Here is a 44,213-nt window from a genome sequence, read left to right as displayed (position 1 = left end):
GCGGTCCAGAAAAGCGGCGGCGGCGGCGATTACAGCATCACCTCGTTTGGCATTATAGACTTTACCGGGCGCAAGGTCGCCGTCACGCGCGATGGCGTCTGTTCCATAATAGGCATCATATAGGCTGCCCCATCGCGCATTGGCGGCGTTAAGGGCGAAGCGCGCATTCATGACCGGGACCACCAATTGTGGACCGGCAACACTTGCAATTTCGGGGTCGACATTTTGCGTGCCGATGGAGAACTCTTCCCCCTCTTCCACCAGATAACCAATCTGTTTGAGGAATGCTTGATACTCAGGCTGGTCGATCTGTTTGCCGGCACGTTCCTTGTGCCAGCTATCAATTTTGGTTTGCAAGTCGTCACGGTAAGCCAAAAGCGCGCGATTTCGCGGACCAAGCGCTCCAAGGATGTTTTCAAAGGACGCCCAAATCTGCTCAGCAGAAAACGGCAAGCCGTCGATCACTTGGTTTTGAACCAAGTCAGCAAGCGGTTTTGCAACTTTGATTTTGCCAAATTGAATGTAGTCCTGAGTCATCTTTATTCTCCTATGATTGGCAAGAGAATAGCCAAAATCCTGATGGTGTCAAGAAAATGGAATGCAATTCCATATCATGGAATTATACTGATGGCCGCGTCAGGATAAATGTTGCAACCGCGCCCAAAGTAATCACTTGAATGATGATCACAGGAAAAGGCACGCCAAACATAAAACTAATGGCAAGCACGGTGACCATGGAAGCGACGGCAATTGTTTTCACTTTGAGGGCAATCGCACCGTTTTCGTTCCAATCGCGAATGGCTGCGCCAAATTGGCGATGATTGATCAGCCAATCATGCAGGCGTTGCGAACTGCGGGCGAAACAGAATACAGCCAAAAGCATAAACGGTGTCGTGGGCAACAGGGGCAAGAATGCACCCAAAAAGCCAAGACCGACGCTGATCAAACCTGCACTCAGCCATAATGTTTGTTTGAGAGAATTCATCTCACCCGCTTTCCGCTTAGACCTCACAGATGGGGCATATTGAAGTGAATTTCAATTGTCACTTGCAATCTGATATTAATATGATTATAAAAATCATGTTAATATCTCGGTGTCACCTGCCTTTAACGACATCACAGATCGGCCCACTCCCCCTTTCCTTTCGTGGGCTTGAACAAGCACCCGGTCTAGCGGCCGGGTGCTCCCTTTTTTGACCTCTGTCATTTATCAAGCTGAGGCGCTGTGGCATATTTGTAAAAAAGGGAGGCTCATATGCGCATGCAATCTTTCAATATGGCGTGTGCGATAACCGCACTGGCCATAGGGGGCGTGCTAGCAAATGACAGTGCCGCCAAAATATCGGCGGGCGGCATAGTGCTTGAAAAGACCGACAAGGTGCGCATGGTCAGCGAAGACCTTTATGTCAGCAAAGACTTGGTAAAAGTGCGTTATGTTTACGAGAACATCACGAACGCGCCGCAAGACTTAACGGTGGCGTTTCCACTGCCCAAGATCGCTGCTGAGGACGTACCGTATTCCTATTCAAGACATTTTGAAAACACGGACTTTATTGAGTTTTCAACCAGAATTGATGGCGACAATGTTGAGCCGCGTGAAATCGTCATCATTCGGTCGCAAGACGGCAGAAATGTCACCGAGTTTTTCAAAAACAAAGGTCTCCCGCTTGGGCCTTTTAATGCGCTTTGGAGCTACAATCTTGAAAATGATTATGACAACATCAAGATGATCACCCTCAGCCAAGATTTACGCGAAGAAGGTTTGTTGATCCAAGACAAAGACGGTTATGACCGACGCGCCTGGAGCACAGAGATATATTTTGTCTGGCAATATCGTTTTGAACCGGGCAAGCAAGTCACAGTCGATCACCAATACACGCCGATTACAGGCGGACAATTTTTCCTTGGTGATGTGACCTATGATGGGTGGAGTTTTAAGAAAGACTTTCAAAAAGAATTTTGTGCAAGCGAAAGCGAATGGACAGCACTTGAGAAAATTGCTGGGAAACAGCAAACGCCCCTGATCGTTGATTTGGGTTATATCTTGCAAACGGGAAATAATTGGGCCGGCCCCATCGGGCAATTCAAACTAACTATCGACAAATCCGACCCGCGAAACATTGTAACTTTGTGCTGGGATGGCAAATTGACCAAAATCGCGCCAACGCAATTTCAGTTTGAAGCAAGCAACTTCACACCAAAACAAGATATTGTTATGGCCGTCACACAAGGCTGGCGGGAATAATTCCCCTGCCGCAATAGACAACGAAAAGGCGGCACAGTGGCCGCCTTTTGAATTTGGGTGGGTCCAGAACCGTTGTGTGGTTCTTAGAACTCTTTCCATTCCACATCGGTATCAATGGCCGCATTGCCGTTCGACATGTAGGATTTTGCGACCGATGCGACTTTCTGCTGAAGATCTCTGATGCCGCCGCGTGGTTTTTCTTCTGGGGCAGCATATTCATGCGAGGCGGCAGCTGGTGCTGGCTGGCGCATAGAGCCGTCTGTAATGAATACATCAACAATACGGTCCAACTCGCTTGCCTGACCTTCGGTCTGTTCAATGGCCGCATTTGTCTCTTCAACAAGTGCTGCGTTGCGTTGCGTCATTTCATCCATCTGGCGCACGCTTTCGCTGATTTGCTCGATGGCTGAGGCCTGCGATTTACTTTTTAGTGCAATCGATTCCATTGCCTCATTGTTTGAACGCGCTGCCTCTAACATTGAACCAAGATTTGCAGCCGCTTTCGCCACCAACTTGGTGCCGCCATCAACTTCTGTGCCGGATTGCTCGATTAGCACCTTCACCTCTGATGAGGCCTGAGCTGCTGACTGAGCCAGTCGTCGCACTTCAACCGCCACAACCGCAAAGCCTTTACCCGCTTCCCCGGCTCGTGCCGCTTCAACAGATGCGTTCAGGGCAAGTAGGTTCGTTTGGAACGCGATATCGTCGATCATGCCAATGATGTTTGAAATTTTGCTTGAGCTTCCCGTGATACGTTCCATGGCTTCAGTGGCCTGGCGCATAACATCACCACCCTCTTCCGCAGTTTGGCGTACACGTTCGGCATTTTCACTGGCGCTGTCGGCCTCTTTGGCATTGTCCAAAACAGTACCTGAAAGCTCGCGCATTGCGCTTGCTGTTTCATTGATGGTGCTGGCCTGCTCATTGGTTCGGCTTGACAGATCGTTAGCGCCCGCCAAAATTTCGCTGGTGGCGGCCTTCAAGTTACGCGACGTAGAGCGCAATTGGTTAACCACTTCTGAGAGTTGCTCACCGACGCGGTTCGTATCGTCCTGCAGGTTTTTAAAGGCACCCTTGTAGCTGCCCTCCATGCGCTGCGTAAGGTCCGTATTTGCCAATGCAGAGAGCACCTTAGCTGTTTCACCAACACCACGATCAACCGTATCAACTAGATTGTTCACCCCATGTGCGAGACGATTTAGCTCTTCGTCTGGGAACTCGGCTTGCACACGTTGGGAAAAATCACCATCCACGGCAGCGTCAACCACAGCACCAAATGCGCCTTGCAATTCTTCCATCATCTGGCGACGTTCTTCGCTACGCCGTTGCGAGGCATCTTTTTCCTCTTCGGTCATTTGTAGCACTTTGATGCCATTTTCGCGGAAAACCTCCACGGCCCGTGCCATTTCGCCAAGTTCGTCTTTGCGATCTGCGCCGCGCACTTCAACATCCAAGTCGCCATCAGCCAAGTTGCGCATGGTGGCGGTTAAGTTTGAAATACTGCCCGTGATCGTGCGCGAGAAAAGCAAGCCCAGTAAGACGGCCAAAAGCATTGTGCCGCCACCGACCAAGAGCATCATATTGCGCATGGTTTCGACCGGTTTCATCACCGCGGAATGGGCTTCGGCTGCAACCATTGCCCAATTGACGTCAGCGAACGATACCGGAATTGCCAAAACATGCATGGGCGTATCGCGGTACATCATTGACATACCTTGCGCTTCATTGCCGCCGAGCGCGGCAGTTATCGCCATTGATTCAAAGCGAGAAACAAACTGATCATTTTCCTCGGTAAAGCTAGAATCCACCCGGAGCAGATTATCCGCGCCCACAAGTAAAGTTTCACCTGTTTCGCCAAGACCTTTTTTTAACCCAACAAATGCAGCAATTGTGTCAACCGGAACGCCATAGGCTAATACGCCAACGACATTTCCTTTTGGATCCAGAACCTTTGCGCCCATGAAACTTGCAGCTTGCCCATCATAAGCAGCGTACGGAGAGAAATCGCTAAACGCCACTTCGCCGTCCGGCAATTCCAACGCCTTTTTATAGAATGTATCAAGCACAGAACCTGCTTCTAGCTGAGTAGCAAAGTCCGTTTTCTTGAATACAGAATAAACAACAACACCATCCGCACTGATCAACAAAATATCTTTGTAGCCGGCGTTCACCGCCTGTGTGGAAAGGCTTGGGTGAATTCGAGAATGTGAAAAGTCATAGTTTGTGAATTGCTTTGCCGTATTGGCAAGGTAACGCTCATTTTCAGCGTTCGGGTTGTTGGTGATAAAGCCCTCTTGCAAGAACTGTGTTGGATTTGCATCCGACTGTTCCCACGTGCTGCGTAGCTCACTCAGCGAACTGCCTAAACCAGCATCGCTTGCTGTTTTTAACAGATCTACCTTCATATTGTTCAACAATTCGGCCATTGATTCAGCGCGAATGCTCGCAATCGTGGACAATCTTTGTCGTGCCATTTGTTTGACAGTAGATTCACTAATATTATAACTCACCATGCCAACGCCAAAAGCGGCTAATAACGCGGCGCTAACCAGTATTAGTGGCAGTTTCTGAGAAATCTTCATGGATGGCAATTTAATATTTTTAAGCATTGAGCTATTCTCCGCCCTCGAACGTGCAAATCAATTGGATGGCGCTGGCTCGCACCAATGCGTTCGAACGCAAATATCCCCACACATTCGAACAATCGATTATTGGGTTACCAAGACTACAATGAAAACATTGAATCAATTCTAAATAAAAAGCCCCTTTACCGAAGTAAAAAGGCCTTTTATTGGTATTCAATTGATGCGGATTATTAGCTAAGCGCGCCGATAACTGCTTCAATTTTCTTTTTCATGGTGCCAGCGTCGAAAGGCTTGATGACATAATTATTCACGCCACAACTAATCGCCTCTTTCACCTGCTCCTTATCCCCACGGCCGGTGGCCATGATAAACGGCATGGATGAGGTGCGTGGGTGTTTTCTGATCACTTTGAGCAAAGTTAATCCATCCACGTCGTCCATATTCCAATCAGAAATGATCAGATCCACGTTTGCCGATTCGAGTTTCATCAATGCGTCGCGGCCCGATTTGGCTTCGACGACATTTTTGAACCCAAGCTGGTTCAGGATAAATTTACAAATACCACGCATCGATTGCTGATCGTCAACGATCAAAACGCACATTGAACTTGCTTTGGGCATTAGCAGATGCCTCTGGTTTCAGGATTCATACGATTTACTACAGACTTGATCTTATCCATTAACAGTTACCAATCCCTCAATGTCCTACGCAGCAGCTTTACGACGTTCTAAGGCGCGGATAAGCATTGCAGCTATTTTTTCTACTGGTGCTTCTTCGTCTACCGCGCCCAATTCCATTGCGGCGCGCGGCATGCCGTAAATCAATGCCGATGACTTGCTCTGGCCAAGCGTATAACAGCCAGCATCGTGCATCATTTTCATGCCCTTTGCCCCGTCTTTTCCCATGCCCGTCAGTATGGCCCCAACAGCGTCACCACCGACTTGTTTAGCAACAGACTCAAGCAATACATCGACGGATGGGCGATGCCCAGAAACACAACCATCGTCGCCCAATCGGCATTTCAATTGACCCGATGATTTTTCAATCCGCAAATGTGCGCTGCCGGGCGCAACATATGCATGGCCCGGTTTCAAAACCAGGCGCTCTGTTGCTTCCATTACGGTCAGCGCGCAGGTTTCATTTAAGCGCTGTGCAAATCTTGCGGTAAAGCCTGCAGGCATGTGCTGGGCGATCACAATTGGCGGGCAATCTGCTGGCATGCCAGACAGCACGGTTTTGACCGCCTCAACTCCACCCGTTGATGCCCCAATGGCAATCAACGCGTTTGAAGAAACTTTAGCACCTGTTGCAACAGGTTTTGCGGGTGTTGCGTCGCGCTGCGCACTTGGTTGGCGTGCCATTGCGCGGCCACGTACATCGGACTGGGACGCGGCAATAACCTTATCGCGCACCTCGCGGCCAAATTGTTCAAGCCCACCGGCCAGATCGTGACCGGGTTTGGCCACAAAATCAACGGCCCCCAACTCGAGGGCCAAGAGCGTTTCTTGCGCGCCCTTTTGCGTCAAGGTTGAAATCATCACGACCGGGGTCGGGCGCAACCGCATAATTTTTTCCAAGAATGCCAAACCATTCATATTTGGCATTTCAATATCCAAAGTCACCACGTCAGGATTAAGTGTTTTAATCTTGCCACGTGCATCAATGGGATCACACGCGGTACCCACAACATGTATGTCATCACCGGCTGAAAGCAGCGACGACAAGACCTCACGTATAAGAGCTGAATCGTCAACAACAAGAACTTTGATCATGCGGCACTCCGTGCGCTTTCGCCGAGTTTGTTTTGATAAACTGTTTTGCCAACCAGCTTGAATTTGTCGGCCACTGAATTCAGGTTTTCCGAATGCCCAATATATAGAAATGCGCCAGGAGCCAGCAATTCGCCCATGCGCGTGAACATCTTTTCTTGGGTTGGTTTGTTGAAATAAATTGCCACATTGCGGCAGAACACAGCATCAAACGGGCCACGCATTGGCCAATTTTCCATCAAATTAAGTGATTTGAAGGTGACCACCGAGCGGGCGTGATCGGGGATTTTTACATTTCCGGCGCCGTCGCGATCAAATAGTTTCACGCGCTCTGGCGATAGGCCGGAAAGGTCCCCCGCTTTATAGACACCGGTTTTTGCTTTTTCGACAACATTGGTATCGATGTCGGTTGCAAGAATTTTGAAGTCCCAAGTTTTCAGTTTGGGGTGCGCAGCTAATAGGCTGAGCGCAATTGTGTAAGGCTCCTGCCCCGTAGAGCAACCAGCGGACCAAAGCCGCAACCGTGATTTATTTGGGTTTGCGGGGTCATTGACCAGATTACCGATATAATCACTTAAATGGTCAAAGTGGTGATCTTCACGGAAAAATCGCGTCAGGTTGGTCGTCAGAGCGTTGATGAATTCCTGGATCTCGTCTGCCGAGGCACCCCGGTCCAAATGAGCAAGGTATGCAGAAAACGTATCCATGTTGAGACGGCGAACAATTTTGGACAGCCGAGAGACGACAAGTGTTCGCTTAGCGTCACTCATTGAGATGCCCGCCAAATCGTAAACTTTGTTTCTTACCGCTTCAAATTCGCGATCTGACAAAGAAATTTCACCGCTATCCATGATGTTGCTGGCCCCTGTGATACGCTCGACTACAAATAGACATTCGGTTGGCACCCAACCTCATGTCTGCAACTCCTAAAACCAACACAAAACTGAACCAATCGGTTCGGCTTGATGCCGTTAATCGCCCATTGTCGTCTCTCACCCCTTATTTTTGGTAAATGAAACGCACATTGCCGATTTTTTAGGATATGCGCGCAGCGCGAACAAACAAATCCAAGCAACGCAGCCCCAATATGGAGCCACCACTAGGTTGTGAGATTAGGTTGCAATGGTTAACAGAAAGTTGCCGCACACAGCCGCTGTAAACGAAATGATAAGAAAGTTTTATCCCAGTTAGAACAATTCGATATCGTCGTGGGTTTCAACCGGCTTGTTGGCTTTAGCAATCTCGTCTTTGATCAATCCATCGTTCACTGAACTATCGAGGTGTTTGACAAAAACACGTCCCGGCACGGGTTGGAAAACCACCCGCCTTGCATAAGTGCCACCAAGATCTTCTGCTTCGGCCTTATAGCCCTCTGCGGCGAGGAAACCCCGCACAAAAGCTGCGTTTTTGGCCCCGACATCATCCATTTTTTGATTGATATTGCCGCCGCCAAATACTTTGATTTCCAGCTCAGCGCGTTGACCCGACCCTTGGGTCAGAACCTTGTTGATGAGTTCTTCCATTGCATAGGCGCCATAGCGTGCAGATTCGCCATATTTATCTTTTGAACTGTCAGATTGAACCCCTAAGAGGAAATGGTTCATTCCACCTACCCCGGTAATCTTATCCCGGACACAGGCAGAAATGCACGATCCCAGGACAGTCGAGAACGCCTTCTCCGGCTCGCCAGACACGTGACAATCACCTTGATGCACTTGCACAGTCGATTGTCTTGGGATGTCACGCGGGGACCTGATCGTTTCTGTCACTGATTCTTCCTGTTCTTATTTTAGACTAACCTAGCAACAAATTTGTTAGTGAACTGCTAACCACAAAGAGAACATTCACTTTATTGCAACAAAAATGAAAGTGGCAGTTAGGGAATAGAATGTAGATTGGGCGGGTTAGTAAAGGGGGAAGAAGGTTATGTCTTTAGATAAACTCGCTGTTGAACTGGAAGAAACGGCGCGACAAACCGCTGAAATGATTGATAAAATCAATGACAGCTTGGGCATTTTGATGAACAATAGCCTTGGATGCCAAGAGGCACGCAGCACGGCAGTTCAAGAAATGGTCATCGCGCTTCAGGCACAAGATCGTATTCAGCAACGTTGCGATAATATTGCAAAAGCCGCTCGTTTGATGGCGAAAGTGGTGGATGAAATCTCCGAGAAAATCGACGACAAGGACGTATGGTCAAACCTGACGCTTGATGAGTTACGTAAACCAAACTTGTCTGGCATCGCTGGCCGCGCAAAACACGACGACATCGAATTATTTTGATTTGCGGGTAATCCATATTATTCGCAAACAAAAGCCCGGTTGAACCGGGCTTTTTTGCGTCCAAATTTTGCTCAATTGAAATGTGGATTTTAGACTTCCTCGCCAGTTTGGCCAACCACCGCTTCTAAATCAATCAACCCCACCATCCGGCCATCATGCGTGACGATGCCGTTGAGAAGTTCGGAATCCATGTTCTCGCCCTCAGGGACAGCGTGGACATCATTTTTTTGTACGGTGAGAATATCGGACACAGCATCAACAAGAATCCCGATCCATTTTTCACCCACAGCCAAAACCACGACCACATGGGTTTTGGTTGCTTCAGTTACGCCAGCACCAAAGCGCGCCCGCAGGTCAAATATCGGGACGATTGTACCGCGCAGGTTTACCACGCCGCGGACAAATTCCTTTGTGTTTGGCAATGGCGTCGCACCATTCCAAGCCCGAATTTCGCGAACCGTGGTGATTTCAACACCATAGGCCTGTTCGCCAATTGAAAATGCGATCAGTTGAATGGAGTTCGCACCGCCAATTTCATGATCGTGTTCATTGAGTTCTATGGCTTCCATGACTTCCTCTCAATCTTTCCTGCGTTATGCCGCCGCACTACGGTGGTTAACCCGACTTGTTTTCAAGCCCTGGACATCAACAATGAGCGCCACTTGTCCGTTACCTAAAATTGTACCGCCGGCAATACCGTCGATACGTTCATAGTTTTCCTCTAAACTCTTAATAACCACTTGTTGTTGACCAATTATTTCGTCGACAATGATAGCGAGTTTGTTAGTACCTTCCGCCTCACAAAGGACGACAAAGCGGTTTTTCTCTTCAGCATCGGTGTGCATTGCAAAACGCGTTGCCAGATCAACCACTGGCACATATTCGCCACGAATTTGCAGCAATCGCGAACCGCTTGGCACTTTGCCAAACTCTGCACGACCGGCTTGAATGGTTTCAACAATCGATGAAAGCGGCACCACATAGGGGCAACCTGCGACCGACACGAGCATGACGTCCAAGACGGCCAATGTCAGTGGCAAGCGCAATGTCATCCGGGTGCCGCGACCTGGCGTGGATCGAACGTGCACAGAACCACCGATTTTTTTGATGTTTGACAATACCACATCCATACCGACGCCACGACCTGAAAGATCGGATACTTCGGTAACCGTGGAGAAACCTGGCGCAAAAATCAAATTGTCGATCTGCTCATCGGTTGGTGTTTGATCCTGCGGTACCACGCCTTTTTCTTTGGCCAAGGCAAGCACACGTTCACGGTTAATGCCCGCACCGTCATCCTCGACAATGATCAAGATATTGCCGCCAGCTTGCTCGGCAGAAAGCGTAATTGTGCCCTGCTCGGGTTTACGACGCTCTTTCCGTTTCTCACACGTTTCAATGCCGTGGTCAGCTGAGTTCCTGATCATGTGGGTCAGCGGATCGGACAATTGCTCGATAACCGTTTTGTCGATCTCAGTGTTTTCACCGACCATTTCGAGTTTGATTTTCTTGCCGGTTTTGCTCGCCAGCTCACGCACGAGACGTGGCATACGAGAGAATACCGACTTTACGGGCTGCGCACGGATGGCCATGACGCTGTCTTGCAGGCCGCGGGTTGTTTGCGCCAAAACTTCAATACCGCGCACAAGTTCTTGGTACTTGTCGCGCAAAGTCTCATCCATTTGCTGGGTCAGCATGGATTGGGTAATGACGAGCTCGCCAACCATATTCACCACCCTGTCAACCTTATCAAGGTCAACCCGAATGGACTGAACGGGAGCTTTGTCTGCCGCTTTGTTTTTTGCCGAAGCGTTTCCAAATAGACCACCCGGCCCATCGGACGAAGCCGCACTTGTATCCTCGTCGGACACGGGAGCAACCAGCGGCACTGGTGCCGTTTGGGCTTGAACTTCTAATTCAGGCTCATCTTCTGCTTCGACGTCTATTTCAGGTTCAGGTTCAGCGTTCATGTCAACGCCAAGCTCTCCTGCTAAATCTGCAAAACTTGGGGTATCGGCTTCTACCGCGATGCTTTCAACCGGCTCTGGTGCAGCAACAGGTTCTTGGTTGGGCACGGCTTGGTCCGCGGCGGAACCAATTTCACCGACAAGAATTGATGTCTGGCGTTCGCTCAACTCCCCTGGAGGCGTGACTTCGATTTCACAATCGCCTTCAACAAATTCAAATACTTCGCGAATGCGTTCTTCGGTAACGTCGTCACCTTTGAGCGTAATGACCCACTGACAATAGGGTTGAAATGGTTCGAAATCGTTGAGCTCAGGGATTTCGCGAATATCGGCGTTGACTTGTGAATCACCGACAATCGACAATTCGCGAAACAAAAGCAGCGGATCGTTTGCGCGTTCAAAAAGCGCCGGGAGCGGCGTAAATGTTAGCGTCCACGCATCTGCGGCGGCGCCAAATTCGGGCGCGCCGTCAGTGCCGTCGCCGGCAAATACCACGTCTGCGTCTGATAGATCGTCTTCCGCATCGTCCAATGCGGCAGTTAGGTCGCCTTCAGTGCCTGCATTGAGAGGCGCATTTTCGAACACATCTTCATCATCTGCAAGGACATTCATAGCCCCGCCAGCCATGACGGGCGTGAATTCGATGTCAAAATCTTCATCGTCCTCTGCCGTACCATCTGGATTGCAAAGGGCTTCAAAAGCGGCTTTTTGCTCTGCGCCATATCCTTCTTCAAGCTCACGATTTTCTTGTGCTGCAGCCACGAAATCAGCAATAAGGTCACTTGAGCGAATGCAAAGCGTAAGAACCTTTGGGTCCAACTCAATTCGACCATCACGAACGAAATCGAGCAGCGTTTCAAAGCTATGGGAAAAACTTACCAGCGCTGAAAACCCGAATGCACCTGCGCCACCTTTTATCGAATGGATCGCACGAAATACGGCATGGAGGCGCTCGGGATCTTTATCGCCCGCTTCGATAGCTAAGAACTGCTCTTCCAATTCGGCAAGCAGCTCAGAACATTCATCGAAATAGGTAGCCTTAAATTCGTCAAGTTCGCTCATGGCATATCCAACGCAATACGGGTTTAAGTGTTAGTGAGATACCTTTTTGATCACGCTGAGCAGTTTGTCCGGATCAAAAGGCTTCACAATCCAACCGGTTCCGCCAGCGGCACGACCTTGGTCACGCTTATCCTGACTGGTTTCAGTTGTGAGAATTAGAATTGGCAAACTCTGGTACTGACCAGAAGCCCGCACATTTTTGATGAACTCAATCCCGTCCATCACTGGCATGTTGATGTCAGTAATCACCACATCGACATTTTCTGCCCCAAGGACGTCAAGCCCCTGCTGACCGTTCTCGGCCTGAAGAACTTCATATCCCGCCCCAGCCAAGGTGTGCTGTAGCATTGCAAGAATTGTGCGGGAGTCATCAACCGTGAGTACACGCATAAACTGACTATCCTTTCATTAACGGTGCAAAAGCGCTTTCCAGGCCCAAAGTCTCAAGGGCGCTGGAAAAATGTTCGCTCGGCGCGCTCAGCATTAGCTGATAGTTATGGTTTTTCGCTGTCTGAGCAGCGCTCAGCAACATGAACAGAGCATTTGTTGAAACACGTTCAACATGTGCCAGATTGATTTCCAGATCGCCGGCATTAAGCGCCTCGAGCATTTCGTCACGCAATTCATCCACCGCGCCAATATCAGCAATTGCTGGTAAATCGATCTGCTTACTTTGCGTGTCCGACATATTTGGTATCCCCCGAAATACACGATTCATTCTCGCGCAGTGTCACCGCGAACTGTTTAATAATTCCTAACCATATTTGAAGAAGACCAATTAAGTGCCTAAATCCGGCGAAATTTAGCGTTGTGGGGCGACAACTATTGCTTGGAGGGGGGACTAAACCTATCCTATTCGGCATATGACGAATCGTCATTGACACCAGAATTTGCGCGCCAGCGGGCAAGGAACCTTATGCAATTCATTTCAAGCGTTGAGGAACTGGCGCGCATTTACGGGCAACCCAGCGCGCCATCGCTTGTTAAAGAGATTGATTATGTCGCTGACGTCTATGCCCAATTTATAGCGCTATCGCCATTTGTTGGCCTTGCAACTGTTGCTCAAGAGGGAATTGATTGTTCGCCACGCGGCGACAAACCTGGCTTTGTACGCATAGCCGACCAAAAAACACTGATCATGCCTGACCGGCGCGGCAACAACAGGATCGATAGCTTACGCAATATTGTGCGCGACCCACGCACATCCTTTATGTTTCTCATCCCTGGCAGCAGCACGATATTGCGCGCGAATGGCAAAGCCCAAATATCTGTCGATACTCAATTACTGGCTTCATTCGCGGTCGAAGAGAAAGCGCCGCGATCCGCAATCGTGCTAAAAATTGACAAAATCTACTTCCAGTGCGCGCGGGCTATCATCCGCTCGGGCCTTTGGGACGAAGCATCAAAAACCGACCCCAATATTGTACCAACAGCTGGGCAAATGTTGGCGGCAATGACGAACGGTGAAGTTGGTGGAAAAGTGTATGATGACGAGTGGCCAGAGCGCGCGCAAAAATCAATGTGGTAGCCAATTGTTAGACCGCTAACCCTGCACATCGCCCTCAGGTCGACCCAGGAAATAGCCCTGCACACCGCATCGCCCCACATCAATAACAAAATCAAGTTGTTCTTTTGTTTCGATGCCTTCAACGATCACCCGGATTTCATTGTCACTGAACCCGTTTATGGTCTTCATCAATTGCTGTTTGCCGCGCGCAGTTTGAAGCATCGATTTAAACCATACGCCGTCCAGTTTAACGATGTCAGGGGACAAACGTTCAATGCGGTCTCGGTCTGAATATTTGACGCCAAAATCATCTACCGCGACCTTGATACCAAAGCTTTTAAAGCAGGCAATTATATTTGCAAAAACCCGATCATCTTGTGTTCGCTCTTCAATGACTTCACAAACAAAGTTTTGTGGATCCACCCCAAGTTGCTCCATGCGCATGACCATGAATTTGACTTCATATTCGGCCTGTTCAACATCGGCGTAGGTGGCAGGATCAAGATTGACGAACAAGAGTTGTCCGGGCTGTCGAACCAAATGAAAATTGGAAATATGGATGGCGCGACACATCCATTCTATGAAGAATTTATCCTCTTGCGGAACGCGGGGAAAAAAATCCATTGGCGAGATGATTTTGCTCTCATGCTTGACGCGCAAAAGACCTTCAAATCCGCAAGGCGCACCGCTAAGATCAGAGGTACAAAATATCGGCTGATATACAGAGTTGAGCTGGTATGGACCATATCTGCCGGTGCGCCACCCATCGTGATAGAAGAGCGCGTCATCAACAAATCTGGGCCGTGAAACCTGCAACAAGTGCTTCCCCGAATCTTTTGCCATATTAATATACGCAATTCCCGCTAGGCCGACAAGTTGCTCACCAAAAAGTCAAACAAAATCAGTGTTTTCTTGCCGCAAACCGCGCGACGACATTGTTGCTGCTAGCAAAAACACAAGCACCGCACAAAAAGCAAATAGGGCTGTGTATGTGGTAAAAGTGAGCAACAGGCCGCCAACAATTGGGCCGGCAACTTTGCCAAGATTTCGGATGGTACCTAAGAGGCCCATACCAAGACCAAGGTGGCTGTCATGCAGATGATGAGCGTAAAGCGCGATGATGGTTGGCAGACACACACCAAGCGAGGCACCCATGAATAGGGCAATGGCGAGGAAATGAGTGCTTGTTGAGGCAAATGGCAGAAGAACAATGCTCAACCCAAGCACCAATAGCGCTACGCTCAATGTTGGTCGAAAACCATACTTGTCGGCCAATTTACCACCAAGCGGACGGGCCAAAAGATTTGCCCCTTCTTGCACTGAAAAGAAAAGCCCAACGGTGAGCAGATCAATTCCCAACTCGAGATGTGCATAGATCGGCAAAAAAGCTTTGATCGCATAAGTCGCTGTATAGATAACCATTTCCATTGAGCCAGCGACCCATAAAATAGGCACAGTCGCAGCCCTTTTGGCTGACGTGAAGAATGCAGATACTGGATTCTTGAACGGCATTTTGTGTGCAACGGCTGGTTTTATCTCTGTCAGCAACAGCACGGGGAGGAACGCCAACAGGCTTATAGCGCCGATAATGCTGAAAACCGCCGCTGGCTCAAACACGGTCAACGCCCAAGCAGAAGCCGTCGGCGCAATCAAATAACTGCCTGATCTGGCAAGCCCGAACCACCCTTGTCGGGTTGCGCGTTTCTGCACCGCAAGTGATGCGACATAGGCCAGCGTAACCGGGCCAAAAATTGCTGTTGCCAACCCGTGAAACAATCTAATTAACAATAAGTGTTCTGGGGTTTTGACAAGCCAATAGGCGAAAGGCGTGAACGCAAATACGCCAACCCCGATGAGCATCCATACGCGCCGACCAGATCGATCAGACAGATATCCAAATATCGGCTTTAAGAACAACCCAGTCATTGTGGACACAGAAACAATCAGCCCCAAAAACACCGAGCCAGCGCCCAAGCTTGCCGCGAACAGCGGCAGCAAGGGAGACTTTCCCATCTGGTAAGCGGTGCGGACCAAAAAATCTGCGGCCGAAACGCGCCACAGATTTTGGTTGACTCGTTTGGACATGCTCATGCGGAGATTGTTTTGATCCCTGCTTTCTCAATTTCATCGTTTAGGTTTTCAATTGGGCCGTTCACAAGCTCATTCAGCTGCGCCAATCGCGCATCGATTTTGGCGCGCACGTCTTCGCTGACCTCCAGCGCTTGGCTGGTCGGTGCAGCATCTGCGATTGACATGACCCACGCCAATTCGACCAACGTGTCATCAAGTCCTGCTGGATGACGCAACACATCACGCGGCGTTTCCTTGTGCCGATTAACCAAAACGCCCTCAATTTCATTGAGTTGCTCAATTAGGCCCGCCGCCGCATCGGCGATGTGTTTGTGGTGACGAAGCAGTTTTTTATCCAATGAAACCAATTGTTTGCGAAGGCTACGCAAACTATTCACGGCGGCGTGCAGTTTGTTTTGGGACTGATATATCGCCAATAACGCGGCATATTGAGCGTCAAAATCGGCTTGCGATGTTTGCAATCGCGGGTCTTTGACGACTTTGAAGGGCTGCTCGATTTTGGCCCCTTCCGCATCCATTTCCACAAAATAATCACCCGGCGCAACTTGCGGGCCGCGCCCCTCACCAGCCTTAGACAAAGGCTCGTATGGTTTATCGATCAGCTCTGGAACAAGTGCGGTTGGCGCTTGATGATGCAAATCCCAAACAAAGCGGTTTAAACCTTTTTGGGTGGTAATTTTGCGACCTAGTTTTTCATCCTCACCATTGGTGAATTTGGTGATGATTTCGCCTTCAGAATCGCGGAAAATCAACGCCACTCTGCCCTCTGGTTCTTCATCAAACCAATAATAGATGATGGTCCCATTTGGCGGGTTTTCACCCACGTCCAAATGCACGTTTTTGGTGCCACCATCGCTCATGGTTTTGTGATATGTGGTCCCCCCAACGCCGAAGGCTGGGCTGTAGTTTTTGCCATCGCCGTCAAAAACACCTTTGGCCCAATGCAGTTTTTGCCGCACCGCATCGCGGGGCTGAAACAGCATTTCGCCATGCGTCACGTCGTGCCTTTTTGCCATTTCGCGCAGCGGCGTAATGTCGTCCGCAATCCAAAACGAACGACCATGTGTGGCAACAGCCAAATCCTCATTTTTGATTTTGATGTCATAAACCGGCACCACCGGGAAACCGCCTTGCATCCGCACCCAGTGCACCCCATCGTCAAGCGAATAGAAAATGCCTGTTTCTGTGCCAACAAACAAAAGATCGTCGGAAACCGGGTCCGAGCGCAAAACGCGGGTGATTTCATCATTGGGCAAATCACCATTGATCGAGCGCCAATTTTTGCCGCTGTCTTCAGACACAAAGAGGTAAGGCTGATAATCATCCAGCTTGAAGCGCGTTGCGGCGAAATAGATTTTGTCTGGATTGTGGGCGCAAATCTCAATGGAACCAATATAGGCCAGTTCTGGCAAATCGGGCGGGGTTACATTTTCCCAATTGCCGCCACCGTCGCGACTGACATGGACCAGCCCATCATCGGTCCCAGCCCATAATTCGCCTTTGCGATGCACCGATTCAATGAAGGTTGAAAGCGATGCGTAGGTTTCCGCCCCGGCGCTGTCGCCCGTTAGTGGCCCGCCCGAATAGTCGAGCTTTTCAGGATCGTTTAAGCTGAGGTCGGGGCTTATGACTTCCCAGTTTTTGCCCTCGTTGGTGGTTTTAAAGACATGGTTTCCGCCCACATAGATGACGTTCTCGTCATGTGGGGAAAAGTGAATTGGGAAGGTCCATGCAAACCGATATTTTAGATCGCGTGGGCGATAGCCCGTATTTTCCTCGGGCCAAACACTGATCAATTGGCTTTGCTTTGTGAGATGGTCATAGCGCTGCAACGCGCCGCTGCCACCCGGTGACGAGCCTACGGCCCCCACATAAACAATGTTTGGATCTTTTGGATGAACGACGATAAATCCACTTTCGCCGGTGCCCGGATAGGTGCAGTCGCCAAGCGTGATCGCGCCCCATTCCGTGGCTGATGGCACAGAAATCGATGTATTGTCTTGTTGGGTCGCATAGAGTCGATAAGGATATTGGTTGTCGATATCCATGCGATAGAATTGCGCTGTGGGCTGATTGTAGATCGACGTCCAACTCAAACCGCCATTAAACGATACATTGGCCCCGCCATCATTGCCCTGCACCATGCGCTGATTGTTGACCGGATCGATCCACAAGTCATGATTGTCGCCGTGGGGGGTGGTGATTTCATCAAAATTGCGGCCACCATCGGTGGATTTCCACATTTGATAATTATTGACATAAACCGTATCCGGATCAGTGGTGTCGGCAAAAACATGCATATAATACCAAGGGCGATGCAAAAGATCGCGGTTCGGGCTCACCCGCTCCCAGCTGTCGCCAAAATTGTCTGACCGATAGAGCGCGCCTTCAATGCCTTTGGCTTCAACCAATGCCCAAACGCGGCCCGATTTGGCGGGCGAAATCGCCACGCCCATTTTACCGAGCATACCCTTGGCAAAGCCGGGCCGTTGAGTGATGTCCTCCCAAGTGTCGCCACCGTCTTTTGAGCGATAAATTTTGCTGCCTGGTCCACCGCTGGACAGGGTCCAGAAATGTCGATGCGCTTCCCAGGTTGTTGCGATCAAATGGCGTGGATTATTGGGGTCCATAGCCAGGTCAATCGCGCCTGCCCCTGCACTTTCGTGCAGAATGAGTTCCCAGTTTTCGCCGCCATCAAACGAGCGGTAAACCCCACGTTCTTCATTGTTGCCAAAGGCGTGACCAAAGGCTGCAACATAAACTAAATCTGCATCATCTGGATGCACCCGAATTTCAGCAATGTGACGGGTATTTTCTAGGCCCATATGGGTCCAACTGTTGCCGCCATCTGTGGATTTATAAACACCGTCACCATAAGATACATCGATGCGAATGGTGGTTTCGCCCATCCCGGCATAAATAACGTTCGTATCACTCTCAGCTACGGTTAAGGCACCCACAGTTGCACTTTTAAAATGACCGTCTGAGACATTTTCCCAAAAGGTGCCACCGTCTGTGGTTTTCCACACGCCGCCTGCGCAGGCGCCGGAGTAAAATGTCATGGGGTCCATCGGGTCGCCTGCAACGGCGACAACTCGGCCGCCGCGCGGTGGGCCGATACAGCGCCATTTCAAACCAGAGCTTACCCGATCTTCAGTTCCGAACGGACACGGCACTTGCAAGTCTTGACCATTATTGTTGGCGCCCACGAAATTTCCTCCCAAATGACAAAAGTGAAAGCAATCAATGTATAGAATTGCAGCCTGTCATTTTTGTCAAAAACAATCAAAGCTTTAACGAAACAAAGGACATGCCTCGTGCTGAACATGTTCAGCAACTATTGCCGCAGAAAATGGTTCAACCAATCTATGAATGCACCTTTATATAATCTTGGCAAGCTCGAAATTACTGGATTGTAAGACATTTTTGTCCTTGAATTATTTTGATCCTACGATAGTGTTTTTAAAAAAAATAAAATATTCCTGGGGAGGAAGGGCTATCAAGCCAGTATTGGACGTTACGGACCTAAAGACCGTATTCCACACTCAAGATGGCGTTGTGCATGCTGTAAATGGCATCAGCTTTCATCTTGAAGAGGGTGAGTTATTAAGTGTAGTTGGTGAGAGTGGATCAGGCAAAAGCGTGACAATGATGTCGCTTTTGAAGTTACTGCCAATACCACCAGCAGAAATCGCATCAGGCACAGTGATGTTTGAGGGCAAAGATCTGCTGCAAATGGAGCTTGAAGAGCTGCGAAAAATTCGCGGCGGCAAAATTGGCTTTATCTTTCAAGACCCTATGACATCGCTCAACCCCGTTTTTAATGTCGGTTTTCAAATCATGGAGCCGCTGAAAGAGCATTTGGGCCTGTCCAAACAAGGCGCACGAAAACGCGCAATTGAGCTTTTGGATTTGGTGGGTATTCCCAGCGCTAAAGATCGCTTGAATGATTTTCCACACCAATTTTCGGGCGGCATGCGACAACGCGTGATGATTGCGATTGCTTTGGCGTGCGACCCACAAATCCTCATCGCTGATGAGCCAACTACAGCGCTGGATGTGACCATTCAGGCGCAAATTATTGAGCTGATCAAAAACCTGCGCAAGAAATTGGGCATGGCGATTGTCTGGATCACCCACGATTTGGGCGTCGCGGCGGGCATTTCAGACCGCATTATCGTGATGTATGGTGGTTTTGTTGTCGAGCACGCCATTGTCGGTGATCTTTATAAACGGCCGTTACACCCCTATACGCGCGCGCTGTTGAACACCCTTCCAGCGGAAGGAAGTGGGGAAACACGGCTGCGCTCTATTAAGGGCTCACCGCCAAATATTGGCGCTGCACCCACATCGTGCCCATTTGCACCCCGGTGCGAACATGCGTTTGAACGCTGCCACAAAGAAAACCCGCAGCTTGAACGTTTGGATGGCGTGCATGATGTTGCATGTTGGTGGGATGTTGAGAAGGAGGCTCCGCGCCATGCCAGCTAGTGCAGAAACGCTCGTTAGTGCTAAAAATCTAAAGGTCCACTTCCCCATTCATGCGGGTATTTTCCGCCGGCAAATTGGTTCGGTCAAAGCTGTTGATGGGTTAAACTTTGACATTATGCGCGGTGAAACGCTTGGCCTTGTGGGCGAGAGCGGTTGTGGCAAGTCCACAGCTGGTCGCGCCATGCTGCGGCTTTATGAATTGACCGAGGGTCAAATTGATTTTGAAGGCGTTGATATTGCGAGTTTGGGCAAGGATGCTTTGCGCAAAATGCGCCCGCGCATGCAGATGATCTTCCAAGACCCGCAAGCGTGTTTGAACCCGCGCATGACCGTGGGCGATATTATTGCTGAGCCTTTGGACGAGCACACCAAAATGTCCTCAAAGGAAAAGCGCGAGAAGGTGAAAAGCCTGTTGGAATCTGTTGGGATGAACCCCGATTATGTGAACAGATATCCGCACGAGTTTTCAGGCGGCCAACGGCAGCGCATTGGCATTGCCCGTGCGCTTGCGCTTGAGCCTGATTTTATTGTGTGTGACGAACCCATAGCGGCATTGGATGTTTCGATCCAAGCGCAAGTGGTGAACCTGTTGCAGGACATTCAGGAACGTATGGGCCTGACCTATTTGTTTATTTCGCATGATTTGAGCATGGTGCGGCATATCGCGGACCGTGTAGCTGTTATGTATTTAGGGCGCATTGTTGAATTGGCGCACAAAGAAGAACTTTATAAAAATCCGAAGCACCCCTACACTAAAGCACTTTTGTCGGCGGTGCCGGTGCCGGACCCAGAGGTCGAAAAGACCCGAGAACATATCGTCCTCAAAGGCGATGTACCAAGCCCGGCAAACCCGCCAAAAGGGTGTCGTTTTTCAACGCGCTGTCCTGTTGCAAAGGACAATTGCTTTGTGGACGATCCCGAATGGCGCAAAATTGGCAATGGCGGCTTTGTCGCCTGCCACTATGCCGAATAAGAATACGATGCTCAGTTTCACTTACGATTGAGCGCCGTGAAGCCAGGAACAAACTGGCTCGAATGAAAACAAAAACAAGGTTTAAGTAAGTAACCAGGAGGAATTAAATGCGTAAACTTAAAACCCTCGTTCTGGCGACTGTCGCAGCATCACTTTTTGCCGCCACAGCCGCACAAGCAGAGCGCGGTTCAGATGGAAACGTGAACATTGCTTATTGGCAAGCTGTTTCTATTTTGAACCCATTCTTGTCCGGTGGTACTAAGGACGTTGAAGCTTCATCTTTGATCCTTGATCCTTTGGCAAACTATCGCCCAGATGGTTCAATGGACCCAGCTTTGGCTGCTGAAATTCCAACGATTGAAAATGGTGGCGTTGCAGCTGACCTTCGTTCAATCACGTGGAAATTGAAGGAAGGCATCGTATGGTCAGATGGTTCTGCGTTCACAGCAAATGACGTTGTGTTCTCAGCAAACTATTGTATGGACCCTGAAGGCGGCTGTAACGCGGCTTCAAACTTTGCTGACGTTGAAAGCGTTGAAGCTTTGGACGATCACACCGTTCGTGTGAACTTCTCAGTAGCAAAACCATTCCCATATGGCCCATTTGTTGGTGCGACTTCTCCGGTGATCCAAGAAGCTCAGTTCAAAGACTGCATGGGCGCAAAAGCCCCAGAATGTACTGAAGCTAACTTTGGCCCGATCGGAACTGGCCCATTTGTTGTTGACGAATTCCGCGCCAACGACGTTGTGACCTTTAAAGCGAACGACAAATATCGCAACCCTAACCAGCCAGCATTTGCAACAGCAGTGCTTAAAGGCGGTGGCGATAGTGCTGCAACAACACGTTCAGTGCTTGAAACTGGCGAGTTTGATTATGCTTGGAACGTACAGGTTGAGCCTGAAGTACTTGACCAAATGCAAGCTGCTGGTAAAGGCAAAATCATTTCTGCTTTCGGTACATCGGTTGAACGTTTGATGGTTCAATTGACAGATGTTCGCCCAGAACTTGGCGACCTTCGTGGTACAGTTGAAGGTGGACCTCACCCATTCTTGAGCGACTTTAATGTGCGTAAAGCTTTGTCTTTGGCCATTGATCGCGACATTTTGGTTGAAGTTGGTTACGGCCCGAACGGCCAGGTTACTTGTAACGTACTTCCAGCACCTGCCATCTATGCATCTACTGCAAACGACGCTTGTAAAGTTCAAGACGTTGATGCAGCCAATGCGCTTCTTGACGAAGCTGGCTGGGTAGTTGGTAGCGACGGTGTGCGTGCTAAAGACGGCGTACGTTTGTCAATTTTGTTCCAAACATCAACCAACTCTGTTCGTCAAGGCACACAAGCTTTGATCAAACAAATGTGGCAAGCAATTGGTGTTGAAACTGAATTGCGCAACATCGACGCTGGCGTGTTCTTTGGTGGTGACCAGTCATCTCCAGACACATTCCAGAAGTTCTTTGCGGACATTGAAATGTACACAAACAACTTCGATGGCACAGATCCTGAAGCCTATATGGGCAACTGGGTATGTTCAGAAATCCCATCACCTGCGAACCAGTGGATCGGCAACAACATGCCGCGCTACTGCTCAGAAGATTACAACGCTCTAAGCGCTGAAATGGGTAAAACTGCATCCATCGAGAAACGTGCTGAGATGGCGAAGAAAATGAACGACCTGCTTATGCAAGAATATGTGATTATTCCACTTATTCACCGCGGTCGTGTTTCTGCTGCCTCAAACGCACTTGGCAATGTTGTTCTGAACCCATGGGATTCAGAATTGGCGTTCGCTGAAGAGTGGACACGTAACTAGTCGAATAACTACTTTTGGCGCGGTTGATTTTCAGCCGCGCCAAGACTTTTCCCATAAGGGCAATAACAGGAATTTCGGGGACGTTTCATGCTGAATTACACCCTCAGGCGATTGCTATTTGCGATCCCGACATTATTGGTGATCAGCTTCATCATTTTTCTCATTTTGGACCTAGCGCCAGGTGATCCCACCGGCAGCTTGCCACTTACAATTCCCGCTGAAGTGCGGGCAAAAATTCGCGAAGCGCTGGGCGTTGGCGAACCCATTCACATCGCTTATGTCAAATGGTTGCGTGGCTTCTTCATCTATGAACCGCTGCATTGGCTAGATCAAATGGGCATCAGCCTTGGCGATCCGTCAAACCGGCCGCGCATCATCTCGTTTGCCACACGTGGACCAGTTGTTGATCTGTTGCTCGAACGCATTCCACAAACATTATGGGTTGTCGGCCTGTCCTATGTTGTTGGCATCCTGATCGCGATCCCGATTGGGGTGATCTCCGCTTACAAACAATATTCATGGTTTGACCAAGTCGGCACATTCATTTCCATGGTCGGATTTTCCGTACCAACATTTTTCACCGGCCTGTTGATGATCGTTATCTTTTCGGTCCAATTGGGATGGTTTCCCTCGGTTTACGACACGACGCTGGAGGTCAATAGTCTCGCGACATTCTGGATACAGGTGAAGCAGATGGTGATGCCGGTGACTGTGCTGGCGTTGTTTAACGCGGCGCAAATTAGTCGGTTCATGCGCGCCTCAATGCTCGACAATCTTAGCCAAGACTATGTGCGCACAGCGCGCGCCAAAGGCATGAGCGAAAAAATCGTGGTCTTGACCCATGTGTTGCGCAACAGCTTGATCCCCGTGGTGACAGTTATCGCCCTTGGCATTCCGACCATTTTTGGCGGCGCGATCATCACGGAGCAAATTTTCCGGGTCAACGGACTTGGTCAGCTTTTGATCATTGGCATTCAGGGCAGCGATTTCCCGCTGGTTCAAACGCTAACCTTCCTCTTCGCAATCCTGATTGTGTTGTTTAACCTGATTGCCGACATTGTCTACGGCATGCTTGATCCAAGGATTCGCTATGACTGATCAAACAGCTGGAACAGTAGTATCGAAGGTCCAACGCACCCTATGGGGCGACGTGTTGCGACAATTCTTGCACCATAAAGGTGGCGTTGCGGGCTCAATCATCTTCCTGTTCATCCTTGCTGCGGTGCTGTTTGGCCCGTTTATCCATACAATCGATCCGCAGTTTTTGGATATTCGGAACAAAAATTTAGGCCCAACATGGATCCATCCAATGGGCACCGACAATCTTGGCCGCGACATGCTGGCCCAAGTATTGAGCGGTGGCCGCGTTTCACTGGCGGTTGGTATTGCAGCGATGGCATTGTCATTGCTGGTTGGCACATTGATTGGCATCATTGCCGGCTTTTTCCAAAAGCTTGATGGCCCGTTGATGCGCACCACCGACCTGTTTTTGGCGTTACCTATCCTGCCGCTCTTGCTGGTCATTATCATGTTGTTCCGCGATAGTTTACGTTCGGTATTTGGACCAGAAATGGGGATATTCCTGCTGATCGTTTTCGTGATCGGGATTACCGCTTGGATGAACACGGCCCGTATTGTGCGCGGCGAGGTGTTGGCGATTAAGGAACGCGAGTTTGTGCTTGCCGCGCGATCTGTTGGAACGGGCTCATGGAAAATCGTTGCCCGGCACATTTTTCCGAACGTTTTGAGCCCTGTGATGGTTTCAGCGACGTTGGGCATTGCCAACGCGATTATCACCGAAAGTTCGTTGAGCTTTTTGGGCCTTGGGTTCCCATCCGATTTTCCAACTTGGGGCCGCTTGCTGTTTGATGGGGCGAACTTTATGACCCTCAACCCGTCCCGCGTTATTTGGCCCGGGCTGGCGATTTCGCTGACCGTTTTGAGCGTCAATTATATCGGCGATGGTATTCGCGACGCGCTTGATCCGCGCATTCGCGGTCGTTGATCGGCAGGTAATCTTTTACAAGGGGCGGCTTAATCGGGCCGCCCTTTTTCGTTTCGCGCACGTGGAGGCAGAATGATGAGCAGAGATACGGCCATAAAAATGGCAAGAGACTTTACAATCAATGGCAAGTTTCTTGGTGAGTTGAGCAAACGCGTTGCCGTGCCAACCCAAAGCTCGATCAAAGACAGTCACAAAGACCTTTGGCATTATTTGGAGAATGTGCTTGCGCCGGACTTTAAAAAGCTGGGTTGTGAAGTTTCCACCCATGACAATCCTGTTGAGGGCGGCGGGCCGTTTTTGGTGGCAAAACGGGTCGAAGACCACGCCCTGCCGACCATCTTTTGCTATGGGCATGGCGACGTGGTGCCGGGCATGGAAGGGCAATGGAAAAATAATCTGAACCCGTGGGAAATTACCATTGATGGTGAAAAGATTTATGGGCGCGGCACGGCTGACAATAAAGGCCAGCACACCATGAATATGCTGGCGCTTGAGGCTGTTTTGGCCACACGCGGTAAACTCGGGTTCAATTTAACATTTTTGATCGAAATGTCTGAAGAAACCGGCTCACCCGGATTGCGCGCGTTTTGTGCTGCAAACAAGCAGTTACTACGTTCAGACGTGCTGATTGCGTCGGATGGCCCGCGTGTGGCCGTTGACACGCCAACGATGGTTTTGGGGACGCGCGGCGCGATGGAATTTTCGCTGGTTGCTGATTTGCGGCAAGAAGATCATCATTCGGGCAATTGGGGTGGCATCATCGAAGACCCAACGGTGTTGTTGGCTCATGCGCTGACCACCATCATGGACCGGAACGGCAAAATCTTGATTGATGAATGGTTGCCCAAAGACCTACCCGACTATGTGCGCGCGTCGCTGAAAGACTGCCCGTTCGATCCGGGAGAAAGCGCGGACACGCCAGACGACTATTGGGGGGAACCCGGTTTTACGACCGTCGAAAAGCTTTGCGCATGGAACAGCTTTGATGTGTTGGCGATGGATGTGGGCGACGCCAAGAACCCTGTGAACGCCATCCCCAAACGTGCGGTGATGCATTGCGGTCTGCGGTTCATTGTGGGTACTGACACCGATGGCGTTGTGCCTGCCTTGCGCAAGCATTTGGATGATCATGGGTTCACGATGATCCACATTGAAGAACCTGACCGCAGCCCCGCCTATCAAGCATCCAGGCACAACCCAAACCTGCCGTGGGTACAATGGGCGGCCAAATCGATTGAAACAACATTGGGTCGCGCGCCACAAGTTTTGCCCAATGGTGCGGGTTCGCTGCCCAATGATATCTTTTGTGATCTTTTGGGCATGCCCACCATTTGGGTGCCCCATTCCTACAATTCATGCGGCCAACACGCGCCCGACGAACACCTGCTGATGCCAATGGTTGAAGAAGGTTTGCAGATGATGGCTGGCCTGTTCTGGGATGCGGGAGAACTTGGCCCCAATAACAAGATGTAGCGATTGGGAAATCGCTGCTCCAAAGTTGGATCAAAATTGGCCCAAAAGCTTGACTCACTAACCACTTTGCATCATAACCCACCATGAATTTCTCGCGTACTGTCACCAGTGCGCGTGATTTCGTTTACGAAAAGCGCAGCTTAAGGCCGATTGTCCTTCTTAGGGGAATCACAAGATCGAACTAAGGTTCGGCGCCGCACAGCGCGACACAACAGAGCAATAATGCTCATAAGGAAAAGATTATGTTTGCTGTAATCAAAACAGGCGGCAAGCAGTACAAAGTTGCTGCTGATGACGTTTTGGAAATTGAAAAGCTCGACGCCGTTGCCGGCGACGCTATCGTATTTGAAGAAATATTGATGGTTGGCGCTGATGCGGATGTGACAATTGGCGCACCGTTTGTTGATGGTGCAACTGTTGTTGCTGAGTTGGTTGAACAAAAACGTGCGAAGAAAATCGTCGTCTTCAAAAAGAAGCGTCGTCAAAACTATCGCCGTAAAGCGGGTCACCGCCAGTGTCTGAGCGTTGTTCGTATCACGGACATTTTGACCGGCGGCGCGAAACCAAAAGCAAAAGCGGCTAAAAAGCCAGCTGCTGCAAAGTCTGAAGCTCCAGCAGCTGCTGCTGGCGCAAAAGACGATTTGAAATTGATCTCTGGTGTTGGACCAGCTTTGGAAAAGAAATTGATCGCTTTGGGCGTGACATCTTTGGCCCAGGTTGCCGCTTTCACCCCGGAAGAAATTGAACGCGTTGATGCAGAGCTAAACTTTAAAGGCCGCATCGACCGTGAAGACTGGATTAGCCAAGCAAAAACGCTTTTGGCTGGCGAATAAGAACTAGGAGACTGACAAATGGCACATAAAAAAGCAGGTGGTTCGTCCCGTAATGGTCGTGATTCCGCTGGTCGTCGTCTCGGCGTGAAGAAGTTTGGTGGCGAAAGCGTCGTACCAGGCAACATTCTCGTGCGTCAGCGCGGCACAAAGTGGCACCCAGGTGAAAATGTAGGTCTTGGCAAAGATCACACTATTTTTGCACTCGTGGAAGGCAAAGTGACCTTCTCGACTCGTCGCAATAATAAGACATTTATTTCTGTGATGCCTCAAGAGGCAGCAGAATAACGGCGGATGATTAAAATCTTACCCGCCGGTTTCTCAAAGAACCCCGGCGGATAAGACATTCGTGAAAAGCTTTAAAAGTTTTTAAGGGGGGACAGGGAAACCGGCTCCCCTTTTTGCTTTTGGAGCGGAACAATGACTTTCAACACGATATACAGGGCAATGCCCTTACGGTTTTTGACAGACACGCTGGAACTTCGGCCAATTGAACTCGCCGATCTGGCGGACCTTGTTCAATTGGCCAACAATAAAAAACTAACAGACGTGCTGGCGCGCATGCCGCATCCCTATACGTCTGAGGACGGGCTTTACTTCATCAACGATATTGCCAACGGCACAGACGAGCGCGTGTGGGTGATTTGCAAACGCAAAGGCCCGATGGTGGGCGTTGTTGGCATCGCACGTGGCGAAGATGGGCAAGGCGAGTTGGGCTATTGGCTGGGGGAAGAGTTTTGGGGCAAAGGCATTGGCAGCCAAGCAATCGGCGCTTTGATGGATGAATTCGACATCGCGGTGCCAGAGTTGGAGCTTTACGCGCGATGCCTGAAAGCAAACCATGCGTCAAAAGCATTGCTTGAAAAAGTCGGCTTTGACGTAACAGGCGAAGACAATAGCTGTGGTCAGCATGAAGGTTCCCCGGTTTGGTCACTGACACGCTTTGCCCGCGATGATCTATCGGATCAGGAAGCAGCAGAATAATGATCGCGATTGAAACCGAGCGCTTAACTTTGCGCACACCGAACTTAGGCGATGCGAAACGCATGCAGCGGATTTTGGAGGACTTTGAAGTCTCCAAAAATCTGTCGCGCGTTCCGCATCCTTATCCGGATGGTGGTGCACAGGAATATTTAACGCGCATTTCGGGCGCAACCGATCTGTATGACGCAAAATTTTCGATCATCGACAGGGATGGTCAATTCTGTGGCATGACGGGCTATGGCCGCAATGGCGATGTGCCTCAGCTTGGTTATTATTTGGACCCTTTGCATTGGGGCAAAGGCTATATGAGTGAAGCTTGTAAGACTGTGCTTAATTGGATGTTTGACGTGGCGCAGCCTGCCTATATAAAATCAGGTGTTTTTGTGACCAATTCAGCATCTTTGGCGATCCAAAAGAAATTTGGGTTTGAAGAAGTGGGCCGCTCCACTCTACATTGCCTTGCACAAAACACAGATTTGCAGCATATCGATACCCAACTAACAAAGGATGCGTTTGTCGCCGTAACGCAATAGTGCGTTTGCGACTACGCTTTAGAGTGAAATGAAGTTTCTCGATCAGGCCAGAGTTTACATTCAATCTGGCGCAGGCGGCGCAGGCTCTGTGTCGTTTCGGCGTGAAAAAAATCTCGAATTCGGTGGCCCTGACGGCGGCAATGGCGGCCGTGGCGGTGATGTTATTATTGAGTGCGTTGATGGTCTTAATACACTGATCGATTATCGCTATCGGCAGCACTTCAAGGCAGGTACTGGCACGCACGGCATGGGGCGGCAACGCAGCGGCCCCGAGGGCAATGACGTGGTGTTAACAGTACCTGTGGGTACGCAGGTCTTTGAAGAAGACAATGAAACCATGATCGCGGACATGACTGAAGTCGGCCAGAAGGTGGTTTTGCTTGAAGGCGGCAATGGCGGTTTTGGCAACATGCATTTCAAAACCTCAACCAACCAATCTCCCCGTCGCGCCAATCCGGGCATTGAAGCGGTGGATAAGTGGATTTGGTTGCGTCTAAAGCTGATCGCCGACGCGGGCCTTGTGGGTTTGCCAAACGCGGGTAAATCGACATTCTTGTCCGCAGTTTCTGCCGCCAAACCAAAAATTGCCGATTATCCGTTCACCACCTTGCATCCCAATTTGGGCGTTGTGAAAATCGGCGAACGTGATTTTGTGTTGGCCGACATTCCCGGCCTAATTGAGGGTGCGCACGAAGGCGCAGGCATTGGCGACCGGTTTTTGGGTCATATTGAACGCACGCGTTCAATCGTCCATTTGATCGATGGCACACAAGAAGATGTGGTTGGCGCGTACAAAACTATTCGTGGCGAGTTGGCGGCTTATGGCCATGGCTTGGATACGAAAATTGAAATTCTGGCGCTCAACAAAGTTGATGCGATCAGCGAAGAAGACCGCGAAGAAAAACTTGCCGCATTGCGCAAGGCATCAGGCGGTGAGGTTTTGGCCATCTCGGCGGTCAGCCACCTCAATACAGACAAAGTGCTCTATAAAATCATCGGCACAATCGATGCGGCGAAAAAGCAACTCGAAGATGAAGCGAACGCTTCGCTTGAAGAAGACTGGGCGCCCTAAACAATGTCTGCTCAATTGCGCCCCCTCACCGCGACCAGCTTCAAGCGCCTGACGATAAAAATCGGGTCTGCACTGCTTGTTGATGATGAAACGGGGCAATTGCGCAAAGAATGGCTGGCAAGTCTGGCCGCTGACATTGCGGGGTTAAAAGTCAACGGCATTGAAGTGCTGATCGTATCTTCCGGGGCCATTTCTTTAGGTCGCCGGATATTGAAGCTGACGGCACAAAGCTTATCGCTTGATCAAAGCCAAGCCGCTGCCTCTGTTGGTCAAATCGCTTTATCCCAAGCCTATCGCGATGCACTGAGCGCACATGATGTGGTGACGGGGCAGATTTTGGTCACCCCCAACATCACCGAGCAACGTCGGCATTTTTTAAACGCGCGCACCACGATCAACACGTTGCTTGGTTTGGGCGCCGTGCCAATCATCAATGAAAATGACAGCGTTGCCACCAGTGAAATTCGCTATGGCGATAATGATCGGTTGAGCGCGCGGGTGGCGACCATGATTGAGGCCGACGGGCTGATCCTGTTTTCTGACGTTGATGGGTTATATACAGCCCCACCGCATCTTGATCCGAGCGCAAAGCACCTGCCGATTATTGAAAAAATCACCCCCGACATTGAAGCGATGGCCGGGGGAGCAGCCAGTCATCTTTCGCGCGGTGGCATGGTGACCAAAATTGAAGCGGCGAAGATGGCGGTAAATGCAGGCACAGCGATGGTGATCTGCAAGGGCCATGCGATGAACCCGCTGACCTGTCTGTTCGAGGGGGCCAAGCACAGCTATTTCGTGCCAAGCCACACCCCAAGGGCGGCGCGCAAAAACTGGATCATGGCGTCCATTCCCACTGGCCGAGTATTCATTGATCATGGCGCTTTGAAAGCCCTCAATTCTGGCCGCAGCTTGTTGCCGATTGGGGTGACCAAAGTTGATGGTCAATTTCAGCGCGGGGATGCGGTGGCCATTTTTGATCCGCTGAACGGTGAAGTCGCGCGGGGGCTTGCCAGCTTTGATGCGGGTGATGCACAAAAGATCGTGGGCCGTAGATCGCAAGAAATTGTTGATATTTTAGGGCCTGTTAGTCGCACAGAATTGGTGCATCGTGATAATTTGGTGCTCACTGGGGTTGAGTTAGAGGTGCACGCGAAATGATTGCTGAGAATTCACAACAGTCGAGCGATATCGTTGACGTTATGCGCGAACTCGGCGCGGCTGCAAAAGCGGCAGCGCGGGTGTTGGCGACCGCGACGCCGGCGCAGAAAAACTTAGCGCTCACCGCTGCCGCCGATCATTTGCTGGCCACAAGCAATGACATATTGGCCGCAAACGCTAAAGACATTGCAGCAGGCCATGCAAAGGGCATGAGCGCTGCGTTTATTGATCGGCTCACCCTTGATCACGATCGCATAGCATCCATTGCTAAGGGGCTTCGCGCTATCGCCGAATTGGATGATCCGGTGGGCCGTATAATCGCCACCATCGAGCGACCAAACGGGCTCAAGATCGAACGGGTTCGCACGCCTTTGGGTGTCATTGGCGTGATTTTTGAAAGCCGCCCAAATGTCACCGCTGACGCGGGTGCATTGTGCCTAAAATCCGGCAATGCGGTCATTTTGCGCGGCGGGTCGGATAGCCACCATTCTTCTCGCGCCATTCATGCCGCGTTGACTGCCGGATTAGAGCAAGCTGGCTTGCCGAAAACGGCGATACAATTGGTGCCGACAACGGACCGCGTAGCAGTGGGCGAAATGCTGATGGGACTAGATGGCACAGTCGATGTGATCGTGCCACGCGGCGGCAAGAGTTTGGTGGCCCGCGTTCAACAAGAAGCGCGGGTGCCAGTGTTCTCTCACCTTGAGGGCATATGCCACATTTATGTTGATAAAAGCGCCAACTTAGCCATGGCGAACGAAATTGTTTTGAACGCCAAAATGCGCCGAACCGGCATTTGCGGGGCGGCTGAAACCTTGCTCGTGCATAAAGATATTGCCGCTGGCACGGTCCCGGCACTTTGCAAGACTTTGGCGGCACAGGGATGCTCTATTCTGGGTGATGTTCCGGTGTGTGCCATGTTTGATGATGCAACGCCCGCCACCGAAGAAGATTGGTCCACCGAATATTTGGACGCGATCATATCTGTAAAAGTGGTCGACAACATTGATGCAGCGATCAAGCACGTGCAACACTATTCTTCTGGGCATACCGAAGCGATTATCGCCGAAGACAAAAGCGCTGTAGATCGTTTTTTTGCAGAAATTGATTCAGCGATTGTGATGCATAACGCTTCAACCCAATTTGCCGACGGTGGCGAATTCGGCATGGGTGCTGAAATTGGTATTGCGACAGGCAAAATGCATGCGCGGGGTCCAGTTGGGGTAGAGCAGTTGACCAGCTTTAAATATCTTGTTCATGGCACAGGACAGACCCGTCCGTGAGTACAATTTTCTTGGAAAATTCGCGCAGAAATCGTCTGCCGCATTCCGCTTCGGGCATGCGCATTGGCCTGTTCGGCGGCAGCTTCAACCCACCGCACGACGGGCATCGGTTGGTATCACGCCAAGCGCTCAAACGTTTGGGGCTGGACGCCGTTTGGTGGCTGGTCTCGCCAGGTAACCCCTTAAAGGATAATGCAACACTCCCCCCCCTCAGCCAACGCATCGATGACGCCCGCAAAATCATTGACCATCCAGGTGTTCGGATAACGGGATTTGAAGCAGAGCATGGTTTTCGGTACACCTATGACACGCTTGAGTTTTTGACCAACAGCCTACCAGACCGAAAATTTGTTTGGATTATGGGCGCTGACAATCTGGCCGGATTTCATAAATGGGAGCGCTGGCGCGACATTGCAAATTTGATGCCCATCGCGGTTTATGTGCGCCCCGGCAGCGCCCGACAAGCGCCGTTTTCCAAGGCTGCAATTGCGCTCGGGCGGCACCGCGTGGATGAAAGTGATGCGCATGCATTGATTGACATGAACGCACCTGCTTGGACCTATATGCACGGCATTATGAGCAATCTTTCTTCAACTCAAATTCGCAATGGCAAGAAGAACGAGCCAATAGCGGGATGAGGCTTGAAAAAACGCGCCAAAAAGCGCATAATCCACTTGTGAGCGGCCTAATGGCTGCATTGTTTTTTTAAAAGGACCAAACGAACCGACATGGTTTCTACATTGTCTCAGACAGTTGTTCGCCGATGACGCCGACAACCATTCACGAGGGCGCAAAAGCCCAAAAAAATCAACCTGATATCAAACTTTTAGATCTTGTTTCTGCTGTCTTGGAAGACGCCAAGGCAGAAGAAACAGTGGAAATTGATATTCGGCAAAAATCTAGCCTTGGTGATTACATGATTGTCACCTCTGGCCGATCAAACCGCCATGTGGGTGCGATTGCTGACCAATTGCAACGCGCTATGCGCGAAGCTGGTTATGGCCGCCCAAAAGTTGAAGGTCTGCCACAATGCGACTGGGTGCTTGTGGATGGTGGCGATGTAATTATTCACATATTCCGTCCAGAAGTGCGCGAGTTCTATAACATTGAAAAAATGTGGTCCGCGGATTTTCCCGGTGAAACCGCTTAATCCATGCGCATTTCGATTGCCGCTATTGGTCGGCTAAAAACCGGCCCGGAGCGGCAATTGGTAGACCGATATCTTGAACGCGCAATTGGTGCGGGCAAGCAAATGGGGCTTACTGGGTTTAATATCAACGAATTCAGCGAAGCCCGACATGACAATAGCGCGCAGCGCAAACTTCAAGAAGCAGAACAACTGCTTAGCTGTTGTCCGGAGGGTGCAAAGCTCATTGCGCTTGATGAGCGGGGGCGAACAATGACCAGCCCTGATTTTGCACAAAGGCTTGGTCAGTTCCGAGATGATGGCGCTCGACAATGCGCCTTCGTGATCGGTGGTCCCGACGGGCTTGATGCGGCGGTGCGCAAGCGGGCCGATCTTGTATTAAGCTTTTCCCCCCTCACCTGGCCGCACCAGATTGTGCGCGCACTCTTGTGTGAACAGATCTACCGCGCCATCACAATAATGGGTGGCCACCCCTATCACCGTGAATAACCCCAAACATTCGTCGAACTAAATCACAAAAACGCCTTTTGATTTGCTAGATTGAAAGCGTTGATTCGGTCCTTCACCAGCGCTTTGAGGTCATTTGAGTTTGGCTCGTGCTTTTTTTTCCACATTCCTTTTACGCTGTGCATTGGCCTGCGGCGTTGTCACGCTGTCATTCAGCACAAGTGCGCTTGCGCAATTTGTCGACCCGCAAACGGCACAGGACGCCCGTGCGGAACTGCAAAGGGTCGAGCAAACCATTGAAATCAGCGCTGAGCGTATCGATGTTTTGCGCCAAGAAATCACCGACATGGAAGGCGACCGTTCTCAGCAGACTGCGGCGCTGATTGCCTCTGCACAACGGGTAAAACTTGCCGAGATTGAAGCTGCCTCAATCGCTGAGCGGGTGGTGGAACTGCGCGCGGAAGAAACAAGCATCAAAGCGACTTTGGATGTCGAAAATGGCGAAATTGGCACCTTGCTTACCGCGCTACAGATCATTGGCCGCAACCCGCCGCCCGCCCTTATTGTTGAACCCAATAACGCCACAAAATCAGCGCGAGCGGCGCTTTTGCTTGCAGCTATTCTGCCCCAATTGAGCGACCGCGCAGACGCCATTAGAGTTGAACTTGATGCATTGCTGGAAATAAAACAACTGGTTGAGGCGGAGGAAGATCAGTTGCGTCAGAACCTCAATATTTTGCGCGAAGAAAAACTGCGCATTGCCGTTCTCATTGAAGCACGGCGCAAGGGTGTTGAGCGCGCAAGCCAAGCCTTGGATTCTGAACAGCGAGAAGCCGAACTGCTGGCCAGCCGCGCCCAATCATTAAGCCAATTATTGAAAGTGCTCGAAGACGAGGTGCTTTCGGTTGGCCAAGCCAATGAAGCCGCGCGACAATCGGATGCAAATTCTGGCTATGGCATCGGCGAACGATTGGAAATCGAAGCGATAAAATTGGCGTTAGCGGACACAACCCGAAACAAACCAGCGTTTCCATTTTCATTGGGCAAGGGGTACCTCACGGTTCCTAGTAACGGGGTCAGTGTTATTGAATTTGACTCAAATGACGGATTTGGCGGCCAAGCCAAAGGTACCTTCATCGTCACCCGAGCGGAAGCCCAAGTGGTGGCGCCGGCGGATGGATGGGTTATTTATCACGGCCCCTACCTTAATTACGGCCAAATTGTCATCTTAAACGTAGGGCAAGACTACAATTTTTTATTGGCAGGATTGGCAAGTACGAATGTTGAGTTAGGACAGTTTGTGCTAATGGGAGAACCTTTGGGAATTATGGGCAAGCGCACAATTTCTCAAACAATAGCGACCAGTGCTGGTAACTCTCGACCAACGCTATATATTGAGCTACGCAAAGAAGGGGAACCAATTGATCCTTCTGATTGGTGGGCAACCACAAAAACCGCAACGCAAAACGGGTAGAAAATGAAATCAGGTATTGTTCGGGCACTTTGGCTGTCCACTGTTATGATCACCACCAGCACTGTCGGCGCAATTGCGCAAGAGATTAGCGCAGGCCCGTTGAACGACGACGAGGTCTATCAAGAGCTAAACTTGTTTGGGGAGATTTTTGATCGTATTCGTGAAGAATATGTGGATGCGCCCAATGAACGCGAGTTGGTTCGCGCGGCCATACAAGGCATGCTGAGTTCTCTTGATCCCCATTCAGGATATCTTGACCCTGAAAATTTTGCGGATGTGCGCGAAGATACGCAAGGCACTTTTGGCGGCTTGGGCATCGAAGTTATTTTAGAGAATGAAGTGATCAAAGTGGTGTCACCAATTGATGAAACACCGGCCGCCCGTGCTGGTGTTTTGGCTGGTGATCTGATTGTCGAATTGGATGGCGAAAAAGTTTTGGGTCAGTCACTTGACCAAGCCGTTGAAAAAATGCGCGGCGAAATTGGCACCGATATTGTTTTGACCATTATTCGCGAAGGTGTCAGTGAGCCGATCAAGATCACAATTACGCGCGACATAATTTCCTTCCGCGTGGTGCGGACGTCCATTCGTGAGAATGTGGGTGTCGTCCGGCTGGCGCGTTTTACCGGCCAAGCATATGCTGGAATTGAAGATGGAATTCGAGAGTTGCATGAAGAACTTGGCGACGATCTGAAAGGGCTTATTCTTGACCTGCGCAACAATCCGGGCGGCCTTGTTGATCAGGCCGTTTATATTTCGGATGCGTTTTTGGCCCGAGGGAATATCCTGTCTACCCGCGGTCGGACCGACGAAGAAAATACACGATATGATGCAAATCCCGACGATCTTGATAAATTGATCGCGGATATCCCACTGATTGTTTTGGTCAATGGTGGTTCTGCATCCGCATCCGAAATTGTTGCTGGTGCATTGCAAGATCAAAAACGGGCGACATTGGTTGGCACTCGTTCTTTTGGCAAAGGCTCTGTGCAATCCATCATTCCACTTGGGGCGAACGGCGCCATGCGATTGACGACATCGCGCTACTACACGCCAAGCGGTCGCTCCATTCAGGCGGCGGGCATAATACCGGACATCGAAATATTCCAAGACGTCCCCGAAGAGCTGCAGGGCCGCGATGAAATTATTGGTGAGGCGGCGCTTGACGGCCAAATTGGCGGTGGCACGGAAGAAGAGGCAACAACGGGGTCTTCGGTCTATGTGCCGGGTGATCCGGATAAGGATAATCAGCTAAAATTTGCTGTCGATTTGATCAATGGGCTGGAAACAAATGAGGCCTTTCCACCCCAATCTGATGGATAGTCAAAGGGAGATTTGATCAAACCGTCCAACAATGGACTTAACAGGACGATCTGCGGCACATGATGGACCAGCTGGATAAGCCCTTGGGCCGCAAACGCGGCAAGGCGAAGCCAAAAGAACCAAAAAGCACTTTTCCAAGATTGCCGATGGTGCCAATTGCCATCTTCGTTTTGGCATTGGTGCTGGGTGCGCCGATCGCATGGATGTTTTTTGTCGACAACCCCGAAGGCGGTCGGCCGGTTGCCGATGTTGAAGTCAATTCAGTCGTGGACAGCAATGAGTTGGCAAGAAACCTAACGGTTGAAAATGCAACACCGGTCGACGAGCAAACCATAGACACAGCCGAAACTTTAGACGGTGACCAACTTGTTGTTAGCACGGATGATTTGCCGGAAGGTGACGATGCACCTTTAGACGAAACCACTGCGCGCAAAGACATGTTGGAACAAAGTCAGCACGGCTACATTCCGCAGATCGCCAGCAATGGTGACCGGCCGTTGGACGTTTATGCGCGCCCCTCCATCACCCTTAGTTCCGCAAATGGCAAACCACTCATTGCGGTTGTGGTTACCGGTTTGGGGCTCTCCAAAGATGGCAGCAATAATGCGATCGCCACATTGCCTGATGATTTTACCTTGGCGTTTGCCCCTTACGGCAAATCGGTCGCCGAACTGGCGCGCAAGGCGCGCGAGGGCGGACACGAAATCATGCTGCAAGTGCCGCTTGAGCCTTTCGACTATCCGCAAAACGACCCGGGTCCGCAAACTTTGCTGATCGGACAATCGGTACGCTCCAACCTTGATCGGCTATACTGGTTGATGTCCAGAATAGAGGGCTATACTGGCATCATCAACCATATGGGCGCAAAATTCACCTCATCGTCAGGAGATTTTGAACCCATTATGGAAGAAATCGCCCTGCGCGGGCTCGCCTATTTTGACGATGGCTCATCAAATCGTTCGGTCGCGCCGCAATTGGCGCAACGTTCGGGGGCAGCATTTGCCGTTGCCGACTTGACCTTAGATGACACGCCGTCACGGGCCAAGATTTTGGTACAATTAACCCGGCTGGAAACGCGTGCCCGCGAAAACGGGTCTGCGATTGGCCTTGCTGCGGTGTTGCCTATTTCAGTGCGCACCCTAACCGAGTGGGCGCAAACACTAGAGGATAAGGGTATTATACTTGTGCCCTTGAGCGCTCTTTATACTAACGATAGTGGAACTTAAAATGACTAATTTTGCATTGCGTGAGCAGCTGCCCTACCGGCCGTGCGTTGGCATTGTGTTGTTCAATGACAAGGGGAAAGTTTTCGCGGGCAAGCGCTTGCCGCAAGACAAACACTTTGCCAAATATATTTGGCAATTACCACAAGGCGGCATCGATAAGGGTGAGGTCGCCGCTGAGGCCGCATTGCGCGAGCTTTATGAAGAAACAAATGTTAAATCGGTTGAAATAATCGAAAAAACCAAAGAGCCACTGTTTTACGACCTGCCCGATGATTTGCTCGGTATCGGTTTGAAGGGCAAGTATCGCGGTCAACGCCAAGACTGGTTTGCGCTGCGCTTTGTTGGCGATGAGGATGAAATCAACGTCAAGCGGCCCGCCAACGGGCAACACCGCGCGGAGTTTAGCGCTTGGGCATGGAAAGAACTTTCAGAAATGCCAGATTTGATCGTGCCATTCAAACGCAAGGTCTACCAAGACCTACTTAAAGCTTTCGCCCATATCGGCCCGAAAGAGGCTGCATAAGTGAAGACAATTGGGCTCATAGGTGGCATGAGTTGGGAATCAACCGCGCTTTATTACACGGCCATCAATCGCGAAATCGCCAAGCGCAAAGGCGGGCTGCATTCTGCACCTATCCTAATGCATTCGGTTGATTTTGCGCCGATTGCTGCACTGCAAGCCACCCATGACTGGGAAAAGCTTGGCGACGAAATGGCAAGCAGTGCGCAGCGCTTGGAACGTGCGGGGGCCGAAGCGATATTTTTGGCAACAAACACCATGCACAATGTGGCAGACCGCATTGAGGCCGCTGTAAAACTGCCTTTGGTGCATATTGCCACGCCAACCGCTGAGGCTTTATTGGCCGACGGCATTGAACGAGTTGCGCTGCTGGGCACCGCCTTCACAATGGAAATGCCGTTCTATATTGACCGATTGAAAAATAGCGGTTTAGACGTGCTCGTTCCTGAAGTCGATCGGACGAATTTGTCAGGCATTATCTACAATGAATTGTGCAAAGGTATTGTCACCGATCAGTCCCGTGCGATCTATATACACGCCATCCAACACTTAATGGCGCGCGGTGCTCAAGCTGTGATTTTGGGCTGCACAGAAATCACCATGCTGATTGGCGATGATGATAGTCCCCTCCCCACATATGATACGACCGCCCTTCATGCCAAGGCGGCCGCTGATTTTATTCTAAGTTAGATTATGCTTATTCGGCACTTGTGATGATCCAACGCTGGTTGTTGTCACTTTGCGCCGTGCGGGTGACCGCTGAATTGTCATTGATCCCCCCAGTGCAGCAACAAAACGGCCGTTGCTGAAGCGCACCGAATTGAACGCCAAGTTCATCCTGCTTTCATGTGATTTTTATCGGCAATATTTAGCGGTTGGACCCATGTGAACCCAAAATGAATGACCAGTTCACCCCCGGCACACAGAGCAAAATGTAGAAAAGGATAAGTTTTAACCTCAGGGAGATTTCAAATGTCAGCGCATCGCAAAATTGCACAAACTTCATCAATCCTCGCCGCAACCGTTATCCTATTGGTTGCCGGTGTCCTCACCAGCTACGCAGCGCCACAAGCATCGCTGACGGCGGGCGACAAATGCACCGTCGCCTCAGGCCCGAACAAAGGTAAAACGGGCACCTATGGAGACGATGGTTGGTGTGAAGGTGATTGGGGCGGCACTGAATGTGGTGCCACAAAATGCAAAGTGGTCGCTGCTAACGCCATCGTTCGCGGTAATTACACCCACAAAGGTAATTTCGTTCAGAAAATGAAAATGCACACAATGTTTAAGCTTTGAGCCCCCGCAAACTTGCATCCATGCCAAGGTGCGCCCCTGAGTAGGCCGTACACCGCCGATGGGCGCAAGCGGCAACCAAACAATTCGGTTTTCATTACGCCGGTCATTGCACCATGTCGTTCAGGTGAACACCAGACGTGAGCCTGCGACCATAGAGATAGTTTACGGAGCTCTACCACCTTTTCATGACCGTCCTCCGCTTCATCGACCAAAGGTAAACCTGCTGGGTTGAAGATTTTAACCTCTGCACCAAAGTGTCGAAGAACTTTTGCGGCTTCCTCTGTCATTAATTTAGAATAGGAACGTTGGCGAAGTGAACCATAAAGCATCAAACCCGTGGGCGCTGATAAACCTCACTCGACTTAGCCAACCCGTCAAAGTCGATGGGCTCCAATTGCTTAAGATCGATATTCGGTAGGTCTTTGTTCATGGGACGGCAATGACTTCCCCGTCTTCCTTAGTGAAGACAGTACCTGACGGCACATCTAGCAACGAGAACACGGTTTCGGATGGGCGGCACAGTGCAATGCCCTTTTTGGTACAAACAATCGGCCTGTTGACCAAGACGGGATGTGCCAACATTGCATTGAGAATGGTTTCATCTGAAACTGCCGGGTCGGTAAGCCCCAGTTCTTCAGCGGGCGACTTGCCCACTCGCAAAGCCTCGCGAGGCGTTAAATTGGCAGTGGCAAACAGTGCTTGAAGTTGCGCACGCGACCAACCTGTTTTGAGATACTCAACAACAATAGGCTCACCCGTGAACCCGCGGATAATTTCAAGAACATTGCGCGAGGTGCCACATTCTGGATTGTGATGAATTACGATTGTCATGGGCTATTTTCCAATTAATTCTTAGATATCGCCGTTTCCAGAGCCAGCTTTGCCATGGAAAACTTATAGCAGTGATCGAATTCCAAACAGGATAGTCATCCCCCCTGAACGAGGTCAGAACTGACAGCTCACGCGATAAGACCCAGACCGGTGCTATCGATTTCAAAAGAGAAGACTTTTCCGTGCATCTCTTCGTTGACGGAGAAATGCAAACTGTCATGGAATATTGTTCCGTAGCCGTGTTTGTGTCGCTCAGCTTTTGTCATGCATTGTTTCCCCTCTATGTTGGAAAGTGAGCCTTCGTTCGATTTGCGAATGCGACCAGAGAAAGCATCACGGGCACTTCGACCAGCACACCGACGACCGTAACAAGCGCTGCGCCAGAGTTGAGGCCAAAAAGCCCGATTGCGACGGCAACTGCCAATTCAAAGAAGTTGGACGTACCAATCATTGCGCATGGCGCTGCGATCCTAAAAGGAACCTTCATCGCCCATGCGGCTGCATAGGCAATCGCAAAAATGCCGTATGACTGGAGGAGTAACGGCACGGCAATCAGGGCAATAAGCACTGGTTGTGCTAAAATCACGCTGCCTTGAAAACCAAACAGCAATACCACGGTTGCCAGCAACCCAACGATTGAGAATGGTTTTAACTTGGTTGTAAAAGCTGAAACGGCGTCTTCCGATTTGCTACCGCGCATCAGAGCAAGACGCGTAAATGCTCCGGCACAAAGGGGAACAACTATGTAAAGAACAACACTGAGCACCAACGTCGCCCAAGGCACAGGGATGTCGGTTACCCCCAGAAGCAGAGCAACAATCGGTGCGTAGGCAAAGACCATGATCAAGTCATTCACACTGACTTGCACCAATGTATAATTGGCGTCACCACGCGTGAGCTGAGACCACACAAACACCATTGCCGTGCAGGGTGCCGCGCCCAAAAGAATTAGACCAGCGATATATGAATCCGCCTCGGCAGGATTTATCAAGTCGATGAATAGATATTTGAAGAACAGCACACCAAGTGCGGCCATGGTGAACGGCTTAATTAGCCAGTTGACGACGAGGGTAATCAACAAACCCTTCGGCTGGTCTTTCACATTTCTGATGCTGCCGAAGTCAACCGACACCATCATCGGGTAAACCATCGCCCATATCAGAACAGCAACCACCAGATTTACATGAGCGTATTCAAAGGACGCAAGTGACTGGAATATTGTGGGAAATAACTGACCAAGCAGAATGCCCAATGTAATCGATAGTGCTACCCAGATAGACAGCCATTTCTCAAAGATGCCGATTCCGGTCGGGGCTGTCTGAACAGCACCGTTGGTACTATCATTCATAGTTTGCTCCTCAACAAGCACATGCAATTTCATCAATAATCGGCTGGCAAAGCTCTGGTCGGCCTCCACAGCAATCTTCCAACAGGAAACCAAGCAGTCCACGCACCGCCTCCAACTCTGCGAAGTAACGGATTGTTCTACCTTGTCGCTGGTTGCGGACAAGCCCGGCAGTCAACAACACAGTTAGATTGGCAGACATTGTATTCTGTTTGACATCGAGCAATTCCCCCAACTCACCGGCCAACAAACCTTGTGCACCCGCTTTCATCAGCAGACGAAAAACATCAAGTCGCGTTTGTTGGCTGAGAGCAGAAAATGCTGAAGTTGGTTCTATTTGTTCCATACATCATGAATAATTGATATATTAGATGGTTGCAACACTTAAGTCGATTATGGCGAGGCTTCCGGCGGCACATCAATAATCGAGCATTCAGACACGCAGCAATTGAGCGGGAGCGCAGGGCCCAACAGCGAACGACTGCTTCCGCCTCATGCGAGTTTTGCGATTTCTGCCGGTTTATCCACAGAGCTGACATTCAAGTGAACTTATCAAATACCGTTTCTGGCCTAACTGTGGCGGTTAGGTCAGGTTCGTGTGACGTTCAATATTAGGAAAATGGTGCACCGGGGCGAAGAAACCTCGAACACGATTCTGGAAACGCTAGAAGAATGGAATGACTATCTCAAGACTGAAAATATTAGTTTAGACGGCATCAATACATCACCAGAAAACCAGCAACAAGCTCGGCCACGTATCCAACGTAAAGGGCCGTCACTATGAGGAAAGTCGAAGGAACTCCTGTCGTTGCATCAATTGGCTCAGACTTCACTAATTCATCCGCGCGACCACCAGAGCCAAAGAAAAAGCAACCTCGCATTACATTTCGAGTAACAGATGAGGAAATGGCGAAACTCACTCATTCATCCGCAGGTATGTCCGTTAGTGCATATTTGCGTGATTGCATATTTGGCAAAGATGCAGCGCCACGAAAGGTACGCAGCCGGGTGCCAATCAAAGACCAGAAAGCTCTAGGTCGAGTTCTTTTTGCGCTTGGACAAACTCGTATAGCCAACAACCTCAATCAAATTGCCTATGAAGCTCATTGCGGCTCGTTATTGCTTGATGTGCAGACAGATGAACAACTGAATGAAGCGTGTCAGCACATAAAGGACATGCGCTCTGATCTAGTTAAGGCGCTTGGTGTTGGTGACGGCGCAGCGCCATGATTCTGAAAGGCAGTGAACGAGGCGGCGCAATTCAGATGGCGCGACACCTTGAAAACACGCACGACAATGAAATTGTCACCGTGCATCAAATACGAGGCTTCGTTTCTGATACCGTCGCCGGTGCTTTGTCAGAGGCGTATGCGATTAGTCAGGGAACAAAGTGCAGAAACTTCATTTTCTCGCTCAGCCTTAGTCCGCCTGAAACTGAAAAGGTCCCTGTTGGGATATTCGAGAAAGCTATTTCAGACATTGAAAACAAGCTCGGATTGGCTGGCCAACCTTGTGTGATTGTGTTCCACGAAAAAGAAGGTCGTCGCCATGCCCATTGCGTTTGGTCACGCATTGATGGGGACGCCATGAAGGCAATCAACATTTCACATTACAAGCTCAAGCTGCGAGATATTTCACGAGAGCTGTATCTCGAGCACAATTGGCAGATGCCACGTGGCTTGATGAATAGTGAGGAACGCGATCATCTCAATTATTCCTATGAAGAATATCAACAAGCAAAACGTATCAAGGCCAATCCAAAAATCATCAAACAAGCGTTTCAAGATTGCTGGGCCGTCTCTGATGGCTGCCACACGTTCGCACATGCATTGGAGGAACGAGGCTATTACCTAGCGAAAGGTGACAGGCGCAGTTTTGTTGCTGTTGATTGGCGCGGCGAAGTTTACGCCATTTCAAAATGGGTTGGCATTCGCACTAAGGACATAAAAACCAAACTTGGTGATCCAGACAAATTACAAACTATCGATAGGACCAAACAACAATTGGCAACGAATTTCACCGCAAAACTTCGCGAATACGCAGATCAAGAGATTAGTCGATATCAAAATGGTGCAACTGCCCTCGTAGAAAGACGTCAGAACCTTTCGGAAACACATAGGCAGAAACGCAATGAGTTAGAAGCTCAACAAGAAAAACGACGCGTTGCGGAAACCAAGCAACGGACTTCACAACTACCAAAAGGCCTAAAAGCACTGTGGTTTCGAATTACTGGCAAATACGCCAGAATTAAAACCCAAATTGAAAAGGAAGCCAGAGCTAGCGAAACGCGAACAATTGCTGAAATACAATCTTTGATTGAAAAGCAATTGTCAGAACGTCGATTGCTTCAACATAAAGTCAGGCAAGAACGTCATCGCCATACGATAACCCTCAAGAAACTCAATCGAGAGATTAAAAGACAATTGGGTGGCGATGATTTTGAACAGAAACGTAAAATAAGTATAACAAAAAATGTTCAGAA

Annotated in this window: 46 protein-coding genes and 1 pseudogene; 27 read left to right on the top strand and 20 right to left on the bottom strand. The window is 50.1% G+C overall.

The features are described from left to right. Positions 1 to 537: pseudogene (locus tag ACJAZW_RS07465) on the bottom strand (malate synthase G); the annotation flags it as partial. Between the two features lie 82 nt (positions 538 to 619). Next, on the bottom strand, positions 620 to 985 hold the full coding sequence (locus ACJAZW_RS07460; RefSeq protein ID WP_415156628.1) for a YbaN family protein: 366 nt from the start codon (positions 983 to 985) through the stop codon (positions 620 to 622). A gap of 270 nt (positions 986 to 1,255) precedes the next feature. On the opposite strand from ACJAZW_RS07460, the gene ACJAZW_RS07455 reads away from it, so the two are divergent. Beyond that, positions 1,256 to 2,245, top strand: coding sequence for a DUF4424 family protein (locus tag ACJAZW_RS07455; RefSeq protein ID WP_415156626.1), 990 nt, complete (start codon positions 1,256 to 1,258; stop codon positions 2,243 to 2,245). An 83-nt stretch (positions 2,246 to 2,328) separates the two neighbouring features. On the opposite strand, the gene ACJAZW_RS07450 is transcribed toward ACJAZW_RS07455, so the two are convergent. The 5 genes from ACJAZW_RS07450 to ACJAZW_RS07430 form a co-directional block, all read right to left on the bottom strand. Beyond that, complete coding sequence (locus ACJAZW_RS07450; RefSeq protein ID WP_415156624.1) at positions 2,329 to 4,854, bottom strand: methyl-accepting chemotaxis protein; 2,526 nt, start codon at positions 4,852 to 4,854, stop codon at positions 2,329 to 2,331. A gap of 206 nt (positions 4,855 to 5,060) precedes the next feature. Then, positions 5,061 to 5,450 (bottom strand): response regulator, encoded by a 390-nt coding sequence (locus ACJAZW_RS07445; RefSeq protein WP_269392769.1) that lies wholly within the window; start codon positions 5,448 to 5,450, stop codon positions 5,061 to 5,063. Positions 5,451 to 5,534: 84 nt separating this feature from the next. Beyond that, on the bottom strand, positions 5,535 to 6,602 hold the full coding sequence (locus ACJAZW_RS07440; protein WP_415156622.1) for a protein-glutamate methylesterase/protein-glutamine glutaminase: 1,068 nt from the start codon (positions 6,600 to 6,602) through the stop codon (positions 5,535 to 5,537). After that, positions 6,599 to 7,450 carry a CheR family methyltransferase gene (locus ACJAZW_RS07435; protein ID WP_415156620.1) on the bottom strand — a complete coding sequence of 284 codons (852 nt, stop codon included), beginning with the start codon at positions 7,448 to 7,450 and terminating at the stop codon, positions 6,599 to 6,601. The genes ACJAZW_RS07440 and ACJAZW_RS07435 overlap by 4 nt, the downstream gene beginning before the upstream one ends. A 336-nt stretch (positions 7,451 to 7,786) precedes the next feature. Beyond that, the gene (locus tag ACJAZW_RS07430; protein WP_415156618.1) at positions 7,787 to 8,203 is read right to left on the bottom strand and encodes a hypothetical protein; all 417 of its coding nucleotides are present in this window, start codon (positions 8,201 to 8,203) and stop codon (positions 7,787 to 7,789) included. Positions 8,204 to 8,525: 322 nt separating this feature from the next. On the opposite strand from ACJAZW_RS07430, the gene ACJAZW_RS07425 reads away from it, so the two are divergent. After that, positions 8,526 to 8,882, top strand: a complete 357-nt coding sequence (locus ACJAZW_RS07425; protein ID WP_415156616.1) for a hypothetical protein — start codon at positions 8,526 to 8,528, stop codon at positions 8,880 to 8,882. A gap of 89 nt (positions 8,883 to 8,971) precedes the next feature. On the opposite strand, the gene ACJAZW_RS07420 is transcribed toward ACJAZW_RS07425, so the two are convergent. The 4 genes from ACJAZW_RS07420 to ACJAZW_RS07405 are packed head-to-tail and all read right to left on the bottom strand — an operon-like array spanning position 8,972 to position 12,599. Next, the gene (locus tag ACJAZW_RS07420; RefSeq protein WP_415156614.1) at positions 8,972 to 9,451 is read right to left on the bottom strand and encodes a chemotaxis protein CheW; all 480 of its coding nucleotides are present in this window, start codon (positions 9,449 to 9,451) and stop codon (positions 8,972 to 8,974) included. A gap of 24 nt (positions 9,452 to 9,475) precedes the next feature. Then, positions 9,476 to 11,911 carry a chemotaxis protein CheW gene (locus ACJAZW_RS07415; protein WP_415156612.1) on the bottom strand — a complete coding sequence of 812 codons (2,436 nt, stop codon included), beginning with the start codon at positions 11,909 to 11,911 and terminating at the stop codon, positions 9,476 to 9,478. 30 nt (positions 11,912 to 11,941) lie between these two features. Then, positions 11,942 to 12,301 carry a response regulator gene (locus ACJAZW_RS07410; protein WP_415156610.1) on the bottom strand — a complete coding sequence of 120 codons (360 nt, stop codon included), beginning with the start codon at positions 12,299 to 12,301 and terminating at the stop codon, positions 11,942 to 11,944. Between the two features lie 7 nt (positions 12,302 to 12,308). Further along, positions 12,309 to 12,599, bottom strand: a complete 291-nt coding sequence (locus tag ACJAZW_RS07405) for an STAS domain-containing protein (protein WP_415156608.1) — start codon at positions 12,597 to 12,599, stop codon at positions 12,309 to 12,311. A gap of 228 nt (positions 12,600 to 12,827) precedes the next feature. Between ACJAZW_RS07405 and ACJAZW_RS07400 the strand changes: the two genes are divergently transcribed. Next, on the top strand, positions 12,828 to 13,439 hold the full coding sequence (locus ACJAZW_RS07400) for a pyridoxamine 5'-phosphate oxidase family protein (protein WP_415156606.1): 612 nt from the start codon (positions 12,828 to 12,830) through the stop codon (positions 13,437 to 13,439). Between the two features lie 15 nt (positions 13,440 to 13,454). Here ACJAZW_RS07400 and ACJAZW_RS07395 read toward each other — a convergent pair whose 3' ends face one another. Genes ACJAZW_RS07395 through ACJAZW_RS07385 form a run of 3 tightly spaced genes read right to left on the bottom strand, consistent with a single transcriptional unit; the run spans position 13,455 to position 18,718 of the window. After that, the gene (locus tag ACJAZW_RS07395) at positions 13,455 to 14,261 is read right to left on the bottom strand and encodes an EAL domain-containing protein (protein ID WP_415156604.1); all 807 of its coding nucleotides are present in this window, start codon (positions 14,259 to 14,261) and stop codon (positions 13,455 to 13,457) included. 48 nt (positions 14,262 to 14,309) lie between these two features. Beyond that, positions 14,310 to 15,503: an MFS transporter gene (locus ACJAZW_RS07390; RefSeq protein ID WP_415156602.1), complete on the bottom strand. Its 1,194-nt coding sequence runs from the start codon at positions 15,501 to 15,503 to the stop codon at positions 14,310 to 14,312. A 2-nt stretch (positions 15,504 to 15,505) separates the two neighbouring features. Further along, positions 15,506 to 18,718 (bottom strand): WD40/YVTN/BNR-like repeat-containing protein, encoded by a 3,213-nt coding sequence (locus tag ACJAZW_RS07385; protein WP_415156600.1) that lies wholly within the window; start codon positions 18,716 to 18,718, stop codon positions 15,506 to 15,508. Positions 18,719 to 19,019: 301 nt separating this feature from the next. On the opposite strand from ACJAZW_RS07385, the gene ACJAZW_RS07380 reads away from it, so the two are divergent. The 22 genes from ACJAZW_RS07380 to ACJAZW_RS07275 all read left to right on the top strand — a co-directional run bounded on the left by ACJAZW_RS07380 (position 19,020) and on the right by ACJAZW_RS07275 (position 39,555). Continuing rightward, positions 19,020 to 20,000: an ABC transporter ATP-binding protein gene (locus ACJAZW_RS07380; protein WP_415156598.1), complete on the top strand. Its 981-nt coding sequence runs from the start codon at positions 19,020 to 19,022 to the stop codon at positions 19,998 to 20,000. After that, positions 19,990 to 20,973 (top strand): ABC transporter ATP-binding protein, encoded by a 984-nt coding sequence (locus tag ACJAZW_RS07375; RefSeq protein ID WP_415156596.1) that lies wholly within the window; start codon positions 19,990 to 19,992, stop codon positions 20,971 to 20,973. The genes ACJAZW_RS07380 and ACJAZW_RS07375 overlap by 11 nt, the downstream gene beginning before the upstream one ends. A 107-nt stretch (positions 20,974 to 21,080) precedes the next feature. Further along, positions 21,081 to 22,784: a peptide ABC transporter substrate-binding protein gene (locus ACJAZW_RS07370; protein WP_415156594.1), complete on the top strand. Its 1,704-nt coding sequence runs from the start codon at positions 21,081 to 21,083 to the stop codon at positions 22,782 to 22,784. An 87-nt stretch (positions 22,785 to 22,871) separates the two neighbouring features. Then, complete coding sequence (locus tag ACJAZW_RS07365) at positions 22,872 to 23,882, top strand: ABC transporter permease (RefSeq protein ID WP_415156592.1); 1,011 nt, start codon at positions 22,872 to 22,874, stop codon at positions 23,880 to 23,882. Further along, positions 23,875 to 24,789: an ABC transporter permease gene (locus tag ACJAZW_RS07360; protein WP_415156590.1), complete on the top strand. Its 915-nt coding sequence runs from the start codon at positions 23,875 to 23,877 to the stop codon at positions 24,787 to 24,789. Before ACJAZW_RS07365 ends, ACJAZW_RS07360 begins: the two co-directional genes overlap by 8 nt. A 72-nt stretch (positions 24,790 to 24,861) precedes the next feature. Continuing rightward, complete coding sequence (locus ACJAZW_RS07355; protein WP_415156588.1) at positions 24,862 to 26,262, top strand: M20 family metallopeptidase; 1,401 nt, start codon at positions 24,862 to 24,864, stop codon at positions 26,260 to 26,262. A gap of 242 nt (positions 26,263 to 26,504) precedes the next feature. Then, on the top strand, positions 26,505 to 27,095 hold the full coding sequence (gene rplU / locus ACJAZW_RS07350) for a 50S ribosomal protein L21 (RefSeq protein ID WP_415156586.1): 591 nt from the start codon (positions 26,505 to 26,507) through the stop codon (positions 27,093 to 27,095). Between the two features lie 18 nt (positions 27,096 to 27,113). Further along, on the top strand, positions 27,114 to 27,380 hold the full coding sequence (gene rpmA / locus ACJAZW_RS07345; protein ID WP_415156584.1) for a 50S ribosomal protein L27: 267 nt from the start codon (positions 27,114 to 27,116) through the stop codon (positions 27,378 to 27,380). Positions 27,381 to 27,512: 132 nt separating this feature from the next. Further along, positions 27,513 to 28,076 carry a GNAT family N-acetyltransferase gene (locus ACJAZW_RS07340; RefSeq protein WP_415156582.1) on the top strand — a complete coding sequence of 188 codons (564 nt, stop codon included), beginning with the start codon at positions 27,513 to 27,515 and terminating at the stop codon, positions 28,074 to 28,076. Further along, positions 28,076 to 28,609: a GNAT family N-acetyltransferase gene (locus ACJAZW_RS07335; protein WP_415156580.1), complete on the top strand. Its 534-nt coding sequence runs from the start codon at positions 28,076 to 28,078 to the stop codon at positions 28,607 to 28,609. The genes ACJAZW_RS07340 and ACJAZW_RS07335 overlap by 1 nt, the downstream gene beginning before the upstream one ends. Before the next feature lie 28 nt (positions 28,610 to 28,637). Then, a complete protein-coding gene (gene obgE, locus ACJAZW_RS07330) occupies positions 28,638 to 29,681 on the top strand; it encodes a GTPase ObgE (RefSeq protein ID WP_415156578.1) in 1,044 nt (347 codons plus the stop codon). Between the two features lie 3 nt (positions 29,682 to 29,684). Further along, entirely contained in the window at positions 29,685 to 30,839 is a 1,155-nt protein-coding gene (proB, locus tag ACJAZW_RS07325) for a glutamate 5-kinase (RefSeq protein ID WP_415156576.1), read from the top strand. Further along, entirely contained in the window at positions 30,836 to 32,122 is a 1,287-nt protein-coding gene (locus ACJAZW_RS07320) for a glutamate-5-semialdehyde dehydrogenase (RefSeq protein WP_415156574.1), read from the top strand. The genes proB and ACJAZW_RS07320 overlap by 4 nt, the downstream gene beginning before the upstream one ends. After that, positions 32,119 to 32,760, top strand: a complete 642-nt coding sequence (locus ACJAZW_RS07315) for a nicotinate-nucleotide adenylyltransferase (protein ID WP_415156572.1) — start codon at positions 32,119 to 32,121, stop codon at positions 32,758 to 32,760. The genes ACJAZW_RS07320 and ACJAZW_RS07315 overlap by 4 nt, the downstream gene beginning before the upstream one ends. A 125-nt stretch (positions 32,761 to 32,885) precedes the next feature. Next, positions 32,886 to 33,272 carry a ribosome silencing factor gene (gene rsfS, locus ACJAZW_RS07310; RefSeq protein ID WP_415156570.1) on the top strand — a complete coding sequence of 129 codons (387 nt, stop codon included), beginning with the start codon at positions 32,886 to 32,888 and terminating at the stop codon, positions 33,270 to 33,272. Positions 33,273 to 33,275: 3 nt separating this feature from the next. Beyond that, entirely contained in the window at positions 33,276 to 33,758 is a 483-nt protein-coding gene (gene rlmH / locus ACJAZW_RS07305) for a 23S rRNA (pseudouridine(1915)-N(3))-methyltransferase RlmH (RefSeq protein ID WP_415156568.1), read from the top strand. Between the two features lie 100 nt (positions 33,759 to 33,858). After that, entirely contained in the window at positions 33,859 to 35,190 is a 1,332-nt protein-coding gene (locus tag ACJAZW_RS07300) for a murein hydrolase activator EnvC family protein (RefSeq protein ID WP_415156566.1), read from the top strand. 3 nt (positions 35,191 to 35,193) lie between these two features. After that, on the top strand, positions 35,194 to 36,513 hold the full coding sequence (locus ACJAZW_RS07295; RefSeq protein ID WP_415156564.1) for a S41 family peptidase: 1,320 nt from the start codon (positions 35,194 to 35,196) through the stop codon (positions 36,511 to 36,513). A 59-nt stretch (positions 36,514 to 36,572) separates the two neighbouring features. Beyond that, positions 36,573 to 37,739, top strand: a complete 1,167-nt coding sequence (locus ACJAZW_RS07290; RefSeq protein WP_415156562.1) for a divergent polysaccharide deacetylase family protein — start codon at positions 36,573 to 36,575, stop codon at positions 37,737 to 37,739. A gap of 1 nt (position 37,740) precedes the next feature. Next, positions 37,741 to 38,262 carry an RNA pyrophosphohydrolase gene (locus tag ACJAZW_RS07285; protein ID WP_415156560.1) on the top strand — a complete coding sequence of 174 codons (522 nt, stop codon included), beginning with the start codon at positions 37,741 to 37,743 and terminating at the stop codon, positions 38,260 to 38,262. Then, entirely contained in the window at positions 38,263 to 38,949 is a 687-nt protein-coding gene (locus tag ACJAZW_RS07280) for an aspartate/glutamate racemase family protein (RefSeq protein ID WP_415156558.1), read from the top strand. It abuts the gene before it with no gap. Between the two features lie 282 nt (positions 38,950 to 39,231). Next, positions 39,232 to 39,555, top strand: a complete 324-nt coding sequence (locus tag ACJAZW_RS07275; protein ID WP_415156556.1) for a hypothetical protein — start codon at positions 39,232 to 39,234, stop codon at positions 39,553 to 39,555. On the opposite strand, the gene ACJAZW_RS07270 is transcribed toward ACJAZW_RS07275, so the two are convergent. The 6 genes from ACJAZW_RS07270 to ACJAZW_RS07245 all read right to left on the bottom strand — a co-directional run bounded on the left by ACJAZW_RS07270 (position 39,519) and on the right by ACJAZW_RS07245 (position 42,612). Next, on the bottom strand, positions 39,519 to 39,842 hold the full coding sequence (locus ACJAZW_RS07270; RefSeq protein WP_415156630.1) for an NAD(P)H-dependent oxidoreductase: 324 nt from the start codon (positions 39,840 to 39,842) through the stop codon (positions 39,519 to 39,521). The genes ACJAZW_RS07275 and ACJAZW_RS07270 overlap by 37 nt on opposite strands. 139 nt (positions 39,843 to 39,981) lie before the next feature. Next, entirely contained in the window at positions 39,982 to 40,386 is a 405-nt protein-coding gene (gene arsC / locus ACJAZW_RS07265) for an arsenate reductase (glutaredoxin) (protein ID WP_415156554.1), read from the bottom strand. Between the two features lie 128 nt (positions 40,387 to 40,514). Next, entirely contained in the window at positions 40,515 to 40,652 is a 138-nt protein-coding gene (locus ACJAZW_RS07260) for a hypothetical protein (RefSeq protein ID WP_415156552.1), read from the bottom strand. 14 nt (positions 40,653 to 40,666) lie between these two features. Then, positions 40,667 to 41,734, bottom strand: a complete 1,068-nt coding sequence (gene arsB / locus ACJAZW_RS07255; protein WP_415156550.1) for an ACR3 family arsenite efflux transporter — start codon at positions 41,732 to 41,734, stop codon at positions 40,667 to 40,669. Between the two features lie 10 nt (positions 41,735 to 41,744). Beyond that, positions 41,745 to 42,077, bottom strand: a complete 333-nt coding sequence (locus tag ACJAZW_RS07250) for an ArsR/SmtB family transcription factor (RefSeq protein ID WP_415156548.1) — start codon at positions 42,075 to 42,077, stop codon at positions 41,745 to 41,747. 370 nt (positions 42,078 to 42,447) lie between these two features. Next, the gene (locus ACJAZW_RS07245; protein ID WP_415156546.1) at positions 42,448 to 42,612 is read right to left on the bottom strand and encodes a hypothetical protein; all 165 of its coding nucleotides are present in this window, start codon (positions 42,610 to 42,612) and stop codon (positions 42,448 to 42,450) included. Between the two features lie 25 nt (positions 42,613 to 42,637). Here ACJAZW_RS07245 and ACJAZW_RS07240 point away from each other — a divergent pair, with 25 nt between their 5' ends. After that, positions 42,638 to 42,961 carry a plasmid mobilization protein gene (locus tag ACJAZW_RS07240; RefSeq protein WP_415156544.1) on the top strand — a complete coding sequence of 108 codons (324 nt, stop codon included), beginning with the start codon at positions 42,638 to 42,640 and terminating at the stop codon, positions 42,959 to 42,961. Beyond that, a partial coding sequence (locus ACJAZW_RS07235; RefSeq protein WP_415156542.1) for a relaxase/mobilization nuclease domain-containing protein occupies positions 42,958 to 44,213 on the top strand: 1,256 nt, incomplete at its 3' end. The genes ACJAZW_RS07240 and ACJAZW_RS07235, both read left to right, overlap by 4 nt.

Origin of the sequence: Maritalea sp. (assembly GCF_047634455.1) — a bacterium.
Lineage (GTDB): Bacteria > Pseudomonadota > Alphaproteobacteria > Rhizobiales > Devosiaceae > Maritalea.
This window is presented reverse-complemented; position numbering and strand designations above follow the sequence as displayed.

Bases quoted from the DNA above. Each gene is read 5' to 3' on its own strand.
- ACJAZW_RS07460 (WP_415156628.1), bottom strand. From the start codon at position 985: ATGAATTCTCTCAAACAAACATTATGGCTGAGTGCAGGTTTGATCAGC.
- ACJAZW_RS07455 (WP_415156626.1), top strand. From the start codon at position 1,256: ATGCGCATGCAATCTTTCAATATGGCGTGTGCGATAACCGCACTGGCC.
- ACJAZW_RS07450 (WP_415156624.1), bottom strand. From the start codon at position 4,854: ATGCTTAAAAATATTAAATTGCCATCCATGAAGATTTCTCAGAAACTG.
- ACJAZW_RS07445 (WP_269392769.1), bottom strand. From the start codon at position 5,450: ATGCCCAAAGCAAGTTCAATGTGCGTTTTGATCGTTGACGATCAGCAA.
- ACJAZW_RS07440 (WP_415156622.1), bottom strand. From the start codon at position 6,602: ATGATCAAAGTTCTTGTTGTTGACGATTCAGCTCTTATACGTGAGGTC.
- ACJAZW_RS07435 (WP_415156620.1), bottom strand. From the start codon at position 7,450: ATGGATAGCGGTGAAATTTCTTTGTCAGATCGCGAATTTGAAGCGGTA.
- ACJAZW_RS07430 (WP_415156618.1), bottom strand. From the start codon at position 8,203: ATGAACCATTTCCTCTTAGGGGTTCAATCTGACAGTTCAAAAGATAAA.
- ACJAZW_RS07425 (WP_415156616.1), top strand. From the start codon at position 8,526: ATGTCTTTAGATAAACTCGCTGTTGAACTGGAAGAAACGGCGCGACAA.
- ACJAZW_RS07420 (WP_415156614.1), bottom strand. From the start codon at position 9,451: ATGGAAGCCATAGAACTCAATGAACACGATCATGAAATTGGCGGTGCG.
- ACJAZW_RS07415 (WP_415156612.1), bottom strand. From the start codon at position 11,911: ATGAGCGAACTTGACGAATTTAAGGCTACCTATTTCGATGAATGTTCT.
- ACJAZW_RS07410 (WP_415156610.1), bottom strand. From the start codon at position 12,301: ATGCGTGTACTCACGGTTGATGACTCCCGCACAATTCTTGCAATGCTA.
- ACJAZW_RS07405 (WP_415156608.1), bottom strand. From the start codon at position 12,599: ATGTCGGACACGCAAAGTAAGCAGATCGATTTACCAGCAATTGCTGAT.
- ACJAZW_RS07400 (WP_415156606.1), top strand. From the start codon at position 12,828: ATGCAATTCATTTCAAGCGTTGAGGAACTGGCGCGCATTTACGGGCAA.
- ACJAZW_RS07395 (WP_415156604.1), bottom strand. From the start codon at position 14,261: ATGGCAAAAGATTCGGGGAAGCACTTGTTGCAGGTTTCACGGCCCAGA.
- ACJAZW_RS07390 (WP_415156602.1), bottom strand. From the start codon at position 15,503: ATGTCCAAACGAGTCAACCAAAATCTGTGGCGCGTTTCGGCCGCAGAT.
- ACJAZW_RS07375 (WP_415156596.1), top strand. From the start codon at position 19,990: ATGCCAGCTAGTGCAGAAACGCTCGTTAGTGCTAAAAATCTAAAGGTC.
- ACJAZW_RS07370 (WP_415156594.1), top strand. From the start codon at position 21,081: ATGCGTAAACTTAAAACCCTCGTTCTGGCGACTGTCGCAGCATCACTT.
- ACJAZW_RS07365 (WP_415156592.1), top strand. From the start codon at position 22,872: ATGCTGAATTACACCCTCAGGCGATTGCTATTTGCGATCCCGACATTA.
- ACJAZW_RS07360 (WP_415156590.1), top strand. From the start codon at position 23,875: ATGACTGATCAAACAGCTGGAACAGTAGTATCGAAGGTCCAACGCACC.
- ACJAZW_RS07355 (WP_415156588.1), top strand. From the start codon at position 24,862: ATGATGAGCAGAGATACGGCCATAAAAATGGCAAGAGACTTTACAATC.
- rplU (WP_415156586.1), top strand. From the start codon at position 26,505: ATGTTTGCTGTAATCAAAACAGGCGGCAAGCAGTACAAAGTTGCTGCT.
- rpmA (WP_415156584.1), top strand. From the start codon at position 27,114: ATGGCACATAAAAAAGCAGGTGGTTCGTCCCGTAATGGTCGTGATTCC.
- ACJAZW_RS07340 (WP_415156582.1), top strand. From the start codon at position 27,513: ATGACTTTCAACACGATATACAGGGCAATGCCCTTACGGTTTTTGACA.
- ACJAZW_RS07335 (WP_415156580.1), top strand. From the start codon at position 28,076: ATGATCGCGATTGAAACCGAGCGCTTAACTTTGCGCACACCGAACTTA.
- obgE (WP_415156578.1), top strand. From the start codon at position 28,638: ATGAAGTTTCTCGATCAGGCCAGAGTTTACATTCAATCTGGCGCAGGC.
- proB (WP_415156576.1), top strand. From the start codon at position 29,685: ATGTCTGCTCAATTGCGCCCCCTCACCGCGACCAGCTTCAAGCGCCTG.
- ACJAZW_RS07320 (WP_415156574.1), top strand. From the start codon at position 30,836: ATGATTGCTGAGAATTCACAACAGTCGAGCGATATCGTTGACGTTATG.
- rsfS (WP_415156570.1), top strand. From the start codon at position 32,886: ATGACGCCGACAACCATTCACGAGGGCGCAAAAGCCCAAAAAAATCAA.
- rlmH (WP_415156568.1), top strand. From the start codon at position 33,276: ATGCGCATTTCGATTGCCGCTATTGGTCGGCTAAAAACCGGCCCGGAG.
- ACJAZW_RS07295 (WP_415156564.1), top strand. From the start codon at position 35,194: ATGAAATCAGGTATTGTTCGGGCACTTTGGCTGTCCACTGTTATGATC.
- ACJAZW_RS07290 (WP_415156562.1), top strand. From the start codon at position 36,573: ATGATGGACCAGCTGGATAAGCCCTTGGGCCGCAAACGCGGCAAGGCG.
- ACJAZW_RS07285 (WP_415156560.1), top strand. From the start codon at position 37,741: ATGACTAATTTTGCATTGCGTGAGCAGCTGCCCTACCGGCCGTGCGTT.
- ACJAZW_RS07275 (WP_415156556.1), top strand. From the start codon at position 39,232: ATGTCAGCGCATCGCAAAATTGCACAAACTTCATCAATCCTCGCCGCA.
- ACJAZW_RS07270 (WP_415156630.1), bottom strand. From the start codon at position 39,842: ATGACAGAGGAAGCCGCAAAAGTTCTTCGACACTTTGGTGCAGAGGTT.
- arsC (WP_415156554.1), bottom strand. From the start codon at position 40,386: ATGACAATCGTAATTCATCACAATCCAGAATGTGGCACCTCGCGCAAT.
- ACJAZW_RS07260 (WP_415156552.1), bottom strand. From the start codon at position 40,652: ATGACAAAAGCTGAGCGACACAAACACGGCTACGGAACAATATTCCAT.
- arsB (WP_415156550.1), bottom strand. From the start codon at position 41,734: ATGAATGATAGTACCAACGGTGCTGTTCAGACAGCCCCGACCGGAATC.
- ACJAZW_RS07250 (WP_415156548.1), bottom strand. From the start codon at position 42,077: ATGGAACAAATAGAACCAACTTCAGCATTTTCTGCTCTCAGCCAACAA.
- ACJAZW_RS07245 (WP_415156546.1), bottom strand. From the start codon at position 42,612: ATGCGAGGTTGCTTTTTCTTTGGCTCTGGTGGTCGCGCGGATGAATTA.
- ACJAZW_RS07240 (WP_415156544.1), top strand. From the start codon at position 42,638: ATGGCGAAACTCACTCATTCATCCGCAGGTATGTCCGTTAGTGCATAT.